Annotated in this window: 56 protein-coding genes, 1 other RNA gene and 1 pseudogene (1 of these 58 running past the window's edge); 13 read left to right on the top strand and 45 right to left on the bottom strand. The window is 27.5% G+C overall.

The window, feature by feature from the left end; all coding sequences use genetic code 11:
- The 6 genes from KGF45_RS17625 to KGF45_RS17600 all read right to left on the bottom strand — a co-directional run.
- Positions 1 to 769, bottom strand: the beginning of a protein-coding gene (locus tag KGF45_RS17625) for a beta-glucoside-specific PTS transporter subunit IIABC (protein ID WP_227830284.1). Its footprint begins 1,160 nt before the window's first position; the window shows 769 of its 1,929 coding nt (coding positions 1-769); the start codon lies at positions 767 to 769; its stop codon lies off the left edge, out of view.
- Between the two features lie 145 nt (positions 770 to 914).
- On the bottom strand, positions 915 to 1,757 hold the full coding sequence (gene licT, locus KGF45_RS17620; protein WP_227842954.1) for a BglG family transcription antiterminator LicT: 843 nt from the start codon (positions 1,755 to 1,757) through the stop codon (positions 915 to 917).
- 577 nt (positions 1,758 to 2,334) lie between these two features.
- A complete protein-coding gene (locus KGF45_RS17615; RefSeq protein ID WP_227830286.1) occupies positions 2,335 to 2,526 on the bottom strand; it encodes a hypothetical protein in 192 nt (63 codons plus the stop codon).
- A gap of 118 nt (positions 2,527 to 2,644) precedes the next feature.
- Positions 2,645 to 3,805 carry an ABC transporter permease gene (locus KGF45_RS17610; RefSeq protein WP_227842953.1) on the bottom strand — a complete coding sequence of 387 codons (1,161 nt, stop codon included), beginning with the start codon at positions 3,803 to 3,805 and terminating at the stop codon, positions 2,645 to 2,647.
- Between the two features lie 12 nt (positions 3,806 to 3,817).
- On the bottom strand, positions 3,818 to 4,492 hold the full coding sequence (locus tag KGF45_RS17605; RefSeq protein ID WP_227830288.1) for an ABC transporter ATP-binding protein: 675 nt from the start codon (positions 4,490 to 4,492) through the stop codon (positions 3,818 to 3,820).
- Between the two features lie 15 nt (positions 4,493 to 4,507).
- Entirely contained in the window at positions 4,508 to 5,596 is a 1,089-nt protein-coding gene (locus KGF45_RS17600; RefSeq protein WP_227830289.1) for an SH3 domain-containing protein, read from the bottom strand.
- Positions 5,597 to 6,008: 412 nt separating this feature from the next.
- Here KGF45_RS17600 and KGF45_RS17595 point away from each other — a divergent pair, with 412 nt between their 5' ends.
- A complete protein-coding gene (locus KGF45_RS17595; protein ID WP_227830290.1) occupies positions 6,009 to 6,185 on the top strand; it encodes a hypothetical protein in 177 nt (58 codons plus the stop codon).
- 444 nt (positions 6,186 to 6,629) lie between these two features.
- Here KGF45_RS17595 and KGF45_RS17590 read toward each other — a convergent pair whose 3' ends face one another.
- Entirely contained in the window at positions 6,630 to 7,184 is a 555-nt protein-coding gene (locus KGF45_RS17590; RefSeq protein WP_227830291.1) for a helix-turn-helix domain-containing protein, read from the bottom strand.
- A 244-nt stretch (positions 7,185 to 7,428) separates the two neighbouring features.
- On the opposite strand from KGF45_RS17590, the gene alr reads away from it, so the two are divergent.
- Positions 7,429 to 8,553 (top strand): alanine racemase, encoded by a 1,125-nt coding sequence (alr, locus tag KGF45_RS17585; protein WP_227830292.1) that lies wholly within the window; start codon positions 7,429 to 7,431, stop codon positions 8,551 to 8,553.
- A 122-nt stretch (positions 8,554 to 8,675) separates the two neighbouring features.
- On the opposite strand, the gene KGF45_RS17580 is transcribed toward alr, so the two are convergent.
- The 27 genes and pseudogenes from KGF45_RS17580 to KGF45_RS17455 form a co-directional block, all read right to left on the bottom strand.
- Positions 8,676 to 8,870 carry a transposase gene (locus tag KGF45_RS17580; protein WP_255287837.1) on the bottom strand — a complete coding sequence of 65 codons (195 nt, stop codon included), beginning with the start codon at positions 8,868 to 8,870 and terminating at the stop codon, positions 8,676 to 8,678.
- A gap of 35 nt (positions 8,871 to 8,905) precedes the next feature.
- Positions 8,906 to 9,163 (bottom strand): transposase, encoded by a 258-nt coding sequence (locus KGF45_RS17575; protein WP_255614953.1) that lies wholly within the window; start codon positions 9,161 to 9,163, stop codon positions 8,906 to 8,908.
- A gap of 188 nt (positions 9,164 to 9,351) precedes the next feature.
- Complete coding sequence (locus tag KGF45_RS17570; protein ID WP_227830293.1) at positions 9,352 to 9,801, bottom strand: PTS sugar transporter subunit IIA; 450 nt, start codon at positions 9,799 to 9,801, stop codon at positions 9,352 to 9,354.
- Entirely contained in the window at positions 9,791 to 11,698 is a 1,908-nt protein-coding gene (locus KGF45_RS17565; RefSeq protein WP_227842952.1) for a BglG family transcription antiterminator, read from the bottom strand. Before KGF45_RS17565 ends, KGF45_RS17570 begins: the two co-directional genes overlap by 11 nt.
- Positions 11,699 to 11,919: 221 nt before the next feature.
- Entirely contained in the window at positions 11,920 to 13,815 is a 1,896-nt protein-coding gene (locus KGF45_RS17560) for a fructose-specific PTS transporter subunit EIIC (protein WP_227842951.1), read from the bottom strand.
- 24 nt (positions 13,816 to 13,839) lie between these two features.
- Positions 13,840 to 14,730, bottom strand: coding sequence for a ketose-bisphosphate aldolase (locus KGF45_RS17555; protein WP_227841115.1), 891 nt, complete (start codon positions 14,728 to 14,730; stop codon positions 13,840 to 13,842).
- A gap of 411 nt (positions 14,731 to 15,141) precedes the next feature.
- Positions 15,142 to 15,276: a hypothetical protein gene (locus tag KGF45_RS20220; RefSeq protein WP_255287834.1), complete on the bottom strand. Its 135-nt coding sequence runs from the start codon at positions 15,274 to 15,276 to the stop codon at positions 15,142 to 15,144.
- 61 nt (positions 15,277 to 15,337) lie between these two features.
- Positions 15,338 to 16,987 carry an ABC transporter permease gene (locus KGF45_RS17550; RefSeq protein WP_227842950.1) on the bottom strand — a complete coding sequence of 550 codons (1,650 nt, stop codon included), beginning with the start codon at positions 16,985 to 16,987 and terminating at the stop codon, positions 15,338 to 15,340.
- An 85-nt stretch (positions 16,988 to 17,072) separates the two neighbouring features.
- Positions 17,073 to 18,182, bottom strand: a pseudogene (gene tnpB / locus KGF45_RS17545) (IS200/IS605 family element RNA-guided endonuclease TnpB).
- Between the two features lie 736 nt (positions 18,183 to 18,918).
- Positions 18,919 to 19,911, bottom strand: coding sequence for an ABC transporter ATP-binding protein (locus KGF45_RS17540; protein WP_227842949.1), 993 nt, complete (start codon positions 19,909 to 19,911; stop codon positions 18,919 to 18,921).
- A gap of 18 nt (positions 19,912 to 19,929) precedes the next feature.
- Positions 19,930 to 20,079: a hypothetical protein gene (locus KGF45_RS17535; RefSeq protein WP_227830245.1), complete on the bottom strand. Its 150-nt coding sequence runs from the start codon at positions 20,077 to 20,079 to the stop codon at positions 19,930 to 19,932.
- A 325-nt stretch (positions 20,080 to 20,404) separates the two neighbouring features.
- Positions 20,405 to 21,448, bottom strand: coding sequence for an extracellular solute-binding protein (locus KGF45_RS17530; RefSeq protein WP_227830246.1), 1,044 nt, complete (start codon positions 21,446 to 21,448; stop codon positions 20,405 to 20,407).
- 640 nt (positions 21,449 to 22,088) lie between these two features.
- Complete coding sequence (locus KGF45_RS17525; protein WP_227830247.1) at positions 22,089 to 22,301, bottom strand: helix-turn-helix transcriptional regulator; 213 nt, start codon at positions 22,299 to 22,301, stop codon at positions 22,089 to 22,091.
- Entirely contained in the window at positions 22,302 to 22,718 is a 417-nt protein-coding gene (locus tag KGF45_RS17520) for a hypothetical protein (RefSeq protein WP_227830248.1), read from the bottom strand.
- A gap of 55 nt (positions 22,719 to 22,773) precedes the next feature.
- Positions 22,774 to 23,187 carry a hypothetical protein gene (locus KGF45_RS17515; RefSeq protein ID WP_227830249.1) on the bottom strand — a complete coding sequence of 138 codons (414 nt, stop codon included), beginning with the start codon at positions 23,185 to 23,187 and terminating at the stop codon, positions 22,774 to 22,776.
- A gap of 946 nt (positions 23,188 to 24,133) precedes the next feature.
- The gene (locus KGF45_RS17510; RefSeq protein WP_227830250.1) at positions 24,134 to 24,769 is read right to left on the bottom strand and encodes a type 1 glutamine amidotransferase family protein; all 636 of its coding nucleotides are present in this window, start codon (positions 24,767 to 24,769) and stop codon (positions 24,134 to 24,136) included.
- Between the two features lie 76 nt (positions 24,770 to 24,845).
- Positions 24,846 to 25,808, bottom strand: coding sequence for a helix-turn-helix transcriptional regulator (locus KGF45_RS17505; RefSeq protein ID WP_227842948.1), 963 nt, complete (start codon positions 25,806 to 25,808; stop codon positions 24,846 to 24,848).
- A 691-nt stretch (positions 25,809 to 26,499) separates the two neighbouring features.
- Entirely contained in the window at positions 26,500 to 27,717 is a 1,218-nt protein-coding gene (locus KGF45_RS17500) for a restriction endonuclease subunit S (protein WP_227842947.1), read from the bottom strand.
- A complete protein-coding gene (locus KGF45_RS17495) occupies positions 27,714 to 29,279 on the bottom strand; it encodes a type I restriction-modification system subunit M (protein WP_227842946.1) in 1,566 nt (521 codons plus the stop codon). Before KGF45_RS17495 ends, KGF45_RS17500 begins: the two co-directional genes overlap by 4 nt.
- Before the next feature lie 5 nt (positions 29,280 to 29,284).
- Positions 29,285 to 32,185, bottom strand: coding sequence for a type I restriction endonuclease subunit R (locus KGF45_RS17490; protein ID WP_227842945.1), 2,901 nt, complete (start codon positions 32,183 to 32,185; stop codon positions 29,285 to 29,287).
- 283 nt (positions 32,186 to 32,468) lie between these two features.
- Complete coding sequence (locus KGF45_RS17485; RefSeq protein WP_227842944.1) at positions 32,469 to 32,609, bottom strand: hypothetical protein; 141 nt, start codon at positions 32,607 to 32,609, stop codon at positions 32,469 to 32,471.
- Positions 32,606 to 32,800, bottom strand: coding sequence for a hypothetical protein (locus KGF45_RS17480; protein ID WP_227842943.1), 195 nt, complete (start codon positions 32,798 to 32,800; stop codon positions 32,606 to 32,608). Before KGF45_RS17480 ends, KGF45_RS17485 begins: the two co-directional genes overlap by 4 nt.
- An 867-nt stretch (positions 32,801 to 33,667) precedes the next feature.
- Positions 33,668 to 33,943, bottom strand: coding sequence for a DUF6809 family protein (locus KGF45_RS17475; protein WP_227842942.1), 276 nt, complete (start codon positions 33,941 to 33,943; stop codon positions 33,668 to 33,670).
- 247 nt (positions 33,944 to 34,190) lie between these two features.
- Positions 34,191 to 35,525, bottom strand: coding sequence for a DnaB-like helicase C-terminal domain-containing protein (locus KGF45_RS17470; RefSeq protein WP_227842941.1), 1,335 nt, complete (start codon positions 35,523 to 35,525; stop codon positions 34,191 to 34,193).
- Between the two features lie 12 nt (positions 35,526 to 35,537).
- The gene (locus KGF45_RS17465; protein WP_076631118.1) at positions 35,538 to 36,281 is read right to left on the bottom strand and encodes a hypothetical protein; all 744 of its coding nucleotides are present in this window, start codon (positions 36,279 to 36,281) and stop codon (positions 35,538 to 35,540) included.
- 20 nt (positions 36,282 to 36,301) lie between these two features.
- A complete protein-coding gene (locus KGF45_RS17460) occupies positions 36,302 to 36,616 on the bottom strand; it encodes a hypothetical protein (RefSeq protein ID WP_054275115.1) in 315 nt (104 codons plus the stop codon).
- A gap of 3 nt (positions 36,617 to 36,619) precedes the next feature.
- Positions 36,620 to 36,814, bottom strand: coding sequence for a helix-turn-helix domain-containing protein (locus tag KGF45_RS17455; RefSeq protein ID WP_227842940.1), 195 nt, complete (start codon positions 36,812 to 36,814; stop codon positions 36,620 to 36,622).
- A 139-nt stretch (positions 36,815 to 36,953) separates the two neighbouring features.
- Here KGF45_RS17455 and KGF45_RS17450 point away from each other — a divergent pair, with 139 nt between their 5' ends.
- The 3 genes from KGF45_RS17450 (at position 36,954) to KGF45_RS17440 (ending at position 39,814) form a co-directional block, all read left to right on the top strand.
- Positions 36,954 to 37,814 carry a helix-turn-helix transcriptional regulator gene (locus tag KGF45_RS17450; protein ID WP_021373716.1) on the top strand — a complete coding sequence of 287 codons (861 nt, stop codon included), beginning with the start codon at positions 36,954 to 36,956 and terminating at the stop codon, positions 37,812 to 37,814.
- Positions 37,815 to 37,905: 91 nt separating this feature from the next.
- A complete protein-coding gene (locus KGF45_RS17445) occupies positions 37,906 to 38,658 on the top strand; it encodes a Fic family protein (protein ID WP_227842939.1) in 753 nt (250 codons plus the stop codon).
- The gene (locus tag KGF45_RS17440) at positions 38,648 to 39,814 is read left to right on the top strand and encodes a site-specific integrase (RefSeq protein WP_227842938.1); all 1,167 of its coding nucleotides are present in this window, start codon (positions 38,648 to 38,650) and stop codon (positions 39,812 to 39,814) included. Before KGF45_RS17445 ends, KGF45_RS17440 begins: the two co-directional genes overlap by 11 nt.
- A gap of 384 nt (positions 39,815 to 40,198) precedes the next feature.
- Here KGF45_RS17440 and KGF45_RS17435 read toward each other — a convergent pair whose 3' ends face one another.
- The 6 genes from KGF45_RS17435 to smpB all read right to left on the bottom strand — a co-directional run bounded on the left by KGF45_RS17435 (position 40,199) and on the right by smpB (position 43,138).
- Entirely contained in the window at positions 40,199 to 40,699 is a 501-nt protein-coding gene (locus tag KGF45_RS17435; RefSeq protein WP_227842937.1) for a hypothetical protein, read from the bottom strand.
- A gap of 230 nt (positions 40,700 to 40,929) precedes the next feature.
- Positions 40,930 to 41,160 (bottom strand): hypothetical protein, encoded by a 231-nt coding sequence (locus tag KGF45_RS17430; protein WP_227842936.1) that lies wholly within the window; start codon positions 41,158 to 41,160, stop codon positions 40,930 to 40,932.
- Between the two features lie 5 nt (positions 41,161 to 41,165).
- On the bottom strand, positions 41,166 to 41,645 hold the full coding sequence (locus tag KGF45_RS17425) for a DUF3990 domain-containing protein (RefSeq protein WP_077704544.1): 480 nt from the start codon (positions 41,643 to 41,645) through the stop codon (positions 41,166 to 41,168).
- On the bottom strand, positions 41,645 to 41,860 hold the full coding sequence (locus KGF45_RS17420; protein ID WP_003433743.1) for a DUF3791 domain-containing protein: 216 nt from the start codon (positions 41,858 to 41,860) through the stop codon (positions 41,645 to 41,647). Before KGF45_RS17420 ends, KGF45_RS17425 begins: the two co-directional genes overlap by 1 nt.
- 315 nt (positions 41,861 to 42,175) lie before the next feature.
- Positions 42,176 to 42,525: a transfer-messenger RNA gene (gene ssrA, locus KGF45_RS17415) on the bottom strand.
- Positions 42,526 to 42,682: 157 nt separating this feature from the next.
- Entirely contained in the window at positions 42,683 to 43,138 is a 456-nt protein-coding gene (smpB, locus tag KGF45_RS17410; RefSeq protein WP_054275121.1) for an SsrA-binding protein SmpB, read from the bottom strand.
- Between the two features lie 513 nt (positions 43,139 to 43,651).
- On the opposite strand from smpB, the gene KGF45_RS17405 reads away from it, so the two are divergent.
- Complete coding sequence (locus KGF45_RS17405) at positions 43,652 to 44,479, top strand: AIM24 family protein (RefSeq protein ID WP_227830259.1); 828 nt, start codon at positions 43,652 to 43,654, stop codon at positions 44,477 to 44,479.
- A gap of 487 nt (positions 44,480 to 44,966) precedes the next feature.
- Here KGF45_RS17405 and KGF45_RS17400 read toward each other — a convergent pair whose 3' ends face one another.
- The 4 genes from KGF45_RS17400 to rnr all read right to left on the bottom strand — a co-directional run bounded on the left by KGF45_RS17400 (position 44,967) and on the right by rnr (position 50,616).
- A complete protein-coding gene (locus KGF45_RS17400) occupies positions 44,967 to 45,611 on the bottom strand; it encodes an ABC transporter permease (protein WP_227830260.1) in 645 nt (214 codons plus the stop codon).
- Complete coding sequence (locus tag KGF45_RS17395; RefSeq protein WP_227830261.1) at positions 45,541 to 46,830, bottom strand: ABC transporter permease; 1,290 nt, start codon at positions 46,828 to 46,830, stop codon at positions 45,541 to 45,543. Before KGF45_RS17395 ends, KGF45_RS17400 begins: the two co-directional genes overlap by 71 nt.
- On the bottom strand, positions 46,827 to 47,699 hold the full coding sequence (locus KGF45_RS17390) for an ABC transporter ATP-binding protein (protein WP_227842935.1): 873 nt from the start codon (positions 47,697 to 47,699) through the stop codon (positions 46,827 to 46,829). The genes KGF45_RS17395 and KGF45_RS17390 overlap by 4 nt, the downstream gene beginning before the upstream one ends.
- 781 nt (positions 47,700 to 48,480) lie before the next feature.
- Entirely contained in the window at positions 48,481 to 50,616 is a 2,136-nt protein-coding gene (gene rnr, locus KGF45_RS17385; RefSeq protein ID WP_227830262.1) for a ribonuclease R, read from the bottom strand.
- 614 nt (positions 50,617 to 51,230) lie between these two features.
- Here rnr and KGF45_RS17380 point away from each other — a divergent pair.
- The 5 genes from KGF45_RS17380 (at position 51,231) to KGF45_RS17360 (ending at position 54,443) form a co-directional block, all read left to right on the top strand.
- On the top strand, positions 51,231 to 51,845 hold the full coding sequence (locus tag KGF45_RS17380) for a DNA alkylation repair protein (protein WP_227830263.1): 615 nt from the start codon (positions 51,231 to 51,233) through the stop codon (positions 51,843 to 51,845).
- Positions 51,846 to 51,862: 17 nt separating this feature from the next.
- Entirely contained in the window at positions 51,863 to 52,222 is a 360-nt protein-coding gene (locus KGF45_RS17375) for a winged helix-turn-helix transcriptional regulator (RefSeq protein ID WP_227830264.1), read from the top strand.
- Positions 52,223 to 52,333: 111 nt separating this feature from the next.
- On the top strand, positions 52,334 to 52,831 hold the full coding sequence (locus tag KGF45_RS17370; RefSeq protein WP_227830265.1) for a YbhB/YbcL family Raf kinase inhibitor-like protein: 498 nt from the start codon (positions 52,334 to 52,336) through the stop codon (positions 52,829 to 52,831).
- Positions 52,832 to 53,126: 295 nt separating this feature from the next.
- A complete protein-coding gene (locus KGF45_RS17365; RefSeq protein WP_227830266.1) occupies positions 53,127 to 53,501 on the top strand; it encodes a VOC family protein in 375 nt (124 codons plus the stop codon).
- Positions 53,502 to 53,504: 3 nt separating this feature from the next.
- Positions 53,505 to 54,443: an AEC family transporter gene (locus KGF45_RS17360; protein ID WP_227842934.1), complete on the top strand. Its 939-nt coding sequence runs from the start codon at positions 53,505 to 53,507 to the stop codon at positions 54,441 to 54,443.
- Positions 54,444 to 54,821: 378 nt separating this feature from the next.
- Here KGF45_RS17360 and KGF45_RS17355 read toward each other — a convergent pair whose 3' ends face one another.
- Entirely contained in the window at positions 54,822 to 55,910 is a 1,089-nt protein-coding gene (locus tag KGF45_RS17355; protein WP_227830268.1) for a rhodanese-like domain-containing protein, read from the bottom strand.
- Positions 55,911 to 56,253: 343 nt separating this feature from the next.
- On the opposite strand from KGF45_RS17355, the gene KGF45_RS17350 reads away from it, so the two are divergent.
- Together KGF45_RS17350 and KGF45_RS17345 are read left to right on the top strand one after the other, a co-directional pair.
- Entirely contained in the window at positions 56,254 to 56,880 is a 627-nt protein-coding gene (locus KGF45_RS17350) for an IS607 family transposase (protein WP_227830269.1), read from the top strand.
- The coding region (locus KGF45_RS17345; RefSeq protein ID WP_413926599.1) for an RNA-guided endonuclease InsQ/TnpB family protein at positions 56,843 to 57,671 on the top strand (829 nt) is incomplete at its 3' end. The genes KGF45_RS17350 and KGF45_RS17345, both read left to right, overlap by 38 nt.

The raw sequence follows: 57,671 nt of genomic DNA, 5'->3' as shown, positions 1-57,671 counted from the left end.
TAACTAAGTCTGGAACAATCTTATTAAATAATTTTTCACACTTAGATGCAAAATACACTATAAATATAATTGGTACAACTGTCCCAGTGTAATCAATTGATATCATTGGTAGTCCAAAGAAATCAATATATACTGGTGATGCAAACATTGTTCCTTTAAATAAAGTGTACATCACATCTGCACCTGCTGATATACTACTGCCTTGTATCGCAGGATAACACATTGCAGCTCCTAGTGCTAATCCCAACATTGGTTTTAGCCCAAATTTCTTAGCTGAAGTATATCCTAAAAATAAAGGAAGGAATGTAAATAATGCATCTCCTGCTGCATTTATTACCATATATCCACCAGATAAATCACTATATAATCCCATTGCTACAAATAAAGCGTTAAATCCTTTTAACATCCCACAGGCTGCCATTATTCCTAGTACTGGCTGAAAAATCCCTGATATTATATCTATACCTTTATCTAGCATACTACCTGATTTTTTATTTTCTGAATTTGTACTTGAGTCATCTAAGTCAATTATTTCAACTATATCTTTATAGACAGCCTCAACATGATTTCCTATAACTACTTGATATTGTCCTCCACTTTTCATTACAGTAACAATACCTTCCATATTTTTCAATACATCATCATTTGCTATACTTTCATCTTTCAAATTAAAACGTAATCTTGTAATACAGTGTACTAATCCACTAATGTTTTCTTTTCCACCAACATTTTTTACTATGCTTTGTGCTAATTGTTTGTATTTTTCCATTTTCTCCTCTATATTTCTTTTAAATAAATTTTTTGAAATTTGAAGGTTTGGCCAACTCAATGTTACCATCCAACCATAGGTATAATTTTGTTAGTATCACTCCTTTCAATAACTCTTACTATATACTACTGAAAAATTATTCATCTTACATATTTGAATCTTTAACTACTTTAGCTAAATGTATTGTTAAATATATAAGTTCATCATCTGTTAATATGTAGTTATATTGTTTTTTAATAAAATTTTTAATCTTAACTACACATTCAAACTCTTTATTATATTTAGACTTAATAATGATTAATAATTCTTTATCTGTCTCACCTTCATGCACACTATTTGAAAGTAATCTCTGGACAAAAAATTTAAGATGCATTATAAATCTATAATAAAATACAGAATCCTCATGAAATTCTATTCTAAAATGATATCTAACTATACTAAGTACTTCTTGTATTAACTTTGTAATATCATATGCCAAGGTATGACCTTCACTTAACTGAGCATTTACTATATGAAATGCTATAAATCCAGCTTCATCTTCAGGTAATTTTACACCTGTTTTGCTTTCAATAACATCAAGTGCTTTCATTCCAATTTCAAACTCTTCTTTATAGAATCTCTTAGTTTCCCAAAGTATTGCATTCTTTACGTTTATCCCTTCTTTCATTCTTTGAATTGCAGAATATGTATGGTCACTTAATGATATATAAATACTTTCATTTAATTTCTTGTTTAATTTTATTTGTGCATACTCTATAATTTCACTTGATAATTTCATGTGCTCCATAGGAATATTATTAAGTAATTCTTGTAACTTATTTGATATTTCTTTATTTGATATCCTAAATACTTTGTTTACTTTAGTTTTATCTATTAAATCGCCTTTTGATTTTTGATAACCAATGCCTTTACCCATGACAATAATTTCTTCATCATTGTCATCTAATGTGATTACAACGTTATTATTTAATATCTTATTAATTATCACGATTATCCTCCTTTTGAGCATAAAAAAAGCTTATCCATAATAATGGGCACAATCCTTCCAAGGATACTGCTATTATTAATGAATAAGCTTAGCTTGTACTTAAACAATTACTACCTAATTCCAATTATTATAATAAAACATTAGACATATTTTGTCAACGTTTTCTTTGAATATATTTCATCTTTATATGCAAAGAAGCTATAAGCTTGCTTTGTTACTCTCACCATAATTTTCTTTCTATTAAAAAATTTGCTTCGTTTAAGCCATATTTAGATACTCTATTTCATATCGACAACGACTGCATCTGTTGCTTTAACAACGTGTTGGCGATATATTTATATATTTTAAGCTTATTAGTTGGGATTATAAAATATCCATCTACTTATTATATAATAAGTAATGCTAACTTTATTTATAAGTGTACATATTTTGTATATTAAAGATAAGTATACCACTGATTTTTATTAAATATTAATTATATAAAATAAAAATAAACCCAATATCTTGTTATTAGCTACTAGGTTTATTTTTATGTTTTACATTATACTAAAGTATTTGATGTAATCATATATATTTTTTATTGATCACGTCCTATTGTTCCATCTTCAAGACCTTTTTCTACTTGTTCCTCGCTTGGTTTTGGTAAATTATTCTGTTGCTCTGTTTCTTTTGGTGTATTATTTATTTCCTTCTTACCTTCACATCCAATTACGCTAAGAGCTACCATTGATACTATTACTGCTGCTGTAAATTTCTTATTAAATTTCATTTTTTCTCTCCTTTTATTTTATATATTTTTTATTTTATTACCTTTTTCATAAAACTAATATTTATTAGATTTGCTAAATAATAGATTAATTATCTAACAAATTATTTGATGTATAATTTTATTCTGATTTAAGTGCTACTATTGGTTGTAACTTAGATGCTTTATTTGCAGGGGATATTCCAAATACTACTCCCATAAATATGGCAAATCCAACTGCAGCAAATACCACATTCCATGCTATATAAGGCTCAGCCCCCATTGTTCCTAGTATTGGGAATGACCCAAGTATACCTATTGAAGATCCTACTATTCCACCTATTAAGCTTATTGTAAGAGATTCTACTAAGAACTGTACTAGTATAAAGTTTCTAGGAGACCCTAAAGCTTTTCTTATACCTATTTCTTTAGTCCTCTCAGTTACAGATACTAGCATCATGTTCATTATACCTATCCCTGCTACGAATAAAGATACACTTGCTATTGCTCCTACCATTAGGTTCATAGTAGCATCCATTGATTTCATTGAATCTATCATTTCTTTATTACTTGATACATAAGAATCGTTTGGTGCCATACCCTTTCTAGTAAAGTGAACTTTTATTTCATCCATTGTATTTGTAACACTATCATTTGAAGTAGATTGTACATTTAATTTAGATATGTCACTTATTCCTAAAACAATTTGTGCTGTTTTATAAGGCATATATATAGTATCATCTTCTGGGCTATTATAAGTTTCATCAATCTTACTTAATACGCCTATAACTTTGTATGGTATAGACTTAATATTTATTGTTTTTCCAAGTGCATCTCCTTTAGGGAATAATTCACTGGAAACCTTACTACCTAATACTACAACTTTAGTTGATTTATCATTATCAATTGGCATAATAAATCTACCACTCTTAATTTCAGTGTTATTTAGTTTTGAATAGTTTTCATCCGTTCCAACTATACTTTTTTTGCTATCTTTTTTATCGTAACTCACAGTTGCTGAATCACTTATTTCTGGAGATATTTCTTTTACATTCGAACTACTTTTTAATACTTTTATATCAAATTCATTTATTTTTTTATCTCCATATACACTTGCAGTTATTAAATCTAGTGGCTTTGATTCAAAACTTTTATACATACTTTGTTTACTACCTATAGATATTGTAACGAATAAAATTACACTGGCTGTACCAATTGATATACCTAATATAGTAAGAAATGAACGTAGTTTATTAGCTTTGATTTCTCCTAATGCCATCTTAATTATTTGGAAAATATTCATATACGCCACCTCCTATTCAAAAATTTCACCATCTCTAATTCTTATCAATCTTTTAGCATTTCTTGCTATATCCATGTCATGAGTTATCATAATTATAGTTTTACCTTCTTGGTTTAGACCTTCTAATATTTCAAGTATTTCTTTACTTGTTTTACTATCTAGTGCTCCTGTTGGCTCATCGGCTAGAAGTATTTGTGGATTTGTAGCTAGAGCTCTTGCTATTGCTACCCTCTGTTGTTGCCCTCCAGATAATTGATTCGGCCTATTATTTAATTTATCTTGTAGTCCAACCTTTTTCAGACATTCTAGTGCTATTTTTCTTCTTTCTTTAGGAGTTTTACCTTGGTATATAAGAGGAAGTTCTATATTTTCTAAAGCTGATAATTTATTTAATAAGTTAAAACTTTGGAATATAAATCCTATTGTCTTGTTTCTTACAGCACTTAACTCATCTTCACTTAGTGATGTTATACTTTTTCCGTCCAATACATATTCACCATTATCAGCTAAATCTAAACAACCAATAATATTCATAAAAGTTGATTTACCAGAACCTGATGGACCTATTATAGATACAAATTCACCTTTTTTAATATCTAGTGAAACCTTTTTTAATATAGTTATTTTTTCATCGCCTATGCTGTATGATTTCACTAAGCCCTTAGCTTGTATTACATAATCACTCATATATTATCACCTCTCTTATCCTATTGATTTTTCCATCATTGAGCCTGAGTCTGCCTCTGAATTTTCAACAGGACCTTTAAATGACTGTATACTTATACTTTCATTTTCTGAAAGTCCTTTTGTAACTTCTATATATTCTGAATCCGTAATTCCTGTTTCAATGTATTTCTTTTCTTTTGTACTTGCAATAGTAACAAAGTATCCTTTTTCATCTTTTTGAACAGCCATTACAGGAATCTTTATTACATCATTTTTTTCGTTTATTATGATTGTACCTGTTACAGACATACCATCTTTAAGACTTTGTATAGTTAAATTATTTTCTAAAATCCATCCAGTAGTTTTGTCACTAGTTTCAACTTTATACCAATTCTCTTTTTTATCTAGAATTGTTACTTCTTCACCTTCTAATAATTTCTCAAGACTCTTACTATTAGATGCATTATTCTTTCTAAGAATTGTATCATTGCTAGCTATTTTTACTTTTACATCTTTTTTATCTATTCCTTCTAACTTAACTCCATATTTTTGTATCCACCCTTGTGTGTTGTCTTCTAGTTTAATTCTCATCCAACTTCCTTTTCTTTCTAATATGTGGAATTTATCTCCTTTTTCTATTTTAGCTACTTTTCCATATTCTTTAGATGGTCCTTTTCTTACACTTATTTCTTCGTATTTACTTTCTCCAACTTCAAGTATCGGGTTAGAAACTGCCACAGTTACATTGTATGTCGGACTCTCTCCTTCTTCTGCTTTGTTAGATATTTCAGTTATCGTTCCTTTTATAGTTTCATCTGGAAATGCCTTTGCATTTACCTCAACCGTTTGATTTACTTCTAACTGAGATATATCATATTGATTTACTGATACAGTTATTTTAATCGCATTTGGATTGTTTCCATCTGCATTAATTAACGAAACTTTTCCTCCAGCTGATACAACTGATTTTATGTTTCCTTTTTCTACTGATAGAGTGTTCATTGTTGCATTCATTTGCTGTTGTTGTTTTGCCTCTGCATTTTTATTAAGTCCTATGTATGCCCCCGATCCTGCTAGAGTTATTGTAATAGCCGCTATAACTATAAGTTTTTTTGGTTTTTTCATAATATTCCTCCTTAAGTATTATAAAGTACTGTAAATATATAATTGCACTTTAATATTTTCCATAATTTATCTTATATTTGCATTTCTCATCACCAATATAACATCTTAATGTTTACTTTGATAAGTGTTAGGCTTTAGAGCTAATCCTCAACTCTGGTATGAGTGTAACATCTTAATGTTAATCTTATGTTTACATAAACTTAGTTCTTGTATATTTAATTTACCTCAAGCTAATCTCTTTGTTTTATTATGGAAATTCTTCCTTTAGTATCATCCATAACTTAATACGCTACAAACTATACACCATATGTTAATTGTATGTTTACTCTTTAGCTATAGCATTGAGTTTCATTTTAATATATTATAAACTTCTTATTATCAAATAAAACGATTCTATATAGGGAGAAAAAGTATGAAAATAACAAAAAGTCACATAGTAGCACTTTTATTAGTAGCAACAACACATTTAACTATAGGATGTGAATCAACAAATAATAACAATAATGAAAATAAGAGTAATAAAATAGCTCAAGTGCCATCTGATACTCAAAGCGTATCTAATCTTACTTTAGAAAAGATGGAGCTCTAATCGTTGGAGATTTCAGAAATGGTAACATAGGAACAGCTGGTACTACTGCTCAATATGAGTGCATAGAAACCACTCTATTAAATGATTTATTTGTAATTGACATAAAATAACTAACCCCTTAGAAAAGACTATAATAATAAATTTATGGTTGTCCTATTGTCAATTCTTATATGATGGTAATCAAAGAACAGCTAGACTTACCTCAAATCTAATACTTATAATTAATGACATTGGAGTACTATCAATCGCTACTAAATGTAAAATTGAAATATGAACTTTTTAGTTCATGAGGCATTCTTTTTGTATGAAATCAACTATATTTTCATCATTTCAACAATGAAAAAGAGACTTATCTCTATTTTGAGACAGCCCCTTCTTCTGCATGTTCTCTATCTCTAGTATTAAATCTACCATGTACTAGTTTAGACAAATATTCTATGAATTTTAAAAAGATGGTGGAGTTACTGCAAATATAACCTCACAATCACAGTCTCCTATATTTTCCCATTTATGATTTGAGTGTGGAAGTATTTTTACACTATCCCCACAATTTAAATCAATTACATGATTCATTAAATAAATCCTTACATTTCCTTTAATTACATAGGCAACTTCTTCTCCTCTATGGCTAAACTGTTCTTTTGAAGATGATCCTCGAGGTGGTATTTTCATAAGCATTAATTCTATTTCTCCTTTTGAGTTTGGAGTTAGTAATTCATATGCAAAGCTATCATCTTCAGAAAACATAATCTTTTTACGACTTTCTTTTCTAACTACTAAGCTTTCTGTAGCTACATCATTTATAAAAAAATTAAATAATGGTATATCTAAGGCACTAGAAATTTGTTTTAATGTATTAATAGACGGATTAGCACTTCCTTTTTCTATTTGACTAAGCAAAGATGAAGTAACACCTGTTAAATTAGCTAATTCTTTAATAGTCATGTTTTTTCTTTTTCTATATTCAGTAATATTTTTTGATATATCTACCTCATTCATCTATAAGCTACCTCATTATTATATATTTTGATTATTATATAAATTATTATATCAATATATACTATATTACGCAATTTAATTAAATTACATTTAATTTTTTGAAGAATAATTAAATTTCATTGACTGCACAAATAGAAAATGTTAGTATTAATTAAAAAGTATTAATTTTAATCATATATATTTTAATACAATTTAATATATAACATAAATTAGATTAACTAAAGTGAAAGTAGAGGTACATGTTATGATGAATATAAACTCAAGCACATGGGCTGAGGTAAATTTAACTAATATAAAATATAATGTAGATAACGTAAAAAAAGCTTTAACTAAAGATACTATGCTATGCTGTGTTGTAAAAGCAGATGCTTATGGACATGGAGCTGTAGAAGTATCTAAGTTCTTAGATAAAGAAGAAAATGTTGATTTCTTTTCAGTAGCTAGATTAGAAGAAGGTTTAGTAATTGCAAAAGCAGGTATAAAAAAACCTATTTTATGTATGGGTTATACAAACACTAATAAAATACAGCATGCGATAGATAGTAACATAAGAATTACTGTATATTCTTTAGAAATGGCTATAAAAATAAATGAATTAGCTAAATTAAGCAATAAAAAAGCTTATGTACACATAAAAATTGACACTGGTATGAGCAGAATAGGTTTCTTAGTTAATGAACAATCTATATCAAACATAAAGAAAATATTTACTTTAGAAAATTTAGTGATAGAGGGTATTTATACTCACTTTGCAAAATCAGATGAAGAAAATAAAGAAACTACTTACAAGCAAATAAAGAAATACAATAGAGTTATAAGTTCATTAGAAGAAGCTAACTTAAATATACCAATAAAGCATGTATCAAATAGTGCTGCAATTTTAGATTTAAGAGAATGTGATTTTAATATGGTTAGATTAGGAATATCTTTATATGGTTCTTATCCATCATCTGAAGTTAGCAAAGATATAAAACTAAAAACAGCTTTAGAATTAAAAACTATAGTTAATAATATAAAGAATATAGAGAAAGGAACTAGTGTTAGTTATGCTGGTATATATACAGCAGATAAAGATGTTAAAATAGCTACATTATCAGTTGGTTATGCGGACGGATTCCCTAGAACACAAAAAAATCCTCAAGTATTTATAAATGGTAGGTTATTAAATATAGTAGGGAGAATATGTATGGATCAAACTATGGTTGAAATACCAAATGATATTGATATTAAGATGGAAGATGAAGCTATCTTAGTAGGTGATATAGACGGAATAAGAATAGGTGATATATCAAGTAAGGTGGGAACAATAGACCATGAAATACTTTGTTGTATAACTAAAAGGGTAAATAGGATATATATAACAAACTAGAGCAAGTAAATAATTAATTATCTGTTAGATTAATTTTTATAATATGGATTCTATAAGAAGTAAATTTTGTATTGATTGAGTCTAGAAATATTTATGTGTTAGCTTAGAGTTAAATTTCTTTCTTAAAAATAAATACTTAAATGAGCTAAAATTTGAGTCCAATTTCTAATTTTTTTAGTCCATTTTTCAGAAATATCTATAGTTGATAAGTATAATGATTTGTCCAAAGAATCATGTGAAGGAAAAATAGACTTCGATTTAATAACTTTTCTTAATAATCTATTGTAACTTTCCATTGAATTTGTAGTATATATCAATGCTCTTATCTCTTGAGTATATTTAAAATATGTTGCTAGTTCATTCCAATCACTTGGTTCTCTATTCTTGACATATGATTTTCATAGTTTCTAATTATCTTTGGTTCAAAATCTCCATTTCGGTTCCTTAGAGTATTTAAAGTTACTTCTCCAAAATCTGATTTAGCATTCTTATTTCTATATCCATTTCTAGAGTTTTTAGTATTTTTATTCTTATTATCATAACCTAAATGGTCGTCAAGCTCCACTTCTAATATTTGATAAATTGTACTTGCAAATAAATCATTTAACATATCTTGAATGTCTGTAGTTGTTTTAACATCATATTCTTCAATAAGTTTTTTAATATTTCGTTTTTGTTAAACATAAAAAGTGTGTACCTTCCTTTATATAGTGATATTTAATATTTTAATTATCACTACTTTTTAAGAAGAATACACACTTTATTTTAAATACCCTCAATTTATAGTTTATACAACATCTATACTTCATAAAATATATCTAATATTTCTTTTTTTGTATGTGCATTTAAAAGTCTTTCACTTATATCTTTACCACCTAAAATATAAGATATTTTAGACATTAACATTATATCTTCATTTCCTTCAGATTGTGGCATAGCAAACATAATTATTACTTTTACAGGCAAGCCATCTATACTTGGCCAATCTACACCTTCTCTAGATTTACCTATTACTACAGATGCTTTCTTTACATACTTTGTTTTTCCATGTGGCATAGCCATTTGATAACCTATACTAGTAGAACCTATTTTCTCTCTACGCTTTAGTGCCTTTATAAACTTGCTTTTTGAAGTTATACTTCCTGTATCGTATAATTTATCTACTAATTCTTGTATTATGCCTTCTTTTGTAGTTGATTTTAAATCTAAAATAACACTTTCTTCGCTTAATATTTCTCTAATTTCCATTTATTTTCTCCAGTACATTATTGTCAAATAATATTTTAATATCCTCTTTTCTTTTACAATCTATTATATAGTTTATATAGTTCTTTTGACTATACAAATTTGATATTTCCATTAACATATTCTTTAAAAAACTCTGATTACTAGTTTCTAAATAAATATCAATCATTCTATTAACATTATTGATATTCATTATCCCCTTATTTAATTTACTTTGATTATGTATATATATATTTAAATCTTTTCCTAATGAAATAGACTTATATTTACTACCTAAATTCATACCTATTAAACTTTCCATCTGCATTACATCAAAATTAAAATATATATTATCTTTTAAATACATTCCTAACAAGTTTGTATCTAAGGTCATGCTTTTCTTAGGTTTAGTAACCAAAGCATTTTTTATATTATTAATATCACTTTCCATTAATAGTACTGATACAACTATATGTAATTTGTCTTTCAAGTCTAAATTTACAGTAGATATTACAAAGTCTACATCATCTAAATTTCGCTTATTCAACTGATGCATAGGAATTATATCAACTATAGTCCATTCAGGAAATTCTCTTTTTAATCTAGCTGCAAGGAGCTGAGATGTTCCATATCCTGTATGGCAAACTACTATTACTCTTTTACTACTCATATTTCTTTCTATTGCTGCTTGAAAATATGTAGCAAGATACGAAACTTCATCTATACTAATATTCTTTAGATTTTCATACTCTGTCATAATATTCATAGTCATCATGCATAATCCCAATACATCTGAAAATCGCTCTTGTATCTCTCCCAATAATGGGTTTTTTATTTGGATATCATATCTTAATCTGTTTAACATAGGTCTTACATGAGATGCTAGACTTTTTTGTAGTAAGTCATCATTTTTGAGATTTATATTTAAAAATTGTGACATATTCTCTATCATTATAGATGATACCTTTTCACTTTCACTTAATATATCTGATTCATCATTGTAACTACTATTACTTTCACTACTAAATCCAGATGATACTAAAAAAATATATATGTACATAATTTCATCTTTCGTTATTTTTACTTTGTATCTATTTTCTATTTTACTTATAAGTGTAGTGACATTTTGATATACTAACTCGTCCAAATTATCTACAGAAACTTCTCTTTCTTCCTGAGACTCTATTTGATTACCTTCTTCGATTCTCTTTAAACATATAAGTATATGGGTAATTAAATTTATATAGTAGGGCTGACTTATAGTGTATCCTAAATTATGTTCTAACTCTGTAATTATAGTTTCTACAAATATAATAGAATCAATATCAAATAAATTCATCAACGCACTAAACGTAGCATAATCTAATCTTGTTAACTCAGATATATCATGCTGTTCATAATTTTCATCTAATAAATCATCCATCATTTTGGCAATCGATTTCCTTATATCCACTTCTTTACCTATAATCTTAGTTCCTTCTAAAGTCTTATTAAGTTTTAAATTGTATTCTTTTATCCATTCCTCTATATATTTAAAATCATTTACTATAGAAGTTTTACTTACATAATATTTATCCGATAACTGATTTATTGAAGTTATATTACTTGAATTTAGTAATAGATACTTTAAAATTTCCATTCTTCTTTGCTCTACTGATAAAGATTTATTTTCCTTCGATTGTATATTTAAACTGTTGATTAAGTCTATGTTCTTTTTTGCTAAAGCTTCTATTAATATTCCATAGCCTCTTTTTATATCAATTTTTATATTAAAAGTTTCTAAATATCTCTCAATCATCTTCAAATCTTTTTGTAAAGTTTTATCTGATACATTTAATTTATCTTTAAAATATTTTATAGGTCTATATTTATTTTCGTTTAATATCAATTTAAGAAATTCAATTTGCCTCGATATAAGCATACTTATCCCTCCCTACTATGTTTATATGTTTATATTAACTACTATTTTAACATATTTCCTAACTACGTAAAATTACTAAGATACTTCCGTATCATAAAAGAATTTATGATACACCTTACTAAATTGATATAATAGATAATATAATTTCGAAATAAAAAGTAAGGATATTTAGAAGTAGTCAACTGATTCTAAATATCCTTACTTTTACTCTTATTTATAATTTAAGCACCAAGTACTTCAACTTCACTATTTTCACTCTTTATAGTAGGCTTTGTTACCCCTATAATTAATGCTGTTATTACTGTACCAACTAATATACAAGCTATATATGCAACTGGTGCACTACATGCAAATGGTATTACAAATATTCCTCCATGTGGTGCCATTAAAGTTATATCTAGACTCATACATATTGCCCCACCTATACAAGAACCAATTATGTTTGCTGGAATCATTCTTAATGGATCTGCAGCTGCAAATGGTATTGCTCCTTCTGTTATGAAAGATGCCCCCATTATAGCAGTTGGTAGGGATGACTTTCTTTCTTCTTTAGTAAACTTATTTTTAAATATTAACATGGCTAACGATATCGCTAATGGTGGTACCATTCCACCTACCATTAATGCTGCTGATGGTTCAAATATATTACTAGAGAACATAGCCAATCCAAATGCTGAAGCTGTTTTATTAATAGGTCCTCCCATATCTGATGCCATCATTCCCGCTAATATTGCACCTAATAATACTTTATTAGTTCCAGACATACTTTGTAACCATGACTGTAAAGCTTCATTTAACCATGATGCTGGTGTATTAACTACGAAGAACATTATAGCCCCACTTGTGAATGCAATCAACAGTGGACATATCAGTACGGCATTTACCCCCTTTAATACATCTGGTAAGTTTTCTGTTATCTTCATTACTCCTAAAGCTATATATCCAGTTGCAAATCCTGCTACCATACCTCCTAAGAATCCTGAACCTCCAATAACTGCCATGAAACCAGCTATCATAGCAGGAGCAAAACCTTGTCTTCCTGCAATTGATTTAGCTATAAAACCAGCAAGTATTGGTATGAATAACTTAAATGCTGAATCGCCTCCAAGTTGTCCAAAGAATCCAGCTATAGGGTTGTATGTTTCATGAGTTGGGTCTGATGCAAATATACCAAACATAAATGCTATAGCTATACCAATCCCACCTATTACTACAAATGGAATCATTTCAGATACACCATTCATTAAGTGCTTATAAATACCTTTTTTCTCTGACCCTTGAAGTATTTCTTTTGAATCTTCTAAAGTTTTTCCACCTGGCTTAATTTCTTTAGCCATTCCATTTTCAGCATTTATAATTAAATTTTTGGCTAATGAAACATTCTTAGCATCTGCTACTTTCTTTTGTAATACTTTCTTTCCTATAAACCTACTTGTTTGAACTTCTCTATCACAAGCTATTATTACGTATTCAGCTCTTTTTATATCTTCTTTAGTTAACTTATTTTCTACACCTATGGCTCCATGTGTTTCTATTTTAACTTCATACCCAAGTTCTTGCCCTGCTTCTTCTAACGCTTTTTTTGCCATAAAAGTATGAGCTATCCCTGTTGGACATCCTGTTATTCCAACTATAAGACCTTTATTTTGATTATTACTTGAATCTCCTGATTCTACAGCTTTATAATTAAATATATCTAATATTTCATATGGAGTTTCTGCACTTAGTAAGTTCTTAATAAGATTTTCATCCATTAAATATGTAGCTAGTTTAGATATAATCTTAAGGTGTTCGTCTAAACTTGACTCTGGAACTGCTATCATAAAAAATGACCTAAGTTTTTGACCATCATTATCCGTGATGTCCTTATCTGTTCTTAAATACATCATCACAGGTCGCTTTACTGTACTTGACTTAGCATGAGGGATAGCTATTAAATTTCCCATGTTAGTTGGTGATTCTTTTTCACGTTTATTAATATCAATTATAAACTTTTCTTTATCATTTATATAATTTCCATGATACAAATGATTTGCCATATAATCAATTACATCTTTTTTGGTTTGTAATTGTTTATCTAATACAATACAATCACTACGTAATATTTTGTCTACCATAAATTCTGCCCTCCTTTTAATTTGTTATCCAATCACTGATTCTTCTTTTGGTGAAAAGCATTTTAATTTATCTATGTCATTAAATAAATTCATTTTAAACTCTATAACTTCCCTTGCAGCTTCTATACATTGTGGATATATAGCATCTGGTTCATATAAACTTGGATTTTGTTCTAATACTTCTCTGCACTTCTTATAATACGCTGATTTAACATCACTTGAAATATTTACTTTACAAACTCCTAGTTTAACTGCTTGTGCTATTTCTTCATCTGGATTTGACGATCCTCCATGAAGGACTAAAGGTATATCTACTACTTCTTTTATTTCTTTTAATAAATCTAGTTTAAGCTCTGGTTTAAACCCTTTTGGATATATACCATGTGCTGTACCAATTGCAATAGCTAGTGTATCTACTCCTGTTTTTTCAACAAAATCCCTAGCTAATTTTGAATCTGTATATATTATTTCATCACAGCCACCTTCTCCTGATGTCCCTGTTGTTCCTATTGTTCCAAGTTCTCCTTCTACAGATACATTTAATCCTTTTGCTATTTCTACTACTTCCCTAGATATAGCTACATTTTTTTCATATGGTAAGTGTGATCCATCAATCATTACTGATGTAAATCCACATCTTATCGCTCTTAATATTTGCTCTTTATTTGCTCCATGATCTAAGTGTATTACCATAGGTACCTTACTCTTATTTGCTTCTTCTATACAACTAGCTACAAAGCTATCTTCTAAGAAACTTAACTCATTTGGGTGTATTGCAAGTATTACTGGTGCATTTTTTTCATTAGCACTCTGTACTACCGCTTTAAGTATTTGCCCACTCCCTATATTAAATGCTGGTACAGCAAATTGATTTTCTTGTGCGACTTTTAACATTTCCTTCATATTTATTAACATATTGTACCTCCAGATATTTTAAATTTTAGTTTTGATTTGTTTGTTATTTATTTTGTCGTTGTTATATTTAAATAATATCAGGATAATAAATGTTAGAAAATAACAATCGTTTTCCTTTTTAAAAAGGAATTTTTATTATACACTCTAAGTTCCTTTTCACTAAATAATTTTTAGAAGTCTGTATAAGTGGACTCCAATAATTACGATTACTTTGTAAGTATTAATTTAAATTCTATCCTCTAGCTATATCATCTAATTTATAAAAAGATATAAACATATCAAATATACTACTTTCATTTACTAGAAAATTAACGGTTAATAATGGTATATTTGATATACTTGTAGTTATAAATTTAAAGATACTCATCCCACAGTTAATACTATATTGGTATCAAAAAAATTAAAAAGATATTAGCTATTTAGCCAATATCTTGTTGTAGATTTCAATGGTAGAGATGATTTATAGGAATCATACTCACGATTATCTAATTTTTTACTTCCATAAACTTGACATAAAACACCAAAAATGGCACCCATCGAGTTCATATCTAAGGAATAAAGTGACTTGGTTTTCTAAACACCAATTTATAAATTATCCTTTGTTATTTTATGTAAACCTTTTTCTATCTAATTTAAAAATTATTCCTAATGCTATATAGCATATACCAATTACTAATACACCATAAGCCATAGATACTCCTATCTTAAATTCTTGCATATTAGTTACAATAGAAATTGAAATAGGTCTATTGTAAACACCATAAAGTAAGGCTGACATTGTATATTCTCCAATTGTGCGAATGAATACTAATATAGCTCCTGAAATTATTCCTGGCATCATATTAGGGATTATTACATTATAAAAAGTTTTTATCCTTCCAGCACCTAAACTCCTTGATGATTCTTCTAGTCCTAAATTTATTGACTTCATAGCAACCTCATTGGATGAAAATAATAATGGTAAGGCATAAATTGTATATGCTATAGGTAAAATATAAAAACCACCTATTAAGGATTCATTAAAAGCAAATATACTTTTTTGATTAAATGTATTAATTAGGTTAACTGCAATGGCACTTGCAGGCATACTCCAAGGTAACATTATAATAAATTTTGCTAGTCGATTATATGTAGTATCCTTTTTAATTACTAAATACGATACTGGTACAGTGATTATCAATCCTACTACCACTGCCATTAAAGACATTTTCAAACTGTTTAATATAGGCTGTAATACACGTGATTTTTGGAAAATCATCTGATAGTTTTCCAGTGTAAAGTCTCTAGGAAATATAGTTGTCATAATTGAATGTGTACTTACAAAGGATAAATATACAATAGTAATTATAGGAAGCATAATCATAATAATTTGTATTTCAATAATAATCTTGCATACAAATGTAAATATGTCTTTTTTTCTATTATCAACTTTATAACTTTGAGATTTTAAGGATGATACTACTCCATATTTTTTGCCATAATACTGTAATAAAATCATAAATGAAATTCCCATTAGTAATAAAATAATTACTTGAACTGAGGCTATATCCATATGGTTATTAGCCTTAGACCTAACAATCTGAGTACTTAAAACTTTAAAACCACCACCTATAAGATTTGGAGCTGAGAAAGAACTAATTCCTGATGCAAAAGTTATAATAGTAGAGGTTATAACAGCAGGTGTAATAACAGGCCATATTACATCAAAAAATACTCTTAGCCTTGATGCTCCCATTCCTTTTGCAGCTTCAACTGTTGAGTAATCCACATATTTTAAGGCAACATATACATTTAAATAAAAATACACATACTGAGTATAGGCAACCACAAATAAAATTCCTTTTAATCCACTAAAATCATAAGGTTTGTTGATAAAGAAGAGTAAAATTTCTATAGATTTTGTAACTATCCCACTTTCTCCATAAAGCTGAATACATGCAATTACCATAATTACTCCAGGAATCATCATTGGACTTAGTAAAAGAATATGTATGATTTTTTTGTGTTTATCACAAGCAAATGTCATATATAAAGCAAGTGATATTCCCATAATTCCACATACGAGTACAGAACCCAATCCCAAAATTATAGTATTGCTTACTACCCTTAAATTATTAGTATTTGAAAAATATTCTTTGAAAACTTCAAAAGAATATCCACCTTTACCTTGGAATGCTTGTGCAAAAGTGTTACCTATTGGTACGATAATATATCCACTGAACCTCCCATGACTAAAGTCACAGGGTTCCTGCTTCATAGAATTTTGCATACTAAAATATGTCTTACCAATTCTCCACAGGCTATCCCCGTAGTTCCTACGGTTCTTACATAAGTTATCTATCTTAAACTGTTATTAGTCTTAATCCTTCTTTTAGTATATTTATACTTGCATTTATATCTCTATCGTGAGTTACATTACAACAAGGACAAATCCATTCTCTTATATTTAAATTCTTAACTTCCTCGTTTTTGTACCCACATTTATTGCATATTTATGAACTTGCAAAGAATTTACCTACCTTTACAATTTGTCTGCCATACCAATTAGCCTTGTATTCTAATTGACGAACAAATTCTGACCATGATACATCAGAAATAGAACGAGATAGTTTATGATTTCTAGCCATATTCTTTACCTGTAAATCTTCTATGCAAATAATATCATTCTCTTGTATTAATTTAGTAGATAGTTTTTGTAGAAAATCCTTTCGCCTATTAGCTATATGTTCTTGAAGTCTTGAAACTTTTAATCTTGCTTTATTTCTATTTAAACTACCGATTGTTTTTCTCGATAATTCCCTTTGTAATTTAGCAAGTTTGTTTAATGACTTCTGAAGATACTTAGGATTTTCTATAAATTGTCCACAACTTGAGATACAAAATTCTTTAATTCCTAAATCTAAACCTATCTGATTATTAGTATTTTCAAATACTTCAATATCTATATCTCTACAGCATAATGATACATAATATTTACCACTTGGCTCCCTAGATACAGTAGCATTAAGTATTCTCCCTTGAGGTACTTGTTTATCCCTTACTTTAACCATACCAAGTTTAGGTAATTTTATATATTGACCACAATACATAATATTTCCATTTGTAAAGTTCGTTCTATATGAAAATCTATTAGTTTTCTTTGATTTAAATTTAGGAAATCCTACATTTTCTTTAAAGAATTTTTTATATGCGTTTTCTAAATCTTTTAAGGTGTTTTGTAGTGAAAATTTGTCAGGTTCTTTAAGCCACTCTAATTCTTTTTTTAAATTAGTCAAATCAGAACTGCACTGCTTATAGGTAAAAGTTTCTTTATCGTTTTCATAAACTTCTATTCTTTTTGAAAGATATTTATTATATACAAATCTACAACATCCAAAAGTTTTGTTAATTAACTCTTGCTGTTTTTTATTTGGATACATTCTAAACTTATAAGCTTTTTTCACTACTACCACCTCACTTTACTTGTTTTTTCTGATTATCTATATGGTATTGTACTAAATATACATATACTCTACCATGAGTCACTTCAATTTTTCATCACCTATCATAATATTAAAATATGCAATTACTTAAAACAAGTATTTTGAAGATTTTTTATATTTATTTTTAAATAACATATGTAAGAACCGTAAGTCTTAACTTTTATCATTTTTGAGGTTGTCGTTCACATAAGTTTGCTACTACCTATGCAGTTCTCTTATGAACTTCTTACACTTTCATGCAAGCACAGACTATATCTTATCCTTCGGCATTATCCGTTAAGGTCTACCCACTTCCACTACCGATAGCTTGTAGTGTACTTCCCTCAAGAGGAATAGTCGTTGAAGTTTCTCCTATTCGGAGCTTACCTGCTGATTGCCCATTTTAAAGTACTTAGGGTTTAACCTTATACCATCTAACCAATTTTTTCTACTTTCGTAACTTTCACACTTAGGTCTATTTCATCCTTATGTTTTAGTTTGGTTAACTTTAGGGGTTTCCAGCAATTCAAGTAGTATTGGATAGGTTCTATCCTATCTCTACATATAAGTTTCCCTATATACTGACTATTTTAGCTACTAACTCATGACTAAAGTCACGAGTGTGCATAGCTATTTTTTAATCAAAATCCAAAATAATATACTGTATAAAATAATAGAAATAACATTTTTAGTTGTGAATTTACTATGGTTTATTTTTTTAATCATATTATTCACCTTGTAGCACACCTAAATATGCCCTATCCCCTACATTTAATTTATTGCTATTATTCAGTCTATTAAGTTCAGTTACTTGATATTTTTTTCCATTATTTGATACTGTATATTCTAAAATTGGCCCTAAGAAATTCTTAGATTCTACTTTTATTTTTACAAAACCTCTTTGGTTGGTATTTTGCAATAATACCATTTCTTCAGGTCTTTTATAAATATAAGGCTTTGTCTCTTTTTCAATATTAAAATTAACATAATCTTCTTTTTCAATACAATTTGAAGTACCTACAAAGTTTGCTACAAAATCATTCAATGGGCTTTTGTAAACTTCCATTGGTACACCAATTTGAAGAACTTTACCCTTATCCATTACAGCTATTCTATCAGAAATAGCTAAGGCTTCTTGTTGATCATGAGTAATAAATAAAGTAGTAATACCTATCTTTTGCTGTATCTCTCTTATTTCTTCTCTCATCTTGATTCTTAAAGCTATATCTAGATTAGACATTGGCTCATCTAATAAAAGCATAGTAGGCTCAGTCGCTAATGCTCTTGCTACTGCTACCCTTTGTTGCTGTCCACCAGATAGTTCATCAATCTTTCTTTTTCTAAAATCTTTCATTCCTGCCAATTCTAAATAATTATCACATTTTTCCACTATAATTTTTTTAGATAACTTTTTTATTTTCAATCCATAAGATACATTTTCTTCTACTGTCATATTTGGAAACAGTGCATAGTTTTGAAAAACAGTTCCCATATTTCTATTTTCTGGTTCTAGGTTAGTAATATTTTTATCACCAACATAAATACTTCCAGAAGAAGGTTTTATAAATCCACCAATTATTCTTAAAATAGTCGTTTTTCCACATCCAGAAGGACCTAATAAAGTAAAAAACTCTCCTTCCTTAATGGATATATTAACATCATGTAATACTTTTTCTTTTCCATAATAATGATTAATTTCTTTTAATTCTATATTCTTCATATCGTCTCCACAAATTATCTAATATTTATAAATCTCCAAATATACACATGATGAATCATCATAGATTTTAAATCTAGGAAACTCTATTGCTATTTCATCATCCTTTTCTAGTTCCCTAACTTTTCTATATATATAATCTATACCTTTAATCTCTGCTATTTTCATCATTTTATCTTTATCAAAAATCTTATATCTAACTAATTTTCAGTCCCATTTTCATCTCCTTGTCCACATAAATTATACTTTTACTATAATTAAAAGTTTTGCATAGTAAAAAATTCACTTCACTTGAGTAACTACGTCTACGAATCACTTCATATCGTTAACTACTTCGTCAGTTGCTTAAAAGCTATTTTATTTAATATTGGTGTGTTAGTATCATTTAGTTGTATGAGTTATACAAAAACCATGAGATATCATAGTTCCCTTATACGTAAAATAGCGAGGAAAATCCTCACTATTTTTGTATATAATATTAAATTATTTAATTAGACTATTTTATAGTTTTATTGTTATCTATTATATCTGTTTCCCACTTTTCAATCCAGTTAGATTGATTTTTTCCAATTACAGACCAATCTACATCCATAGCTTTATATTCTTTTGACATCCACTTTGGTGAATCTTTAAGTGCAGAATCTAATGTTGGAATACGATTAAAATCATTTGCAACCATAGCTTGAACCTTAGCACTTCCAACAAAATCTATAAACTTAGCTGCTGCATTTGGATGTGGTGCATTTTTTAGAGCCGCTACACAGTCTGTGATTACGACAGAACCACTCTCTGCATCCACAACTTCTAATGGCATATTATTTTTTTCTTTATTATCTATAATATCACTTAATACTGCAATAGATATAGCAGCTTCTCCTTTACCTATTGCGGAATACATAACACTTCCGCTATTGTAGTAGTTCTTTATATTTTTATTTAAACCCTCAAGGTACTTCCAAGCTTCATCTTCACTCTTAGTAGTTGAGTAGTAATTGATTAAGTTACTAACAGTAGAACGCATAGATGATGATAATGAATCTCTAGAAACTATTAAGTCTTTATATTCTTCTTTTGTTAAATCGCTCCAATCTTTTGGTGCTTTATCAGCTGATAATAGTTTTGTGTTATAAAACATCATTACTGGTGTTTTTATAGTTCCATACCAATATCCGTCTGAATCTTTGTAAGACTTGTCTAATTCATTATTCCAGCTTGGTTCAGTCTTTTCATATAATCCTTCTTCTTTTAATTGCATGTATGTAGATGTATCTCCACCAAACATTATATCTGCTTGTGGATTCTCTTTTTCACTTCTAACACGATCTGCTAGTTCACCTTTTAAGTTTATGAATTCAACATTAACGCCTGTTTCCTTTGTAAATTCTTCAGAAATTGCTCCTAGCATATCCTCTCCATGTGTAGTATATACTACTAATGTATCCTCTAATTCATCACTTTTTGATGTGCTATCATTGCTACAAGCTACAAGTGATAATGACATTGCTACAGTTAATAAGACAGCTGCTATTTTTATCTTCATATCAATTCCTCCCCCATATTCTCCATGTTCATTTTAAATGTTATTATTCTTATAGTCAACGATTCAACAATAATCTATATAATTGTATTTTTCTATAATTACTGATTTTATTATTGTTTTTTTCTATGGCTATACTTATTTTTATACATATAATTTTTATATTCACATTAATCCATTTTTCAATCTGGGTATTTTATTTCTTTAAAACATATTTTAAATATTAATATTATCATTATTTATATGCATAAAAAATGACCTATGAATAGGTCACCTAAACAAATACTTATATAGTATATGAGATACTTTCTTAAATCACTTATTATTTTTTTATCTAGACTAGCTTCAGTAAATAATGCATGTATGTGTGGTTTCCATTTTAAGTCTTAATTAAAAGTATGAACTACTGTAAAACTATACCTCATCCTCACATCTAAACTTTAAATTTTTATCTATTATTTATTAATTAACTGTATATTCACTAATTTTTATCATTTACAATACTCTTATTATCTTAAAATAATTATAATCTAACTTTAATCATATATTATATTACATATAAATATTTTTAACAAATTTAATAATTAAATAACTAAATAACTATATTTCATTAACCATCTTATAAATATTTATAGACTATTCACTAGTCTTCTTCAATAAATTCAAACAAATTTTCTACTGTGGTATCGAATACTTTAGCAATATCCATCGCTAACTTTAAAGAAGGATTATATTTTCCATTTTCTAAGTGTACAATAGTCTCACGTCTTACCCCAACTGATTTAGCAAGTTCATTTTGCGTCATAAGGAGTTTTTCTCTATATTCTTTAATTTTTGTTTTCATCAATATTGCCACTTAGTTACATATCCCCCTTTTATCAAAGTATATATACAACACTAATTTAGATAAGGACTGTATAAATAAAACTGCAATGAGGATTATACCAGTATCCAAGTTTGATATATTTATATTCCTTGTATAAGGCGTTGCAAAGAAAATAGCTATTATAACTATAGAATATATCATTATTGTTATTGCAATCTGATTAACCTTTGATAGTATAAATTTAGATGATTCATCAACTAAATCATTATATTTTTTATTATAAATTAAATAACATCCAAAGACTATTAACCAACTCAGTCCTGGAAGAGATGCAGTACTTGGACCTTTAAAAATATACTTAGTCGCTAATACAGCTATAAAAAAATAAGTCATTACAAGTAATTCTAAGATTAGCTTTGATCTTACACCAGTTTCTGATTTATACATATAAAATCACTCCTTAAAAATTATATCTTAATTTTTGTTTCATTGATATTGCCACTTAGTTACATATCCCCCTTTTATCAAAATATATATACAAAATTAATTTAGATAAAGATTGTATAAATAAAACTGCTAAGAGAATTATACCTATATCCAAATTTGATATATCCAAACCTCTTGTATGATTGGCTGAAAAGAAAACAGCTATTACAAATATAGAGTATAACATTATTTTTGATGCAATTTGATTAACCTTTAATAACATAAGTTTTGATGCCTCATCAACTAAATCATTATATTTTTTATTATACATGAAGTCACATGCCCAAAAAGCGAATAAAATTATAAAAGTAATCCAAATATCTTCCCCTTTAAAAATAAACTTTTTTAATAATAAGTCTATAAAAAAATAGGATATCATAAGTAACTCTGAAACAAGATTTGCTTTAACACCAATCTCTGATCTAGACATATAAAATCACTCCTTAAAAGTTATATATTTATAACACTTCATGTTATAAATATATAACTTTTCCAAATAAATTGCAATAGAATATTGTAAATATTTAGTAATATATTTATAAATATAGTTTATAAAAGATTTCATAATAACCATCAAATAGTTACAAATAATATTATAAAACTACTTCTTTATTCACTTTTATAGAACTTTCTCTCTAAAAAAATTCTTATAATATATAAAATATATTTTTTAATAAATATTACAATACAATACTAGATTAGTTTATTATATCTATTCTCTCAATCATATCATTTAATAACTATTATCCTAATGAACATGTAATATTGAAATGTATAATTATACAACCTAAATGCACCCCAATATACCCTCAAAAAAACCTCTTTTTCTGTGGTTGGAGTATGGTTGGTGGATTTCATCACCAAAATAAAAAATACTAGTCAATATTGACTAGTATTTCCAAGTATTTCATTATTCATTTTTATAAATTGGTGGAGACGAATCGCAGGAATAATACCCTTGATTAATTCATTTCATATACAACTCTAAGTTTTTATTAAAAATATACATCACTTTACTATTCTATGATATAACACAACAAAAGAAACTACAATCTATGAGTGATGGTTTCATATAGTCTTAGTTCCTACAGTAAGTAAGTAGGAAGAGGGTGTACTCTATATCGAACTAATTATAAATCTTATTATAGGAACTATCGTTTCTATTTGTATTGGTATAAGTACCAATTACATATATGATAAAATAAAAAACCACTTATCTATTGGTCGTAGTGTGATTTAGAATTTGAATTTAAAATTAAATTCAAATTCACTAAAAAGCAATCTATACTAGAAAGCACTACTCTACCCACTAGATTTCAGTTTCTTTTTATTTTATCTAAAACTACATTGTACTACATTACATTTAAAAATAAACCTTAAATTTCTTTATTACAATTCATTAGTTCGAAAAAATATTTAGAGTCATGAGTTTTATAAAGGTTTAACCAAGAACTTAATGCTTCTTCTTTAAAAACATCTAAAACTTTTAAAACTTGTATCGTAAATTCCAATGGTGCGATTCCCGAAGCAGTAATTAAATTTTCATCATTAACTGCAGATTCCATTTTATAATATTTTTCTCCAGTATAACTTGGTATCACCATTTTTAGAAATTCTAAATCATTACTTGTATGATCTCTAGAATCTAGTAAACCTGTTTTAGCTAGCCCTAAAGTAGCACCACAAATAGCTGCAACTATAGCCCCTTGTCCCAAAGCCTCTTTAGCTTTTTCTAATATTATCTCATGAGCTATAGATATCCAAGTATCTCCCCCTGGCAAAATTAATAAATCATTACTTTCCATATTAAACTCATCAACTGTAATCTCAGGTAAAACTTTTAACCCACCCATTGTTATAATAGGATTTTTATCAACTCCTACTGTAATTACTTTTAGTGGTTTTAATCCTTTTTTAAAATATCTTCCTGTATTTAATTCCGCAGTTAAATATCCAACTTCCCAATCTGACATAGTATCAAACACATACATATATACTTTTCTATTTTTCATCTTTTGCTCCTTATATGATTAATTAATATACCTAATTGTAAAATAACTTAACTGACATACTCTGTCAGTTAAGTTATTAAATTTGATAATGATTAATTAATTTGAGTAAATTTTCAACTATTTTATCCCTAAGACTTAATGGTTCAATTATTTGTATCGATTTTCTATAAGGTATAAGTATATTTGGTATATATGTATATATTACCTCTTCTTGAAGTTTAAATATTGCTTTATTTGAAGTTCTTTCTTTCAAATAATATCCTAGAAGCCAATGCTGACATAAGTTATCTAATGCATTTATACTTCCTTCTATAACTAATGGTATAAGATTATCCTCATCTTTTGTTTCATCCATAATCCCTCTTATAAAAAATTCACTTGCTGAAAATTCCTTTGGTCTATTAAAAGTATTTGATGTTTCTATAACATTACTAATTCTATCTATCCTAAAACTACGAATCTCATTTCTCATTTGACAAAATGCTACTATGTACCAATTATTATTCCAACGAACAATTCCATATGGATTTATAATCCTACATTTTGATTTTTCTTCACGAGCTGTACAGTAGTTAATTTCTACAGATAATTCATTTGCTATACTATTTTTTAACTTTTTAAGTACAGATTCTATGGATATTTTTCCAGTGGGTTTTATTACTTCAAAACCTATTAAATATTTTGTTAAAATTTCTTCTTGTTTTTGATTTGAATACATTTTTAACTTTGATGTTGCCTTATCTAATGTGTCATCTAAGAAACATCCCTCTTCTTTAGCAAATATAGCTGCATGAAGTAGAGCAGTTTGCTCCTCTGTATCGAAAAAAAGAGGTGCTTTAATGAAATTATTCAAAAGTGTATATCCACCATTATGACCTGTATCTGAAATTATAGGTACTCCACTAGCAGATAATGCATCAATGTATCTGTAGACAGTTCTTATATTTATTTCTAGTTTTTCAGATATTTGTTTTGCAGTAACTTTTTTATCTGAGTTTAACATCCATAATATAGACATCATATTGTCAATTTTAGCCATATAGTTTTACTCCTTCATATATGTTTTATAAATTAATTATATAGGTTATTAGATTAATTTTCACAAAAAAAATATTAGCAAATTGCTAATATTTTTCGTGAATTTTAATGGTGGAGACGAGGGGAGTCTATAAGTGGTTATTTGATTGTTTTGTTGGTTTTTGTAAGTGTATGTATATAGCTATTTAGTTATGATGTTAGACTGATTTTTTTGATTATTTTTTATTGTTTATTTTTGCGGTTGGGGTATTATTGGGGTATAATTTTCTATTTTCTAAAAATCTTGTTCCCACTCTAGAATAATTTAAATTTTTAATTAATAACTAACTGTTAGTAAACAAAATAATATAATTTATGTATAACTTTATAATTATTTTCTTATATATCTTCTTTATTTTAAATTAATTTAGTTTAATTTAAATAATCATATAAAGAGCCTTAGTCTGTACCTTTAAATTAGACTAAGGCTTTTAATTCTATTTACTTCATCTAATACTCCCTAGAATATATAGCACTTCTTTTTGATATCACTATCACTGTACCTATTCTTAATTAATTACTTACATACTTACTTGCTAACTTCTTACATATAAATAAGCTGCTAAAAATTGACCTCTATCACTACTTCCTAAGAAATTTTTTAATTTATAAACATTATAAGGATTATTTACTTTATCTTGCTATAAATCCCACTACACAAACACCTTCTGTAACAAGCCTTTTTTATAAGTTAATATTTCTTGCAACTGCATTTCTTCTTCAGATATTTTTTTATCAAGTTCAGTAAATAATGCAATTATTTTCTTTTGTTCATTTTCATTTGTTGGCAATAATATTTTTTTATTCAAAAAAGTTTCATTTGAAATATTAATTGTATTCTTTGCACCTTTACGAATTAAATCAATTAGATAATTATGCGCCTTTACTGATGATGAAAAATAAATGTCTAATATATTACCCAATTCGCTTGTTTTAGGAGTAAAACAGCCATATAATGGCGAAACCACAACATTGCTCTTTACTTTTGACTGTTTTACAATGCCCCATTTAAACTCTCCAGTAGGTGATTTTGTATATACTACATCACCATAATGAACTATATTATATTTATCCAGATTTTCTGCAGCAAATGAACGTCCAAGATGTTCCACTTGATCAACCAATCCCTTTGAAACTGAAACTGAATATACTTTTTCGTTTCCTGTATATTTTTCTCCATGTTCAGTTAATATTTCTGATAATAATTTTTCTTCCCATTCTGGGAATTCATTCCCAAAATCATCTTTAAACCTAATTTTTTGAGAGAATATATCAACTAATAATCCAGCTCTTATTTCTTTAGATAACTCAAGTTTTCTTCTTATTTCAAGTATTTTTTCATCAAGTTTATTGAACAAAGAAACTAAATCTGCTTGCTCGTTTATATCTGTTGGAATTACAATTTTCATATCAAAAAAATCATTTATACCAATATTAAGAAGTCCATGGTTTCTTGCGCCTTCAGCACAAATGAGAGAAGCTTCGCCATACCACCTTAAACTATCAAAATATATTTTTAAGAAATCTGAATTAATTCCTTCTTTTGGAGAAAAACATATATACAATGTTGATAAAGCACCTTCCTCATACGAATCAAGCCTTTTTATAGAACCAAAATCATATCCTTTTGAATAGCTTTTATTATATGCAAATTCACCTTTTTTCAATAAGTAATATCCTGACATATCTTTACTTGCCACAACTTTATTGAAATATGTTCTTTGATCTACAAGGCCATCCAATGAAGAAATAGTTAATGGTAATTCACTTTTTAAGCCTATATTTTTTCTTGTAACTCTATCAACAACCTCTTTAAGTCTAACTATTTGCCAATCACCATTATATTTAGGATTTCTAATTTTTGGTATCATACTAACCCTTCCAATCCAAGCAAACTTAGCATTTTACTTAATTCCTTATCAATGATAGCTTCCTTAGCTCTACTATTGTTAAAATTTGATATTGCTTCATTTATATTGATTGAATCTTCATTAATAAAATTATTAATATATTTAGTTAAGTTTAGATCAAATTCGTTTGCTCTAATTTCTTCTAATTTTGCAACATGACAAACCTTATCGATTTCTTTTCTTTCAGAATAATATCTAACTATATTATCAATATTTGCTGGTGACATGATATTTTGTTTTTTGTCAATCTCATATTCCTTAGATGCATCAATGAATAGTATATTGTTACTATTTCCATTTCTGTTTCTCTTCAACACCATACAAATCACTGGAAGTGTTGCACCATGAAATAAATTTCTAGGAAGGCCTATAATTGCATCTATACAATTTAGATCGTTTATTAAATACCTTCTAATTATGTCTTCATTATCACCTCTAAATAAAACTCCATGTGGTAATAATACTGATATTATTCCATTTTTATCCATATGATAAACCATATGCTCTACAAAAGCTAAATCAGCCCTTGCCTTTGGTGCTAAAACACCAGCTCCAGAATATCTAGGATCTGACTCATAGTTTTTTCCCATAGTATGTTTTGCACTATATGGTGGATTTGAAACTTGCACTTGAAACTTAGTATTACTAAAATTATCTATTTTTAATGTATCTCCATTATAGGTACTAAATTTTTTATATGGGACACCATGCATGAGTAAATTCATACGAAGAAGATTATAAGTTGTTCCATTTTTTTCTTGTGCATAAAAATGTGTTACATCATGTGATGTTATTTGATCTTGAACCTGTAATAATAGTGAACCAGAGCCTGCACATGGATCGTAAACAGACTCAACTTCAGTAAGTCCATATGTTGCTAATTTTGCAACCAATTCGCTTGCGCATGCTGGTGTAAAAAACTCGCCCCCTTTTTTTCCTGCATCACTTGCAAAGAGACCGATTAATATCATATAAGCAGTTCCTAATACATCTACATAAGCACCATCTAAATCAAAATTAATATCATGTATCTTTAACATTACCCTGCTGATAAGCTCGGTTCTATCTGACACCTCTTTGCCAAGGTCTTTGTCTTGAAGATTCATATCATCAAATAATTTATCAAATGCAACCTCTGATTCTTGTCCAAGTGTCGATTCTGTAAGTGATGAAATTCCATTTTCAAGATGGTCAATAGAAAATTTTTTTACATTAATCTCATCAATATAACTATCAAATAAATATTCTGGTTCAATAGTATAGCCAAGGTAGTCAATAGACCACTTTTTTACAGTAGGTGCCATTGAAGGGTCAGCTAATGCTTCCCTATATGTAACACCATCATTTTTTAATAAATCATCCATATAATTTTCAGTTCTTTCTGAAAGATATCTATAAAAGATTATTCCAAGAATATAATCTTTAAACTTTGAAGCATCCATGCTTCCTCGTAAATCATTGGCAATAGCCCATAATTTTGTTGCCAATTCTTGCGATTGTACATTTTGCGTATTTGCTACCATAATTATCAATCTCCTTCTGCAGTAAATTTGTCATACATATCCTGAATGAAAATAAGTATACCATCAATCAATTTGTCCATTTTTAGCAAGCCAAAGCCTAATGTGAAAATTCTTTGTCTTACTTTTTCTCTTGTTACAGACTTCTCATTACAAAAATACTGTGTAAGGATTTCTGCAACAACATATTTATCTATTCCATGTTCATTTGAAAAAACTTCAATTTCAGTATTTAAGATTTCCTTTTCATATTCTTCATAAGCTCTAATAATGTCTTCTTCTGGATCAAGTTCAAAAAACTTATCATTAATAAAAGATGTCATAATTTCTCTCTTATATCGCATCTTTTCATTGTCAGAACGCTCAATTTCACGAAGAATAAGGTCAATAGACTGCTCCATTTTTTCTTTATCAGCCCTGTTAATATCCTTTAAAAGATTTAAAATATATACAACATTAATTCTGTCAGTTCTAACCAATTCAATGTCAAAATCAACATCAACAAGAATTGTATCTTTACCTGTCTTTCTTGTTTTTTCCATATGATCATAAAATTCTAAGTACCACGATTTGTAATCATAATAATCAGCTTCATCAAGAAAAACATCTAAATCTTCCTGATTGAATTTTGAAAATGTCTTTAATGTTGCTAACGAGTTTGCAATAGCCCTAAATGCTAGGACATACTGCTTCTGCATATCTTCATCAATAAGTATTTCTGCATCATCAGGAGTAGCACATATTGCTCTTAATATTCCTACCTTGTCACCATAATCAGCAACATGATATTCATATGATTTAAGTAAGAATTCATTTGGGTCTCCATCACCAGAAAATAATTTTAAGGCATCATCTTGTTGCTTTTTAATGTTTCTGTATGTAACAATCTGTCCAAATTGCTTGGTTGTCTTATCTACACGATTTGTTCTTGAATATGCCTGAAGCAAGTTGTGCCATTCAAGATTTTTATCCAAAATCAAAAGGTTTGTAGGCTTGCTATCAAATCCAGTAAGCATCATATCAACTACAAGTAATAAATCTATCTGTGGCTCATCTTTCTGCTTCATTCTTTTGATGATATCTTTTCTATATGCATCAAATGTAGATAAATTATATGATTTGCCAAATATATAGTTGTAATCTTTGATACATTTTGCAAATTTATCCTTTGATGTTTCATCTACACCAGCTTCCATTTCTTCATTCTCCTGACAATGGAAAATAGCTGCTATTTTATATCCTTTTTCATTATTAGCCTTAAAATAATCATAGTATTTAAGCAATGTATCAACCCTATCAACAGCAAACATTGCTGTATATACATCCTTTCCACCCCCTGGTCTTACATGCTGTTCAAGGTGTTTAAGTATATCTATTGCAATACTTTCAAGACGCTTTTCTTCATGATAAAAATTGTTAATGTCAATCTTATTCTTTTTGCAATATGCAGGATCATCTATTTTAGTAACATCTATTGTTGCAGATGAACTTATTACATTGATATTTCTCATATATTCAACAGAAAACCTAAGAACATTGCCATCAGCTATGGCTTCCTTAATCATGTATCTGTGAATACAAGAATCTAACGTTCCAGCTTTAAACATATCAGCAGTTGTTGCGCCTTCTTTGCTTTTATTTTCAGAAAATATAGGAGTCCCAGTAAATCCGATATAATCAGCATTCTTGAAATATCTTTCTACATCTGCTCGCATAGTTCCAAACTGGCTTCTGTGACATTCGTCAATGATAAAAACACATCTTTTATCTTTTAATGTGTCCATAGACTTTTGATATCGAGGATTTTTAACAGCAATTGCCATTTTCTTAATAGTTGTAATGATCATCTTTTTTGATGAATCTTTAATGGCATCTACAAGTCCTTTTGTATTTTCAGTATTATCTACACAATCTTTTTCAAATGAGTTGTATTCATCTACTGTCTGGTCATCAAGATCTTTTCTATCAACTAAAAAAAATACTCTATCGATTAATAGATCATCACGAAGTAATGTAGCCAATTTAAAGCTTGTCAAAGTCTTTCCTGAACCTGTTGTATGAAAAACATAACCTGATAAATGACAGGTCTTTATTCTTTCAAATGCTTTCCTAACTGCATAGATCTGATATGGCCTCATTACCATAAGTATTGGTTCACATTCCTTAATAACATAGTATTTATTAAGCATATCTGTGATAGCAAATTTTTCTAAAAATGCATTGGCAAATGGAATTAACTTTGTAATACGGTTGTTTTCATCATCAGTCCAGTAAAATACTAATGATTTAAGAATGTTGTTTCTTGTTCCATCTGGTTTAATTTCATTTGCATTGGCAAAATACTTTGTCTGTGTTGAATTAGATACAATAAAAATCTGTATATATCTAAAAAGTCCCTTAAACGAATCTTTTCTATATCTGTTAATTTGATTAATAGCTTCATTGATTTCAATACCAGCTCTTTTTAATTCAATCTGGACTAATGGAAGCCCATTAATAAGAACAGTAACATCATATCTATTTTTATTAAGAACACTACTTTCATGCTCCTTGTCCATTGTAACCTGATGCGTTACTTGATATGTATTTCTGGTTGTATCATTAGTTAAAAATTCAATATAAGCCGTTTCGCCATTATCTAAATCTAAGATCCACTTTTGGCGAAGAATCTTAGCAGATTCATAAATAGTATGGTTATTTAATCTAAGCATTACTTTGTGGAATTCACTATCAGAAAGTTCTGCAATACCTTTCTTTGCAATGAGTTCATCTTTATTAACTTCACAAAGCTTAGTTCTAAAGTTATTAAGAACATCATCATAATTTTTGAGTTCAACATATGAGTAATCCATTTCTTGTAATCTATCTAAGAATAAGGATTCAACTTCATACTCTGATTTCACTTTCATATACATCTATCCCTTCTTTTTTAGTTCTATACATTAATATGATTAATTATATTATTCATAGTATTAATAATTCAACATTATTCAACATAGAAAACATATTCCCTATAAAAGGTCTAATTTAATCTATTATGTACTTATGATTAACTACTAGTATATTATCTTACTAATAATCAATACTAAATACATAACTCTATGTGTTCATCTTTCTTGTAACAGTTAATATAAATAATATTAACCTATTATTTCTTAATTATAAAAAATGTACTCTTACTTCTTCGTTATTTTATTCATTCAATCTACAAATTAGCTCTTCAAATATTACTTTCATTGTATGATTGTTTAACATTGGTAACTTTTCATTTCCCTTATCATCTAATACTGGATATAGAACTAAATTTATAAGTTGGAAACACAAATTTTTCAATCACAGAACCTAAAATAGTTGTTGGTTCTTAGCTCTTTTAAAGTAAATTGATAGCCATTACAAAAGACTTGTCCTGACACAGTATATAAAGCATCATTTTGATTTAGAATACCTTCTTTATCAAAAGTTTTTTTCATTTGAAGTGCAGTTCCCTTAGCACCATCAAGCACAGAATCTAATCTTCTTATCACTAATATTACATCTATATGCTTACCTCTTACATAAACAACTTTTAAATAATCATCCAGTATACTCCATATAAAACTTACTATTTAATTATATGTTATATCATCAATAATCAATTTCCTAATAAGTTTATTTGTCTAGTTTTGTAAAATTCAAAATCTATTTTAACATATATGAGTCTATAAAAAATATTATATTTCCATATTTCCTTATTTGTTAGCATTTAATATTTAACTAGACTAATATTTTTCATATAAGTATAATTTAACATAAAAAACTACTTATTATTTATAGTATTTAAAACGTAAAAGGAACTTCTATATCTTTATATAAACTAATAAAAAAGTATTTCTAACTCTATTTATAAACATTAAACAATATCTTTTAGTTCATATACATGTTAAAAAGTTACTTAATTATAAAAATAAATAACATAAACAAATTGGTTTAGATATATTTTATTCTTCAACCTTATTACAATATAAGACTATTTTACATCTTATATCCTTTTTTGAGTATAAAAAATATTATTTTCAAAGATTTTCACGTTTTTATATATTTATATAAAAAATTAAATAGTCTAGTTATTATTAATATACATTTATACATTTTCTTACATATATGAGTTTCAAATATAGCCACAACATGCAAATCTCATTTTTCTAAATTCAATATACCAATAAGCTTCATTTTTTAATATAATACATAAGTCTAATTATAATATATTAAAAGTTAAAGAAGGCATTTTTATGCCCTCTTTAAGTTTTAATGTATTTATTTTAAACAACATAAGGAAAATTTTAGTTAATTCAAAGTATTATAATATAATTTATTAATAAATTTGATCTTTACACTTAACTCCCATAATTTAATTACTTTAATAGATCAATCATAAATTTTGCCCCTGATTTAAATCCAAACTTATAACCAAGTTCTCTTTCAAATTCTATTAATGAATTAAATAAATCATTTAATTCCATTAATGCATGCTTCTTATTTTCTTCTAATAAACTATTATTTAGTAATTTGTTAATCTCTCTAATTTCTTTCCAATGTTCAGTGTAGTACTTCTCTTTCTCCAAAACATCTCTGTATATATGTTCATTTATCCAATAATCAAAATATATTTCTATAATTTCATCATACATGTTAGTACCTCCTTGACTTTCATCTGGTACTTAATATATACTTAACTTGTGTAGATTAGTGTACATTAAGTACCTAATTTATAAAGGTAGTTGTTATATTTATATGGCAACTACCTTTTTCTAGTAAATTTTTCAATCTAAATACTATATATTTTAAATCTTCATTGCTTACGATTGAGGATTATATACTTTTCTTCTAACACTCTTTAAACAATAGTTTATATATCACTTAATAAATTATATTTTTTCATACCTCTTTTATCTTCTTACATTCCTTAAAAGAAAACAAACTTCCTATATACCAATAAGGTCTAAAGCCTGATTCTCCATCTCTATTTTTAGCAACTATAATCTCACTTAGATTAGCTCCAAAACCTTTTTCTCTACGTCTTAATTCTTTTATATCCTCTATTCCCATTGTCTTACAATAATCAAGAGCCTCTTTCTCTGTAGGTCTATGAATATATATAACTGAATTAGAGTCCATATATATTTGTTTTGAACTTCTCATTACTCTATCACCTTTTGGTCTTTCGTCCTTCAATTCATCATTCAATTGAGCCAACTGTATAATTGGAATATTGAAATCTAAAGTAATCTTTTTTATTTGCCTTGATAAATCAGCAAACTTAGCTTCTCCAACTTCTTTACCTTCGTAATCCAAAATCTGAAGATAATCAATTATAACAACATCTGGTTTAATACTTTTTATCTCCCTCTTAATTCCTGATATTGTATTCACTGAATCATTAATATAGAGATTATTCTCCTGATTTAAAGTACTTAAAGCATTTATGTATTTAATTATTTCTTCTTCATTTAGATTTCTATTCTTCATTTTTACAACTGATATTCCCGTTAAAGAAGCTATGTTTCTAAACAAAATTTGTATATCACTCATTTCCCCACTTATAAAAAGTACTTTTTTACCTTGAAATACAACATTTCTCATTATCTGTAAAGCTAGTGCTGTTTTTCCTCTTCCACTTTTGGCCGCTATTGTAATTAATTCACCACTATATAGACCTCCAATAGTTTCATCTAAAAATTTTATTCCTATATTAATACCTTCTTCAATTTCAGCATTTATATATTCAAAGGCTCTTTCTGATATAGCTGTTATACTAGAATCCTTCTTAACCAATTTCTGATTGACTTCATTAATGTATTTTTCTAATTGATATATAAGTGTATTATCATCTATTTCCCCTAATTTGAATTTATTAAATTTATCAATTATATTTCTATTTTTATATTTTTCAATAACTATATCAATATAATGAGATACATTACCTATAGTTGGAACTATTGTTGATAGTTTTGTCAAATAACTTATACCTCCAACATAATCTATAAGCCCCTTTTTCTTTAAATCTTCTGTAAGAGTTATTATGTCTATAGGCTCATCCCTTTTATGTATATCTTTCACTGAATTGAATATATGTTTGTGTTCTTGATGATAAAACATATCTTCACTTATTAATATTTCAATCTCTTCTATTTTCCTCGAATCTAGTAAAATACTACCTAATATAGATTGTTCTGCTTCTGTGTTCTTAACTAAATTACTCATATTATCCATAATATAAACTCCCTACCACTTTAATTGTGAATCATCTGGACTATATGCATCTGCCCCTACTTTGACATTAATTGATTTATCTTGATAATTGCCTTCTAATATCTTAAGAAAATTATTTGGACTCATTATCCAATCAAAACTTGCCTTCCAACCTTTTTCATTGCTTCCATTTAAAAAGCTAGTTTTACTAACTATATGAATAATTTCTAATACAGTCTCTTTATCATATTCTTTTATCCTAGCATTAATTACTTTTTTTCTAGCTTCTGTAAGTTTCTTTACTTTTGATAGTTCTGTACAAGTAATATTGAATTTTTCTATAATTTCACTGTATATTTTACTTTTTTCATTATTTACATTCTTGTTAGTTGTTAGTTGCTTGTTAATTGCATGTTGATTAGTCTGTTGATTTTCTTCATTAGATTGATATAGCTCCCAGTTTTCAATAGTTATAAGCCTATTTTTGTTTGTTGATTCATTTGTTAGAAATCCATATCTTTCAAATTTCTTTAAAGCAGTTCTTACATTCTGGATACTTACATCTTTTGAACACATATTTGCTATACTTTCCAAAGATGTTATTAACTGTCCAGATTTAACTTCATATTCTTTACCTCCATAAACCCATTTATTAGGCTTATGATTAACTGACAGTAATAGGTTTATGAGTATATCTCTTTGTTTGGAATTACAATCTTTATATAGTGGGCTTTCTTTTATCTTTCTATGAAGCTTTATCCAACCTAGATTACTCAAGTACTATCACCCACTTAAACCTATAATTTTATGCCATTTGCATTTTCAATAAACCAATCATCTAGTTTATTTTTTATTATATACACTCTATTATCTATCCATATACAAGGAAATCCTTTATTTTTAGAATGACATAACTGTCTAAATTTTGATTCCCCTATGGGATAAATTTTAGAAGCTTCTTTACATGTGATAAGTTGAGCTTTATCTCTTCTATATGTTTGTATCTCTTTGTACCCTTTTGACCTTTCTTGTGCTTCTTGTTCTTGTTTGACAAGTATATTCAATGTAGCTTGTAGTGTTTTAAGAACTTCTAAATTATTTGTATCTGCCATACATCATTCCTCCTTATCAAAAAATAAATCTTCTACACTTGTATCTAGTTCTTGAGCCAATTTTGACATCAACATATTACTTGGATTCTTTGATTTACCTCTTTCTAAAGAGGATAAATAATATCTTGAGATGCCAACTTTTTCAGCTAATTCATATTGCTTTATACCTTTTTCAATTCTTTTTAATTTGAGTTTCATTGATTTCCTCCTTTCTTTCATACCCATTTTGTGTATTCTCATTTCTATAAAATATTCTAACACCCATTCGGTGTATTGTCAATATATTTAAGTGTATCAATAGACCCATTTAGTGTTATAATGTATTTGAGGTGAAATTATGATAGATAATACAATTGGAAAAAAGATTAAACAATATAGAAAATCTATAAATATGTCAAGGGATGAGTTAGCTAATAAGATTGGTTGCTCAGTTTATGCTGTAGCTAAATATGAGCAAGGCCAAAGAAAGCCTAGTTTAGATATGATAAAAAAAATATCTACTGCATTATCAATTCCTATAAATAGGCTTATTATTGATGAAAGTGATTTAGATACTTCAACAAATAATTATACTAATTTAAAAGAATTGGATTTAGTTGTAAAAACATTTGATAATTACTCAGCAAAACTCATCGGAAATAATATAAGCAAATTTAGAAATATAAATAATATATCTCTCAAAGAACTCTCAGAAAAAATAAATTGTTCTGAGAATGAAATTATAAATTATGAGAATGGAACAAAAATGCCTAGAATTGAAATATTAAAAAAAATAGCACTTGCTACTTATACTAAGATTGAAGACTTATTTGGATTTCCATTAGAAGAGATAAAAATAGATAACCAAACAATCCTCTATAGAAATCCCCAGACTGGATATATTATAGATAACTTTCTTATCGATTTTATAAATAAAGATATTAACATAGATAATACTCCAGTTTCTTATTATATAGATAAGTCAGAATTTGATTTAGTAATTCATATATTAAAAAATTATGGTTATGATGTAAAAACAGATTATAAGACAAAGTTTGAAATTGCAGATAATGCAGATACAATAAAACCAATTAGCTTAAGCTTCTCTGACTTCAAAGACTTCTCCAAAAATCTAAATTGGGTGATAAATGGTCTTGTTGAAAATTTTATACAAGAAAACTCTAATGGTCTTATTGAAGATGAGGATGAAGAATATTAGTATTGCATATTTTCAAAATATAGGTTTACCTATTAACTTTTATACATTCATAGTTAATAAATAAAAATTAGATATGAAAGGAGCTAAAATCATGAATAAATCATATATACCAAAATACACACATAAATTCCCTACTAATCTACCTCATGGAGATAAAAAATATACTTTAACATACATTAGAAGAATGATAAGTGAATTTGTATATGATATGGGTAATCTAGAAAATAACCCCTTTACATTCCCAGAAGTACAAACATTACTTGATGGTATAACAGTAGGTGGGCATAAATTAAGTGACCAAAATCAAATACTAAATATAAAATCATCATGGGATTATGTAATAAAATTAAGTAACAAAGAAAACTTATCTTTAAATAAAGATACAATTTGCTCTATACATAAAATAGTTGCAAAAGATGAAGCTCTAATCGTTGGAGATTTTAGAAATGGTAACATAGGTATAGCTGGTACTACTCAATATGAGTGCATAGAAGCCACTCTATTAAATGATTTATTTGCAAGTGACATAAATATCATAAATAAAATAACTAACCCCTTAGAAAAGGCTATAATAATAAATTTATGGTTGTCCTATTGCCAATTCTTCTATGATGGCAACAAAAGAACTGCTAGACTTACCTCAAACCTAATACTTATAAGTAATGATATAGGAGTTCTATCAATACCAGCTAAACATAAACAAGAATACAACACATTAATGCTAAACTTCTATGAAACACTAGAAGCTGATGAAGTTATAAAATTCTTATTAGAGAAATGTATTACATTTTTTGATGGATATAACTATAAATCATATAAGGAGCTGTTTAAAAATGGCAACTAAAAGAGCTAATGGAGAAGGCTCTATCGGAAAATATAAAGATGGTTGGCGTTCCCGTATAATGATTGGCTATAATGAAGATGGTAAACCAATAAGAAAAGAATTTTATGGTAAGACTCAAAAGGAAGTTAAAGATAAACTTGATGCTTATAAAAAACAATATTATTTAAGCTCTGATATTTCAGATGATAAAATAACTTTAGAGCATTGGTTTTACAATTGGTTATTTGAATATAGAATAAAAGATTTAAAACCTAAGTCATTTGAAAGATATGAAAGCATCTATCGTAATTATATTAAAGATACTGATTTAGGCAATGTTAAATTAAAGGACTTAAGAGTATCTCACATACAAAAATATTACAATAGATTGCTTGATTCCAATAAAAGTATACCTACTATAAGACAAATAAACACTAAACTGAAAACCTGCTTATCAGAAGCTGAAAAACAAGGTCTTATACAACGTAATTATTGTACTATGGTAAATATACCAGTTGAAAAAAAGGAAAATAAGCTTGAAATATTGACTCTTGAACAACAAAAGAGTTTTATAAAAGCTATAGATGGTCATAAATTAGAGATATTATTTTTACTTGCTCTTGGTACTGGACTTAGATTAGGAGAATTATTAGGACTTAAATGGTTTGATATTGATTTTAAAAAGTCTAATTTAACAGTTAAAAGAACTCTTCAAAGAACATATTTTATAGATAAAACTGGAAATAGAGAGCTTAAAGTATTAGAGCAAGAGCCAAAGACATCAAATTCTTACAGAACTGTACCTATTCCAAAAGATGTTTTAAATAAATTGAAAGAGCATAAAGTAAATCAAAATTCGGATATATTAAAGGCTGGAGAATTGTATATAAATAATAATTATGTATTTTGCAATGAATTAGGCACCCCTATAGATGATAAAAGACCATTAAGGAATTTAAAGTCTATATTAAATAGCTTAGATATAGAGCCTATAAAGTTTCATGGTCTTAGGAAAACTTATGCGACTAGACTTTTTGAGAATGATGTCCCTCCTAAAACTGTACAAGTTTTAATGGGTCATTATGATATATCAATAACTTTAAATATATATACTCAAGTTATGGAAGATAAGAAAGTTGAAGCTGTAGAAAAGTTGGATAAAATATTTTCATTTTAGAAGCTAAGAATAATCTTAGCTTCTATTCATAAAAATAATTCACTCTTATTGTAATAATAAAATTATCATAATTACTATTAATAATATATTTTTTATACCCTTGTTTAAAATTAAATTTAATCACTTCTTTATTAATAATATAGCATTTTTATATAAATATCAGAATACACATATCATTAAGTTTTTTATTTAATATATTCTTCTAAATTATTTTTTACAGTAATCATATATTATATACTTAATATAAAAACACTTTTTTAATAATTACATAAATCTATAGACTATTTATTTGTTGATATTTTAATTTACTTTTTGTATTAAAACATATTTTTATATGGATTAGGTACTATTTTTAAATTTTATCATAGAAGAAGTGAATGTTAATTAGTCAAAATTAGAATTTTTAATAGCATCTTTTATTTCTATTTCGTTAATCTCAGAAAAATCGGTTATTAATTTTTCAATTTTACTATCAATTTCTTTTCCCATTCTTTTAAATACCCTTTTATTATCACGACATTCCATTAATGCTATAACTGAAGTTAACAAGCATACATTTATACTTATTGTATCTCTCCCCTCAAATATAAACAATCCTATTAATTGAATTATAGAAACAAAAAATAATATGAAGTAAGTCCAAGATTTTATATAGCAATCATAATATTCAATATAAATCTCCTTTACTTCTAATTCTTCAATCAATATTTTTTTTATATCTTCTACTATTTGGTATCTTGTGGACATAATTTTATTTATATATTTAGTTACATATATACTACAGAACCTACCTTGAATTAAGTTAAAAAACAGTAAGCCTATATATACCATAGTATAAATTTTAGATGAAACTACGTTTTCAACAATATTTTTTAAATATTCCATGCACTTCTCCAATCACATTTTAAATAATTAATAATTAATCTTAATATGCATACTTTTACTTACACATTTTAATTATACTAATCGACAATTTATAAAATTCATTAATTCAGATTAATGAGAATTCCATTCACTTTTTAAAAAATATGTTTTATTAGACCATAATAATAAATATAATTATTCAGGTAAAAACTAATTATATCCTTCTTCTCTTATAACATCATTTTAACTGTTTATCTTGGGTAGCCTTTATGGTATATTAATCCATTTTCTAACATTAATTCTTGAGCCAAGTATATATGACCCTTACAGTGCATATCTGCCACACCTTCACTTATAAGTTTATATGTTTCAGAAGTATATAAATAATCCATACTTTCTTCCAAGCTCTTGCCTGTTTGCTTAGAAAATTCTAATATGATTTTTTTATATAGTATTTGTAATAATGTTTTATTTGCTTCCATAATCACTATACCTCCTCTTCATACCTAAACTTTAAATATTTATCTATTACATTTTGATTGGTTATACATATTTGTTCATTTGGTTTATAGTATTTTAATCTTTTTAAAGCTTCATCTTTTTCAATGAGATTATCTTGATACAGTTCTATTGTATTGTAAATCTTATCATCAGCAATACCACCTATTATAATGTCATATTTCATATATATATCACTCATATTTCTACATTCTATTATAAAATCAAGCCATTCTAAATTATAACTATTGAAGATTTTTACCTTGCAGTTTTCTTTTAATTTATCAATATCTAAAGAATAACTATTTAAATATGCTTTTTTACCTCTTTTTTTAAAACGCTCTGTCCAGTTAATTGCTTGTGTCTTTATACTCGTTACATAGAATCCTTTTCCAAAATCTAAAGAATCTCTTGAAAAGGTAATATTAGGCATTTTTACTACACAATATGAACCATGATATACAATCATTATATCACACCCTTTTCTTTAAGTACTTGCATTAAATCTTCCACTATGTAACCTTTACTTTGAGAATGTAGTGCTTCATAGCAAGGTATTATATAGTTATCTAAAATATCAGTATCATGTTTAAGAAGTTTATAAACTCCTTCTGAATCTATATTCAATTTTTCTGCTAAAGCTTCAATGCAAAAAATAGAAAATTCTAGTTTTCTTTCATCCATTACAAACCTCAACTCCTATCAAGCTTATATAATATATATTTTTACTAATTAACAACTTAAACTATCTTACATTTATAAAAATATTATATCATAAAGTAGATATTAAAATTCTATGTTACCTATTATCATAATAAACAAATAAAATAATAAACAAATAAAAACTTTTTATACAACCTAAATGCACCCCAATATACCCTCAAAAAAACCTCATTTTCTGTGGTTGGGGTACGGTTGGTGGATTTTATCTCCAAAATAAAAAATACTAGTCAATAAAGACTAGTATTTCCAAGTATTTCATCATTCTTTTTTCAAAATTGGTGGAGACGAGGGGAATCGAACCCCTGTCCGCAAATCTTTTCCTCGCTGCATCTACATGTGTAGCCAACTTTACTAGTATCTCGCCTCACATAACGCCAAGTGGCAGGCTCTATGCTTAGCCAGTCCCAATTAATCTACCCTAAGTCGAGACACCCTCAAAGTAGTTCCCTGCATAATGACGTCCAGTCTTAGCCGGCAGGAGGGCTAAGAGGGACGAGCAGCAACTAGGCTGCTATCGCGAAATTATCGTCTGCGTTTATTTTAAAGTTCCCCAGTTTTTACGTGACCCAGAGTAACACGACACGCAGCCTCAAGTTCCAAACCCACGTCGAAACCTTTACGCCCCCTTGAGTAGTTTATAGTCCATTAGACTCTTCGCAAACTTTATCACCATTTTTATTAAATTTTTAATGTATATATAATATAATACTTTTAAGAATAAAAATCAATGTTATGTTCTAGATAATAAAGAATTTTATTCTAAAAAATACAATTTTAACTAGTTTAATATTTCCCTGTCATTTCTCTTTCTATACGTCTTTGGGCATCTTTCTTAGCCATATCTTGACGCTTATCATATAACTTCTTACCTTTCGCTAAAGCAATCTCTACTTTAACTTTACCATTTTTTAAATATAAACTAAGTGGTATAAGTGAATACCCCTTTATAGTAGTTGCTCCAATAAGCTTTCTTATCTCATGCTTGTGAAGCAATAATTTTCTCACTCTTAGAGGGTCAACATTAAATATATTTCCTTGCTCATATGGACTTATATGAACTTGTTTTAAAAATACTTCACTGTTATCTACAGATGCAAATCCATCACTTAGGTTAACTTTACCTTGTCTTATTGATTTTACTTCTGTTCCTTTTAATTCAATTCCACATTCATATGTTTCCTCTATAAAATATTCATGTCTTGCTCTTTTGTTTGTTGCTAATATTTTTTTACCAGCCATATAAATCTCACCTTCTTTGCTAGAAATTTCTTTAATACACACTAAGAATTTGCTAAATATTTCATATATATAAATCTTTTGACTACCCTGTATGATAACATATTAAAGACCTTTAGTCAATATGACAACACATACATTAAACTAATTGAACAAGATATGATAAATAATGTAACAATATATTGTAGGAAATTGCATCAACTATATTTAGTGCAAAGTCAAAATCAATTACTAAAAATAATCTATCAAACTCAAAACAAAAATTTTAATACTCCAATACCTATTTTTCGCTTTTAGCTTTTAACACTCTCATAAAATATAATACCCACAAATTATAAATACTACTCAAAATACATACTCAAATAGTATACTTCAATTATAAATATTCTTAAAATTTCTTAATATCTATGTAAAACTTTGATGATAAAGTAGCCAATTTTCCAAAAAAAATGTAATATATAGTTATATCTTATAATATTTTAGAGATAAATTTTAATATAGTAGGGAGAAATTTGTATGGATTTAAGCAAAAAAGTAAAAATTTTAGAAAATACATCAGATGGTCGAAGTGAATTTGAAATATTAGAATTTGAAAAACTTGAAGGAGCTTCTAGCCCAATGATGGCAATGGGATTATATTTTGCTAGAGAGGCTGGCTTGAAAGCTAGACAAATTAAGATAAAATTAAATAACTCATCAATAAAAACAGAAGCTGGTGCATTGTACTATTATAAAGGAAAGATATCTTCTGAAACTAAAATTGGTGGTGTTGGAGGTCTTTTCAAGAAAGGAATATCAGGAGCACTTACTAATGAGTCAATGATGAAACCTACATATAAAGGTACTGGCGAAGTTTATTTAGAGCCTTCTTTTAGACATTATTTATTTATGAACCTTGATAATGATTCTATAATCGTCGATAAAGGTCTGTTCTATTGTTGCTCTGACACTATAGAAGTAAAGGCATTTACACAAAAAAACTTCTCTTCTGCTTTACTTGGTGGTGAAGGTTTCTTCCAAATAGAGTTAAGTGGTACTGGTGTAGTTGTTCTAGAATGTGTTGTACCTCAAAGTGAAATTATAGAGTATGAATTGAGTAATGGAGAAGAATTAAAAGTAGATGGTAACTTTGCAATAGCAAGAACATCTGGAGTTAATTTTTCTGTTACAAAGTCAGATAAATCTTTAATTGGTTCTGCTTTAAATGGTGAAGGTTTCTTAAATACATTTACTGGAAATGGTACAGTTTGGTTAGCTCCTACTCAAGTAATGTACGAAAAACTAAGCTTTGGAGCCATGCCTACTAATGATAATATGAATAATAAGGTTTCTAAGCAAAAATAGAAATTTTATGAAAATTTTATAAACCCATTCATATAAAGTTAATATAAAATATACTTTTGACATCTTTAGATAAAATTTAGTAAATAGATATATTTTATAATATAAAGATATCAGTGTAAATATAAAAAGGCTGTAGGTAAATTTGTTTCTACACAAATCTACTTACAGCCTCAAATCTACTAATAGCCTCTTTTATAAATATAAATTCATATTTAAAGATATATTTATTTTACCTAATGCACTAATTCAAATCTTATCTGCATTCAATTATCAATAAATCCATATTACATAAAATTATTGATAGCATATATTATAAATCTAATAACTTTTATTATAGTTCTAATTATTAACCTAAAAATGCCTATTATTAATCTATTTAGTTTTACTACAATAAACAATTTTTATATTAGTATACTTAGTTTACCTGCAATAAACAACTTTTATATTACTCTATTTAATTTGCCTACAGTAAACAATTTTAATCTAACTAACCAATCTTTCTTTTTATTGGCTTTATCAAAAGAGACACAATTATCAACACAATACTTCCACATATCAACCAATACTTTTCATCAAAGCTACCTCGACTCATAGACATTATAAAGAAATTTCCGACGTACTTATCTCTAGTCATCATATTTAAAATTAAATATCCTATAGATACCATATATCCTATAATAGTATTATTAAATAAGTTTGAAAATAACATACCTAAACTTCCGATAAACATAGCTGATGCAAAACTCCCCACAATATATTTAAATATAGGGAAATTGCCTCCAAGATGTTTTAAAACCAGAACAAATCCAGTAATTAACACAAGCATACTTATAATTGACATTATTATTCTTATTAATTGTATAACTACTTGAGATACTGATTTTGATGATACTATCTCATCAATTTCCTTTGATTGCTCTAAGTAAAATGTAGGAACTAGCATTATTATTCCCACTATTACAACATAGTTTTCAAGACATATAGCTGCTGAAACACTATCTAAATTTGCTACCCCTTGTATAAATGGAATCAAACATAACATCCCAATTGAACATATTAGATTAATTAGAGTGCTTAATTTGAAGTTTTCTTTTATTAAAACTAAATAATTTTGAAAACTTTGAACCAACATTAAGATTCCCCCTTCTTTTTTGTTCATATAAGAATGTAGTTAAAAAGACAATTATTAAAGCTCCTAATCCCATTAAAAGTCTATTACTCATAATAGAATTAAAGTTTTCTGCTATAATAGTTCCATTTAGTACATTATTATGTCTTATCATTAGTCCCATTGATGGATAATCTCCTTCAAGACCTATAGAGTTTATACTGTAAAACCACCAAATTAATTGAACAATAATTGCTACTGGTGTGTCTGTTAATACAGTCAGACTCACTCCTACAGCTGTAACTATCATAAGGGTTGGTAACAACCACCACAGTGTATATTTTACAAATGCTAAATTATCAATAGAAATACCTTCATCTTTAGCAAATGAAATTAAAGGAAGCAATTCTTTTATTCCTAAAATTAAAACTGGCAACATCATCATAAATACAAGAGCAAAATATCTTGATAAAATTATTTTAGATGTTGATGCTTGTTTTGAGTAGACAATTTCGATCATTCTTGAACGTCTATCTTTCATTGACATAAAGACTGCTACGAATACTGGAAATATACTTAAAATTATACCTATATAGTCACAAAAAATTCTTGCATAGCCGTTAGTTACTTTATCTTTTTGTATTGTATAGTTATAATCTTGCATAGCTTCTTCATAAGTAACTGGAATCATACCAAATCTTTGTAATTTATCAATAGAATACGCAGACCCACCACCTAAAATTTCATCTACACTTTGCATTACTTCTTGAAATCTTTCAAATGATAATTTAGAAGTATTTACTTCTATATTTTCCCCACTTTTCCAAATTGAGTTTACTTTGTCAATACTGTTACCAGTTATCTCCTCAATATACTTCTCTATAGTTTGGGTCTTACTTTCATTTAATTTTATATGCTTAATAATTCCCATTGGATATGTTGTATATGAATTTGCTTGATATTCTCTAATCAAACTTATAGTTGCACTTGGAATCACTTTATCAGACTTCAAAGATTCTTTTTGACCATATGGATACTGGTTGTTCTTTAGGTAGTATTCATCAATATTTTCTACCCTTTGAGGTGCAACCAATGGATTTCCATCATTAGGAATATTTTTGCTTGCGTCTTCTGAAACTGAACTTCCAAGTTGCGAAATATAGAAAACTACCAATACTACAATAAAAACATAATAAACTGTGCTTTTTAATATGTTTTTACACTCTTTTATAAATAGATTCATATCTTATCTCCTCCCATCATAAGCATATAGCCATCTTCAATAGTCGGATTGCATTCTACTGCTGTTTCAAAAGGTTTGTATTTTGATATGATTCTAAGTGTAGCTTTTCCACCTTGAGTCAACATACCTATAACTACAAATCTATTTTTTATATTTTCTATGTCTTTTTTATCTACTTCAACACTATATACTTTTCCATCAGCAAGTTTTGATAATGCCTCAGTTGTTCCATTATATATGACTTTTCCATTATCTAATATAGCTATATTTTCACATGTTGCCTCTATATCCCCTACAATATGTGTTGATAATATAACTATTCTATCATTGGCAATCTCACATAATAAATTTCTAAATCGTATACGTTCTTCTGGGTCAAGTCCTGCTGTTGGTTCATCTACGATTAAAATTTTAGGATTGTGAATCAGCGCTTGTGCAATTCCAAGTCTTCTATTCATACCTCCAGATAAAGATTTTACTTTTACTCTTTGATAATTAGTTAGATTTACTTTGCTTAATAACTTATTGATAATTTTTCTTCTTTTTCCTGATGGTATATTTGATAAAATAGCTAGATAATCCATTGCTCCATACACTGTCATATTAGGATACATTGAAAAATCTTGAGGAAGGTAACCAACCATATTTCTAATTTCTTTCGTTTTTTCTATAGGAATCCCACACATATCTATTGAACCATCTGTCTTTGATAACAAAGTAGCTAGAATTCGCATAAATGTTGTTTTTCCTGCTCCATTTCTTCCCAAAAGTCCAAACATTCCACTATCAATTTCAATGTTTACATTTTCAAGAGCCATTTTTGAACCAAACCTCTTGCTGAGATTAGACACTGATATTTTCATTTCCATATATAAGTACACCCCACAAATCATTTTATAGTATTTTATTTTTATGAATTTTTTATTATATTTCATTATATTTCCATAATAGATTCTAAAACTTAAGATATTATTTAGAAATTTCTAAATTTTTTCTAAAGATTTTAATTTCTCTTAATAAATAAAATAAATGTGCTTATATACTAATGACTTCTGTACTATAGTGATTTAAAAATAATTGAAGTGTCTAAAGATATTATCATCATCTCCACCAAAAGGACAACCAGTCAGAGTAAACTGAATTGCATGCCCATAATTACTTACCTCCTAAGTAGTATTTTTATAATTTCAACTCATAGCAAAGAGTATTGAAAAGAAAAGCTACTTATAAAAATATCATTACTTCTTAAAAATTAAAGTGTGCATAAGGTAATATTTCTGATGTGGAATCAAAGAATTTTATTACGCACACATACACAAAGATTACATCAATTAGTTCTATCTTTTGAGTAAAATACATGTGTTGTAGTGTCAAAATTATATAAATTATATAAAATAAAAAATAAGTGTATCTCAAGTTCTGAATGATACACTTATTTCCTATTAAAAAATCTATTTTTTTAATATATACTTTTCGCTAAATATTGTAAACATCTACTTTTTATCAAAGATTCTACATTTAATCATACTATAAACACTACAAATTCTCATGTCTACTTTTAAATATTCCTGTATTTTCTTATTTTAGGATATTAATTTTTCCCTGTTTACTCTTATTTTCAAATAGTAAACCTTATTCTTTATATTTTATTTATTCTTCAATCTTTTCAACTATCTCAAAGTCAATTTCTTTAAAATCTACATTTACACCTTCAACCTTTATCTTAACAAGGTCACCTATTTTATATGACTTCTTAGTTCTCTCACCTAACACACTATAAGAACTTTCATCATAGATATAATAGTCGTCATTCATATTTGCAAGTCTTATCAATCCTTCTATAGTATTACCTAGCTCAACAAATATTCCAAATGAAGTCACACTAGATACAACACCTTCAAACTCTTGACCAACTTTATCCTTCATGTAAAGAGCCTTATAGAAGTCATGTACATCTCTTTCCGCCAATTCTGCTTTTCTTTCTTTTTCAGATGATTGAACAGATGCATAATCTACTATAGTAGTAAGTTGCTCTTGTCTCTTTCCATTTATCTTATTATTTAAAGATTCTTTTATTATTCTATGAATTTGAAGGTCAGGATATCTTCTTATTGGTGAAGTAAAATGACAATAGAATTTAGCTGCTAACCCAAAGTGACCACTACATTCTGGTGAATACTTAGCCTGTTTTAAAGAACGAAGCATTATGGTACTGATTGCTCCCTCTTCTGTTTTGCCTTTTATCTTCTCTATTATTCCTTGTAATGCCTTTGGATGTACTTCTTCCTTATCACCTTTTATTGTATATCCAAATGTAGATATAAACTTACTCAATTCTTCCATTTTTTCTAAAGATGGTGTTTCATGTATTCTATACACAAATGGTATACCCATCCAGTAAAAATGTTCAGCAATTGTTTCATTACTTATAAGCATAAACTCTTCTATTATTTTATTAGAAATTCTTCTTTCATATGGTTTTATATCTGCAACTTCTCCATTTCCATTTAGAATTATCTTTGCTTCTGGGAAGTTAAAGTCTATAGCCCCTCTTTTTTCTCTTCTTGACATAAGAATTCTAGCCAAAGTTTCAGAGTTCTTAAAATCATCTACAACATGTTCAAAAGTCTTTTTAAGCTTTTCATCATCTTTTTCTAATATATCAGATACTTCTGTATAAGTCATTCTAGCTTTTGAATTTATTATAGATTCACATATTTCATGCTTAACTACATTTCCCTTATGGTCTATTTCCATAAATATAGAAAGAGTTAATTTGTCTTCAAATGGATTTAAACTACACACTCCATTAGAAAGAGTCTTTGGCAACATTGGAATTACTTTATCTACTAAGTACACAGATGTAGCCCTTTTTAAAGCTTCTTTATCTAATTTATTTTTTTCTCTTACATAATGTGTAACATCAGCTATATGAACTCCTAATTTAAAGTTTCCATTAGATAATACCTCTATTGATATAGCATCATCTAAATCTTTTGCGTCATCTCCATCTATAGTAAATATGTTTAAATCTCTTAAATCTCTTCTTCTTTTTACCTCTTCTTCTGGAATTTCAACAGCTACAGCTTCTGCTTCTTGCAATACCTTCTTAGGAAATTCTTCTGGAAGACCATGTTCTCTTATTATAGAGTCTATTTCTACTCCTCTTTCGCCTTTTTGACCCAGTATTTCTATAATCTTTCCTTCTGGTTTTCTATCTTCTTGTGGCCATACTGTAATTTCACAAACTACCTTATCATTATCTACTGCTCCACTAAAATATCTTTTAGGTATATATATATCCTTAGTAAATTTTTTATTGTCTGGTGTTACAAACCCAAAAGTTTTACTTGATTGAAAAGTACCTACTATTTTAGTTATTTCCCTCTTTATAATTTTTACGATTCTTCCTTCTGCTCTTTTTTCTTCAGTTGCAGGTACAACTATCTCTGCCATAACTCTATCATTATGCATAGCTCCATTTATATTGTCACTTGAGATAAATAAATCTTGTGTGTATTCAACATCAGATTCTACAAATCCAAAGCCTTTTTTATGTGCTGTAAATTTACCAACAAAATATCCCATTTGATTTGGTGATATCATTTTACCTTTCTTAGTAAAACATATATAACCATCTTCCTCTAATTCTTCTAAAAAATTATAGAACATCGGCATTTCTGATGAATGTATATCAAAAATTTCTGCTAATTCTTCCTTTTTTAGAGGATTATATGCACTTTCGTTTATTAATCCTAACAAACTCTCTTTAAGTCCTGGTATCATTTTTTCCTCCTATTTTACTCTCTTGTTATATTATTTTTTTAGTTTTCTATTATATTACCCTTTGTATATCTTCTATATTACCTTTCATATATCTTCACACACCGTCTTTTATATTCTTTTATTATTGTTTCAAGTTAAATCAATTATTATATATTTTTATATTAATTGAAATTATCTTAATAAAGCTTTAAAAAAGTTATGATAATTCTATAATAATAGTTTAAGTCATCATAAGCACAATTGTAATTTACTCAAAATATCCTTATTACATCTGCTTTATCACCTAATTATACACCATCATATAGAATTGGTAAAATATTCATTCCATCTAAGTATTACTATATAATAATTTATTATATTAGTATACTCAAATTAAGTTAAATTTATATAACTCAATTAATTTTTTAAATATAGCTTCTTATAATATAAAACTCATAATAAAAGTAAATTTATATGTTAAATTAGGTTGATTTTTTATTGTTTTTTATTTATTCTAATATTAAGGGCTTGCAAACGTTTTTTGACAAGTCTTTATTTTATCTAAATTAAATAAATTTTTTTATTATGAATAATGTATTAAATTTAAACTAATCTACTTATTGGAGGAGATATACTTGGAAGAAGTAATTGCAAAAATTATTACCATAGAAAATGGTTTTAAAGAAATTGAAAACATTGCTAAAAAAATTGTAAAAAATAATGACTCAAAGAAGTGTTATTATCTATCAATTTACTTATATAGATCAGAATACTATCAAGTAAGAGAATTAGCAGTGTTTATATTAGGCTTTATATCAATACATATTTCTGAAGCCTTATTATTTTTAAAAAACAATGTGAGTAAAGATGAAAACTGGAGAGTACAAGAAATATTAGCTAAATCATTTGATTATTATTGTAGTGAAGTTGGATATGATAAATCACTTCCTGTGATAAAAGAATGGTTAAGTTCTGACAATCCAAATATAAAGAGAGCTGTGACAGAGGGTCTTAGAGTTTGGACTATCCGAGACTATTTTAAAACCAACCCCACTGTAGCTATATCATTGCTTTCTAGTTTGAAAGATGATGACAGTGAATACTTAAGAAAATCTGTTGGAAATGCTCTCAGAGACATAAGCAAAAAACATCCAGATTTAGTAAAAAACGAATTAAACTCATGGGATGTTTCAAATAAAAAAGTTGAGCTTGTATATAATATTGCTTCAAAACGTATTTTTGCAAAATAAATTGGAGGTGACTATACTTGAAGCTTCGTGAAAAATATACATGTCCATTAGAACTAACACATGATATGATAAAAGGTAAATGGAAGTCTATTATATTATGGAGATTACGTATAGGTCCAACTTCTCTATCAAAACTAGAAAAAGAGATTAATGGAATCAACCAAAAAATGTTGCTTGAACAACTTAAAGAATTGATTGAATTTGGGCTGGTTGATAAAAAGACATATGAAGGATATCCACTTAAAGTTGAATATTCACTTACACCTATTCGTGGAAAGCAGATGTTAGATGCTTTAGCTATAATGCAAGATATAGGAATTAATTTTATGCTAGAGAATGGTATGGAAGATATTCTTGAGGAAAAAGGGATTTTATAATAAACTAATACACACAAAAAAGTAAGTAATTTACCATTATTTACAACTAGTATATAATAAACTTACAGAAAATTTTTATTAATTTATTATATATTTAGGAGGTAAATTATTGTGAAAGTAACTAGTACAGGTATAGTAAATGGTGTTATAGAAGATAAATATGGGAAAAGAGGAAATCAATTTAATAAAGGTGGTATGCCTACATATTCATTACCTCTAAAATTTGAAGATGCTCCAGAGCATACAGTATCCTTTGCTGTATTTTTAGAGGACAAAGATTCAGTTCCTGTATGTGGATTTGCATGGATACATTGGCTAGCTGCAAATATAACAAAAGATGAACTAAAGGAAAATGAAAGCATAACAGCTACTGATTTTATTCAAGGAACTACTAGTTGGCATAGTAAATTAGGTGATATTGGTAGATTAGAAGCTAGTGTTTATGGTGGTATGGCTCCTCCAGATAGACTACATGTTTATGAAATACATGTGTTTGCACTTGATACTACTCTTAATCTTGAAAAGGGATTTTATATGAATGAGCTTTTTGAAGCCATGGATGGACATATTTTAGATAGATTTACACTTAAAGGAAGTTATTCTAATTAATTAGATTTACTATAGCTAATCATTAATTTGTCTCACTTAATTAATGATTAGCTTAATTGTTATTAAATTATTTTTCTATTTTAATTAATTATTGATTCAATAGATTTAAATTATTTCTTATATTTTGTTTAACTACTAAATCAATGAATTTCAGATTATTTCTTATATTTTGTTTAACTATTAAATCAATGAATTTTAAATTATTTCTTATATTTTACTAAATCTTATTTTACAGCTTATTAAAAGAAAATATCAACATAGTTAATAAATCTATATAAAATTTCGAGGAGTTATTATGATAAAAAAAATAGACCATGTGGTCATTACTACTAATAATATAGAAAACTGTATCAGTTTTTATAAAAAACTTGGTTTTACATTAAAGAAAATAAATGAAAGATATGAACTTTACTCTGGAGATTTCAAAATAAATGTCCATTTAAAAGGTCATGAACTTACACCTCACAGCAAAAACGTACAAACAGGTAGTGCTAATTTGTGTTTTGAAATAAATACTAATATTGACATGACAAAAACAAACTTAGAACAAAATGGGATTCAAATTGAGCAAGGAATTGTAGAACGCACAGGAGTCTTTGGTAAAATGAAGTCTATTTACTTAAGAGACCCTGATGGAAATTTAATCGAATTGTCAAGTTATGGAGAATAAACTTTGGAAAATTTAATTCTATCTATAAATGTCGTTCTTCCTTTGTTTCTCACAATGTCACTTGGGTATGCTCTGAAAAAATTAGGTTTATTTGATGAACATACCTTAAATAAAATGAATAATGTTTGTTTCAAATCTTTCCTGCCATTATTATTATTTTTTAATATATACAATACAGATTTAAATGGTTCTCTCAACCTCAAACTTATGGCTGTAGCTGTTATAAGTATTTTTTCAATCTTTTTACTCTTAGTTTTTATTATACCTAAAATTGAAAAAGATAATAAAACAAGAGGTGCATTAATACAAGGTATCTTTCGCAGTAACTTTGTTATATTTGGTATACCTGTAACAATCTCACTATTTGGTGATAAAAATATTGGCGTTACATCTTTATTAATTGCAGTTATTGTTCCTATGTTCAATGTATTATCAGTTGTAATACTTGAAATTTTTAGAGGAGGTAAAATAAATATAAAGCACATGATTAAAGGTGTTTTAACAAATCCTCTTATAATCGCTTCTGTAATAGGATTGATAATGCTTATTTTAAATATTAAAATCCCTGAATTTTTACATAAAACTATTGGTGATATTTCTAAAATTGCTACTCCTCTATCACTTATAATTCTAGGAGGCTCTTTCAGCTTTTCTGCTCTAAAGGGACATATAAGACCAATTATACTGGGTGTGTGCGGAAAACTTATTCTTATACCTGCTATATTTTTACCAATTAGCATTTTCCTTGGATTTAGAAATGTAGAATTAGCCTCACTTATGATAATGTTATCTGCTCCAACTGCTATTTCTTCATTTACAATGGCTCAACAGATGAATTCTGATAGTGAGTTAGCTGGACAAATTGTAGTATTTACTTCTGCATTTTCCATAATTACGGTATTTATAATAATATTTATCTTAAAACAGAATAATCTTATTTAGTAATATCCTATAGTATAAGTTGGTATAATAAGAAATGTATATTTGTATTGTAATAAACATATATTGATAGCATAGTAAATATATATTGATATTGTGATAAATATATACAGAAAATAAGTACTACTCATAACTCAAAAAAATATAAAAAAGGAGGTGTCTCAAAATTAGCTTTGTATTGCACCCCAATCGTTAGATTTTTGGTCCAACAATTTGGGTGCAGTACAATTTTTATTTTGAAACAGCCCCTTTTCTATTGAAATTCATATTCTCTATTGAAACTTGTATTCTTTACTGAAACTTATAAAACTTCAAGTTTTTTTTAATAGGATATAACTTATTACTTATAAAAACTATATTAATATATCCTCTTTTTTTATATTATTTTTTAGCTTTATCAGTTGATAATTCACCTACAGTTGTATACTTAACATCCCCATCTTTAGGATTTCCCACTTGTACTGGTAGATTAGGTTGTGTTTGCCATTGCCACCATCCACCATCAAATAAAGTGATGTTTTTCCATCCATTTTCATAGCACATTAACCAAGGAATAGTTGCTCTCCATCCAGTTCCACAATAAAATGCTGTATTTGTATCTTTTGTTACATCAATATCTTTAAAATAACCTAATACTTTATCAAAATCTACATAACTTCCATCTTCATTCATATAATCTTGCATACTGCTTGCATCAGTACCTGCACGTCCCCATACAGCACCCTTTGGCTCTCCAGCTTTATCAATATAATTGTATCCACTCGTTTTTCCAGAGAACTCTTCTAAGCTTCTTATACTTACTAATCTAAAGTTAGGGTCATTTTTTAATTTATTTTCTACATCTTTTATGTCCATTACATATTCTGGATGTGCTGGAACTTTTACACCAAACTCTTTTTGAGGTTTTGGCTCTACTTCTCCTTTTTCTACATCATATTTTGCATTTTTCCATGCTTCAATACTTCCATCCATAACTTTAACATTTTTAACACCAGCCCAAAGACAAATGAATGCTATTCTATCTACTCCTGAATCAGAACCATATAGTATAACAGTTGTATCTGATGTAATTCCATTGCTAAGTAATACTTTTTCAACTACATCTGCTGGTTTGATATTGTAGTTATCAAAGTCTTTTACTCCTTCATCATTATCATATTCTAAAGAGTCTGTATCAATATGAATAGCTCCTGGTATATGCTGTTTCAAGTAGCCCTCATTTTGTTCAGTTGCTCCCCATGAGCCTTCTGCTATAACATAATTTTTAGACTCTGGTTGATTTCCATCAATAACACTTTTTACCCACTTAGCAGATACAAATACTTTTGTTGTATCAACTGGGTCAGCTGTAACCTTTTCTGCATTAGCATCTTTATTACTTGCTTCATTTGAATTGTTGTTTGAACACCCAACTAATAATGTCGCAATCATAGCTATACATAATAGTAAACTTAATAACCTTTTTTTCACGTTTTTCCCTCCATCTTATCTAGTTTTCACCTAAAAAGTATATCATATAGCTTTTTTCTATTCAATAATTCTACAGCTTATACATAATATTGGATATACAAATTTTCTATACTTCATCTTATCCTTTATACAAAATTTCTATACAACATTCTATTTATGTCTTACTATTAAATTCTATTGATTTATATTATAATATTTGAGTAGTAAACATTATAATATAAATCAATAGAATATTTTTAGTTTGTCTATAATTTAATATAATAAGGAGTTGTAATTAGAAAATAAAAATATATTTAAATATAATCAAATATAGTATAATATAATCACAGAAAGGTGTGATTATATGAGTAAACATTATAAACCTAAAGAATTTGCAGAATTATTAAATATGTCAGTTATAACTCTGCAAAGATGGGATAATGATGGTAAATTAAAGGCATTTAGAACGCCTACGAATAGAAGGTATTACACTCATGAACAATATCTAGAATATACAGGAATACATAAAGAAACAGATAATAGAAAAGTAGTTATTTATACAAGGGTTTCAACCTCTAATCAAAAAGATGATTTAAAAAATCAAGTTGAATTTCTTAGACAATATGCTAATTCTAAAGGAATAATAGTAGATGAAGTCATTGAGGATTATGGAAGTGGGTTAAATTATAATCGCAAAAAATGGAATAAACTTATTGATAGTTGTATGACTAATGAAGTAAATACAATTATCATAACTCATAAAGATAGATTTATTCGTTTCGGATATGATTGGTTTGAAAGATTTTTAACTAAATTCAATGTAGAGATTATAGTTGTAAATAATGAAAGTCTTTCACCTCAGGAAGAATTAGTTCAAGATATAATATCAATACTTCATATTTTTAGTTGTCGCATATATGGATTAAAAAAATACAAGAAAAAGATTAGAGAGGATGAAGATATTGAAAAGAGCATACAAGATAGAGATTAACCCCTCTGATGAACAAAAATCTAAAATACACAAAACTATTGGTGTATCAAGGTTTATATACAACTTCTATATTGCTCATAGTAAAGAGATTTATGAAAAAGAAGGAAAATTTGTGAGTGATATGGACTTTTCTAAATGGATAAATAACGAGTATGTACCTAATAATCAAGATATGAAATGGATTAAAGAAGTATCTTCTAAAGCTACTAAACAAGCTATTATGAATGGGGATAAAGCCTTTAAAGACTTTTTTAAAGGTGCTAAAGGCTTTCCTAAGTTCAAGAAAAAGAAAAATCAAGATGTAAAAGCATATTTCCCTAAGAATAATAAGACTGATTGGACTATTGAAAGGCATAGAGTTAAAATACCTACTCTTGGGTGGGTAAGATTAAAAGAATTTGGATATATACCAATAAATTCAATAGTTAAAAGTGGTACAGTAAGTCAAAAATCTAATAGATACTATGTATCTATATTAGTTGAGGAAGATGATATTCGAGTATCTAAATGTACTAATGAAGGAATAGGTATTGACTTAGGAATTAAAGATTTTTTAATATGTTCAGATAAAAAGAAGTTTAAAAATATAAATAAAACTTCTACAGTTAAGAAAGTTGAGAAGAAATTAAAAAGAGAACAAAGAAAACTTTCAAGAAAATATGAAAGTTTAAAAATAAGAAATAAAATAGAAGAAGGGAGAGCTACTCGTCAAAATATCCAAAAGCAAGTAGTTAAAGTACAAAAACTTCATCAAAGATTAACTAATATAAGAACTGATTATATTAATAAAA

Source organism: Clostridioides sp. ZZV14-6154 (assembly GCF_020657785.1).
In the GTDB taxonomy this organism is placed as follows: domain Bacteria; phylum Bacillota; class Clostridia; order Peptostreptococcales; family Peptostreptococcaceae; genus Clostridioides.
This window is presented reverse-complemented; position numbering and strand designations above follow the sequence as displayed.

What these genes read in the sequence shown, in the direction of transcription:
- KGF45_RS17615 (WP_227830286.1), bottom strand. Translation starts at nt 2,526, where the DNA reads ATGAAATTTAATAAGAAATTTACAGCAGCAGTAATAGTATCAATGGTA.
- KGF45_RS17610 (WP_227842953.1), bottom strand. Translation starts at nt 3,805, where the DNA reads ATGAATATTTTCCAAATAATTAAGATGGCATTAGGAGAAATCAAAGCT.
- KGF45_RS17605 (WP_227830288.1), bottom strand. Translation starts at nt 4,492, where the DNA reads ATGAGTGATTATGTAATACAAGCTAAGGGCTTAGTGAAATCATACAGC.
- KGF45_RS17600 (WP_227830289.1), bottom strand. Translation starts at nt 5,596, where the DNA reads ATGAAAAAACCAAAAAAACTTATAGTTATAGCGGCTATTACAATAACT.
- KGF45_RS17595 (WP_227830290.1), top strand. Translation starts at nt 6,009, where the DNA reads ATGAAAATAACAAAAAGTCACATAGTAGCACTTTTATTAGTAGCAACA.
- KGF45_RS17590 (WP_227830291.1), bottom strand. Translation starts at nt 7,184, where the DNA reads ATGAATGAGGTAGATATATCAAAAAATATTACTGAATATAGAAAAAGA.
- alr (WP_227830292.1), top strand. Translation starts at nt 7,429, where the DNA reads ATGATGAATATAAACTCAAGCACATGGGCTGAGGTAAATTTAACTAAT.
- KGF45_RS17575 (WP_255614953.1), bottom strand. Translation starts at nt 9,163, where the DNA reads ATGTTAAATGATTTATTTGCAAGTACAATTTATCAAATATTAGAAGTG.
- KGF45_RS17570 (WP_227830293.1), bottom strand. Translation starts at nt 9,801, where the DNA reads ATGGAAATTAGAGAAATATTAAGCGAAGAAAGTGTTATTTTAGATTTA.
- KGF45_RS17565 (WP_227842952.1), bottom strand. Translation starts at nt 11,698, where the DNA reads ATGCTTATATCGAGGCAAATTGAATTTCTTAAATTGATATTAAACGAA.
- KGF45_RS17560 (WP_227842951.1), bottom strand. Translation starts at nt 13,815, where the DNA reads ATGGTAGACAAAATATTACGTAGTGATTGTATTGTATTAGATAAACAA.
- KGF45_RS17555 (WP_227841115.1), bottom strand. Translation starts at nt 14,730, where the DNA reads ATGTTAATAAATATGAAGGAAATGTTAAAAGTCGCACAAGAAAATCAA.
- KGF45_RS20220 (WP_255287834.1), bottom strand. Translation starts at nt 15,276, where the DNA reads ATGAACTCGATGGGTGCCATTTTTGGTGTTTTATGTCAAGTTTATGGA.
- KGF45_RS17550 (WP_227842950.1), bottom strand. Translation starts at nt 16,987, where the DNA reads ATGAAGCAGGAACCCTGTGACTTTAGTCATGGGAGGTTCAGTGGATAT.
- KGF45_RS17540 (WP_227842949.1), bottom strand. Translation starts at nt 19,911, where the DNA reads ATGAAGAATATAGAATTAAAAGAAATTAATCATTATTATGGAAAAGAA.
- KGF45_RS17535 (WP_227830245.1), bottom strand. Translation starts at nt 20,079, where the DNA reads ATGATGAAAATAGCAGAGATTAAAGGTATAGATTATATATATAGAAAA.
- KGF45_RS17530 (WP_227830246.1), bottom strand. Translation starts at nt 21,448, where the DNA reads ATGAAGATAAAAATAGCAGCTGTCTTATTAACTGTAGCAATGTCATTA.
- KGF45_RS17520 (WP_227830248.1), bottom strand. Translation starts at nt 22,718, where the DNA reads ATGTATAAATCAGAAACTGGTGTAAGATCAAAGCTAATCTTAGAATTA.
- KGF45_RS17515 (WP_227830249.1), bottom strand. Translation starts at nt 23,187, where the DNA reads ATGTCTAGATCAGAGATTGGTGTTAAAGCAAATCTTGTTTCAGAGTTA.
- KGF45_RS17510 (WP_227830250.1), bottom strand. Translation starts at nt 24,769, where the DNA reads ATGAAAAATAGAAAAGTATATATGTATGTGTTTGATACTATGTCAGAT.
- KGF45_RS17505 (WP_227842948.1), bottom strand. Translation starts at nt 25,808, where the DNA reads ATGGCTAAAATTGACAATATGATGTCTATATTATGGATGTTAAACTCA.
- KGF45_RS17500 (WP_227842947.1), bottom strand. Translation starts at nt 27,717, where the DNA reads ATGATACCAAAAATTAGAAATCCTAAATATAATGGTGATTGGCAAATA.
- KGF45_RS17495 (WP_227842946.1), bottom strand. Translation starts at nt 29,279, where the DNA reads ATGGTAGCAAATACGCAAAATGTACAATCGCAAGAATTGGCAACAAAA.
- KGF45_RS17490 (WP_227842945.1), bottom strand. Translation starts at nt 32,185, where the DNA reads ATGAAAGTGAAATCAGAGTATGAAGTTGAATCCTTATTCTTAGATAGA.
- KGF45_RS17475 (WP_227842942.1), bottom strand. Translation starts at nt 33,943, where the DNA reads ATGTATGATGAAATTATAGAAATATATTTTGATTATTGGATAAATGAA.
- KGF45_RS17470 (WP_227842941.1), bottom strand. Translation starts at nt 35,525, where the DNA reads ATGGATAATATGAGTAATTTAGTTAAGAACACAGAAGCAGAACAATCT.
- KGF45_RS17460 (WP_054275115.1), bottom strand. Translation starts at nt 36,616, where the DNA reads ATGGCAGATACAAATAATTTAGAAGTTCTTAAAACACTACAAGCTACA.
- KGF45_RS17455 (WP_227842940.1), bottom strand. Translation starts at nt 36,814, where the DNA reads ATGAAACTCAAATTAAAAAGAATTGAAAAAGGTATAAAGCAATATGAA.
- KGF45_RS17450 (WP_021373716.1), top strand. Translation starts at nt 36,954, where the DNA reads ATGATAGATAATACAATTGGAAAAAAGATTAAACAATATAGAAAATCT.
- KGF45_RS17445 (WP_227842939.1), top strand. Translation starts at nt 37,906, where the DNA reads ATGAATAAATCATATATACCAAAATACACACATAAATTCCCTACTAAT.
- KGF45_RS17440 (WP_227842938.1), top strand. Translation starts at nt 38,648, where the DNA reads ATGGCAACTAAAAGAGCTAATGGAGAAGGCTCTATCGGAAAATATAAA.
- KGF45_RS17435 (WP_227842937.1), bottom strand. Translation starts at nt 40,699, where the DNA reads ATGGAATATTTAAAAAATATTGTTGAAAACGTAGTTTCATCTAAAATT.
- KGF45_RS17430 (WP_227842936.1), bottom strand. Translation starts at nt 41,160, where the DNA reads ATGGAAGCAAATAAAACATTATTACAAATACTATATAAAAAAATCATA.
- KGF45_RS17425 (WP_077704544.1), bottom strand. Translation starts at nt 41,645, where the DNA reads ATGATTGTATATCATGGTTCATATTGTGTAGTAAAAATGCCTAATATT.
- KGF45_RS17420 (WP_003433743.1), bottom strand. Translation starts at nt 41,860, where the DNA reads ATGGATGAAAGAAAACTAGAATTTTCTATTTTTTGCATTGAAGCTTTA.
- smpB (WP_054275121.1), bottom strand. Translation starts at nt 43,138, where the DNA reads ATGGCTGGTAAAAAAATATTAGCAACAAACAAAAGAGCAAGACATGAA.
- KGF45_RS17405 (WP_227830259.1), top strand. Translation starts at nt 43,652, where the DNA reads ATGGATTTAAGCAAAAAAGTAAAAATTTTAGAAAATACATCAGATGGT.
- KGF45_RS17400 (WP_227830260.1), bottom strand. Translation starts at nt 45,611, where the DNA reads ATGTTGGTTCAAAGTTTTCAAAATTATTTAGTTTTAATAAAAGAAAAC.
- KGF45_RS17395 (WP_227830261.1), bottom strand. Translation starts at nt 46,830, where the DNA reads ATGAATCTATTTATAAAAGAGTGTAAAAACATATTAAAAAGCACAGTT.
- KGF45_RS17390 (WP_227842935.1), bottom strand. Translation starts at nt 47,699, where the DNA reads ATGGAAATGAAAATATCAGTGTCTAATCTCAGCAAGAGGTTTGGTTCA.
- rnr (WP_227830262.1), bottom strand. Translation starts at nt 50,616, where the DNA reads ATGATACCAGGACTTAAAGAGAGTTTGTTAGGATTAATAAACGAAAGT.
- KGF45_RS17365 (WP_227830266.1), top strand. Translation starts at nt 53,127, where the DNA reads ATGATAAAAAAAATAGACCATGTGGTCATTACTACTAATAATATAGAA.
- KGF45_RS17350 (WP_227830269.1), top strand. Translation starts at nt 56,254, where the DNA reads ATGAGTAAACATTATAAACCTAAAGAATTTGCAGAATTATTAAATATG.